This window comes from Pseudomonas phenolilytica (assembly GCF_021432765.1).
GTDB lineage: Bacteria > Pseudomonadota > Gammaproteobacteria > Pseudomonadales > Pseudomonadaceae > Stutzerimonas > Stutzerimonas phenolilytica.
Window position 1 is genome coordinate 3003433 of the sequence record NZ_CP058908.1, and the last position, 56919, is coordinate 3060351.

The following is a 56919-nucleotide window of genomic DNA, read 5'->3' on the forward strand; positions in this document are numbered from 1 at the left end:
GGCGCTGGTAATCCTGCTGCTCAAGCAGTGGAGCGAATCGCGCATCGCGCGCCTGAAAACCGGAGCACAGCCATGAGTATCGAAGTCCGTGACGTCAACAAGCGCTTCGGCCAGTTCCAGGCGCTGCAGGCGATCGACCTGCACATCCAGAGCGGCGAACTGGTCGCCCTGCTCGGCCCGTCCGGCTGCGGCAAGACCAGCCTGCTGCGCATCATCGCCGGGCTGGAAACGCCGGACAGCGGCAGCATCGTGTTCCATGGCGAGGATGTCTCCAGCCGCGATGTGCGCGACCGCAACGTCGGCTTCGTCTTCCAGCATTACGCACTGTTCCGCCACATGACGGTGTTCGACAACGTGGCCTTCGGCCTGCGCATGAAGCCGAAGAAGCTGCGCCCGAGCGAAGCGGTGATCGCCGCCAAGGTGCACGAGTTGCTGAATCTGGTGCAGCTGGACTGGCTCGCGGACCGTTACCCCGAACAGCTTTCCGGTGGCCAGCGCCAGCGCATTGCCCTGGCCCGCGCGCTGGCAGTGGAGCCCAAGGTGTTGCTGCTCGATGAGCCGTTCGGCGCGCTGGATGCCAAGGTGCGCAAGGAACTGCGCCGCTGGCTGGCGCGGCTGCACGAGGACGTGCACCTGACCTCCGTGTTCGTCACCCACGACCAGGAGGAGGCGATGGAGGTCGCCGATCGCATCGTGGTGATGAACAAGGGGGTGATCGAGCAGATCGGCACGCCGGCGGAGGTCTACCGCAACCCGGCCAGCGAATTCGTCTACGACTTTCTCGGCGATGCCAATTGCCTGCAGCTGGGCGACCGGCCACTGGTGTTCCGCCCGCATGAGGTGCTGCTGTCGCGCGAGGCGCTGGCCGACTACCAGGTCGGCGAGGTGCGTGACATCCGCCCGCTGGGCGCGATCACCCGCGTGACGCTGCGAGTGACCGGCCAGGACGAGCCGATCGAGGCGGAAGTCGGCAACGACCACGCCAGCCTGATCGGCATCCAACGCGGCGAGACGTTGTATTTCCAACCTTGCCCCGTTGCCCAGCGGTACGGCGTTATGCACGTTTGATGCACCGCGCCGGGCGCCCGTCGTGGCGGCTGGCCGCCTGCGCAATCGGGTAACCTGGCGTCGAGTCTTGCCATAGTGGCCGCGGCGACGGGCTTGAATGCTTCATCGCCGCCGCAATCTTCTGCGATTGAAGCACTCTGATAGCTGGCGTTTACCTTTTGAGCATTGCATGAACGAACCCACCTCCTCCCCGAGCCCGCCGCTGCCGCCGGTGCTCGCCGGGCCGCTGTTGCGCCGCGTCGAAATCACCCGGCTGGTGTTCTGGCTGGTCGGCAGCGAAGCGCTGACGCTGCGCCTGCACCTGAACGTCGACGGTGGCCCGGAACGCGTGCGGTCCCTCAACGACGACGAGTGCACACGAATACGGGTCGGCACGTCCGCCTGGCTGCATCTGATCGATGTGAAGCTCGACGAGCCACTGCCCCACGACCGGCCCATCCGCTACGACCTGCGCCTGCTCGGCCACGCGGCGGAGCCTGGCATCGCGCAGTGGGCGCCGCATCTGCTGCACGATGGCGAGCGTATGCCGCTATTCGTGATACGGCCGCGCTTCGACAATCTGCTGCACGGCTCCTGCCGCAAGCCGCATCACGCCTCCGCTGACGGACTCGTTTGCGTCGATCGCCTGCTCGGCGAGGCGCGGCAGGCACCGGAGCAATGGCCGGCAGCCTTGCTGATGACCGGCGACCAGATCTATGCCGACGATGTCGCCGGGCCGATGCTGGTGGCGATCCACGCGCTGATTCGTCGCCTGGGGCTCTACGGCGAATGCCTGGAGGGCGCGCTGGTGGCCGACAGCGCCGAGCTGCTGGCGCACCCGGCAACCTATTATCGCCGCGAACAGCTGCTGCCGGCGTTCAAGGCCAGCGAGGTGTTGCGCGAGCGCTTCTTCGGCGGCGCGGAAAAACCGGTGTTCACCACCGCCAATGCCCACAATCACTTGGTGACCCTGTCCGAGGTGCTGGCGATGTACCTGCTGGTGTGGTCGCCGATGCCCTGGCGACTGATCGATCCGGCTGCACCGCCGCTCGATGGCGAGCTGGCGCAGCGCTATGCGCGTGAAACCGAGCAGATCGACGCGTTCCGCAGCACCCTGCCGCGCGCCGCCCGGGCGCTGGCACATGTGCCGACGCTGATGATCTTCGATGACCACGACATCACCGACGACTGGAATCTATCCGCACGCTGGGAGGAAACCGCTTACGGCCATCCGTTCTCCCGCCGCATCATCGGCAACGCGCTGGCGGCCTATCTGCTCTGCCAGGGCTGGGGCAACCAGCCCGATGCGTTCAGCGCGGTGCTCGCACCGTTGCAGCGGTTACTGAATAGCGCGAGGGACGGCGCGCTCGATTGTCAGGCCCAGAACGATGCGATCGACACCCTGCTCGCCTTCGCCAACTGGGGGTATGTGCTGCCCGGCGAGCCGGCGCTGGTGGTGCTCGACACCCGCACCCGGCGCTGGCGCAGCGAACGCAATCTGAATCGACCTTCGGGCCTGATGGACTGGGAAGCGCTCACGGACTTCCAGCACGCGCTGCTCGATCATCACTCGGCGGTGATCGTCTCGCCGGCGCCGATGTTCGGCGTGAAGCTGATCGAGACGGTGCAGCGGGTATTCAGCTGGCTCGGCTATTCGCTGCTGGTCGATGCGGAAAACTGGATGGCCCATCGCGGTGCGGCGCAGGTAATGCTCAACATCTTTCGCCACACCCGCACACCGGGCAACTACGTGATTCTCTCCGGCGACGTCCATTATTCGTTCGCCTATGAAATCCGCATCCGTGGCCGGCGCAGTCGTCCGCAGCTGTGGCAGATCACCAGCAGCGGCGTGAAAAACGAGTTCCCGCGCCGCTTGCTGGATATCTTCGATCGCCTGAATCGCTGGCTCTACTCGCCGCGCTCGCCGCTGAACTGGTTGACCAAGCGCCGGAGGGTCAAGGTGCAGCCCTGGTTGCCCAGCCGCAGCAGCGCCGGCGAGCGTCTGTGGAACGCCGCGGGGATCGGCCATGTACAGCTGGATGCCGAGGGCCGTCCGGCGCTGGTGGAACAGATCAATGCCGACGGTTCGCCTGCGGTTCAATTCCGACCGCAAGTCTGATTGTCGGTCGCTGAGCCGCATGCGACGCTGCGCGCCATGCGGTGTAACGATTTAACGACGCGGCGGCCGGAACCGGCCACGCCCGGCGGGTTCAAACCGCGTGCCATAGGCCCGCGACCGGCTGAGCGGTGACGTTCTCCCTTTCGGTTACAAGGATTTTCAAGTGTTCGATTCGATTACCGGGCTGATCGGCCAAGGCGGCTACTTCGGCATTCTCGCGCTGATGCTGTTGGAAAATCTGTTCCCGCCGATTCCGTCGGAAGTGATCATGCCGCTGGCCGGGTTTCTCGCCGCGCGTGGCGAGCTGAATATCATTGGCGTGGTGATCGCCGGGACGCTCGGCTCGTTCCTCGGCGCGCTGCCCTGGTACTACGCCGGCGCATTGCTCGGCGAGAAGCGCATGCGTCGCTTGGCCCAGCGTTACGGTCGCTGGCTGACGATATCGGGTGACGATGTCACCGACGCGGGCATCTGGTTTCGCGCGCACGGGCGCAAGGCGGTGTTCTTCGGCCGTCTGGTGCCGGCGATCCGCACGCTGATCTCGGTGCCGGCCGGCATCGCGCATATGCCGTTCCGTTCCTTCGCCTTCTATACCCTGGCGGGCTCGGCGATCTGGACCTTCGTGCTGGCGCTGGCCGGTTACCTGCTGCACGCCGAATACGACCGCGTTGCCGAGTACCTGGACCCGGGTTCGAAGATCGTGCTCGGCGTCATCGTGCTGGTCTACCTGTATCGCCTCGTGCGCAACGGCCACGCGCTGCGCCAGCGGTAAGGCGAACGGGGCCGCAACGCCTCAGTCCCGCGGCTGGCCACGGCCGCTGAGCAGAATCGCCCGGCTGCGTTTGCCCTTCATCAATGTCTTCATGAGACTGCGCCGGGCCTGTTCGTCCAGGAAGAACGCATCCGGATCGGGCAAGTCGCGTTCGCGCAGAAACTGCCCGTCTGGCTCGGCCGGCTCCACCACTTCCACCACCGTCGCGGTGCCAGCGCCACGGATGGCGTCCCATCCCTTTCCGTGGCCTTCGACCAGCACAGGCGTATCACCGGGGTAGCCTTGCAGGATCGCTATCAGTTCAGCCGCTGTCATTTCGTACCATCGCCAATGAGCGCGCAGGCGCAATGAGCGGCATCTTATCCGCTTCGCTGCGGTTATTCGTAGGCGAAGGATTACCGGCGCTTTGCAAAGAACTCATCGACCGCAACCACGAACTCGGCCCGTTGTGCGCACTCTAGGAACATTCGGTGTTCCAGCTCCAGCTGTACCTCCAGCGGCGCGGATCTAGCACGCAGCAGTAGTGATTTAGTGGCTCTCACTACATGTATAGGCATCGTCGCCAGCCGTTCGACCGCGGTCTGCACGGCTTGGTCCAGACGCGTCCTATCAACCACCTGATTTACCAGCCCCCACTCAGCGGCTTGTCGCGCATCGAGTCCGCGACTCAGCAGCGCGATCTCAATCGAGCGACTCAATCCAAGCCTACGTACGAGGTGCCAGGACAAGCCGAGATCGCAGGTCGTTGCGATGTTCGAATAGGCGTAGACGAAACGGGTGTCTTGCGCAGCAATCGAAATATCCGCCAGACACGCCAGGCTGAGCCCCGCGCCTGCAACGGCCCCCTGCAGGCGCGCAATGATCACGATCGGCATCGCCTGGAGCAAAAGCACGGCCTGATTCATCGGTGGAATGATCGCTGCCACTGCCGCTTCGGGATCCTGACGCAGCGCGTGCAGGTCGCCGCCCGCCATGAAGGCTTTCCCGCTGCCCTGCAAGACGAGCGCCTTGAGCTCGTCTCGCTCGGATAGCGACTGGCAGGCTTGCAGAAACTCCTGGGCCATCGCAGGGCTCAGCGCATTGAGCGTGTCCGCCTGGATGAAAGTCATCCAGGCGATCCCGTTTGCGATGCTCAGGGTGAGCGTCTTGCCTGCATAGTGCGGCTCCTCGCTCGCGTCTGGCACAGCGTTATCCTTCATTTGCGCTGGTCGACCGTCACGATCTCGCGAGGCTCGGCAAAGCTCACCGGCACATCCGCCTCATCCATGAAGAACTGCTGATACCACTCGCGCAGCTGGTAGACCGGGCCGTCGCCCTCTGCCAGAACCGGATTGTCGATGCGGATCTTGTGCTTCCAGATATCGACGTCCTGGTAGAACGAGGTTCGATTGTTCTGAACGTACTGCAGGGCCAGTTCCTTGTTCTGCTCCTCGCTCCAGCCAGACACCTTCTTGACCAGCACGCCAAAGCGCAACTCGAAGCTCTCGGGGCCAATCGGCACGTGGCAGTTCAGCAGAATACTTTCGACCAGCAAGCCCTCGAAGTTGGCTCTCATCCGGGTGAAATGGGTAGCCGGACCGTAGTAGGCAGACTCCGCAACCAGGTCACCACCCAGGCGGCCCGAGTCGCCATGGAATATCTGGTGGCCGATATGTCTGTCGAAGATATTGGCGAAGTAAGTGGTCGGCGTGCCGTGCACAGGCCCGAAGTGCTGCGCGTCGGCCAGGTTGTCGACCAGCTCGCGCGGATTGGTTTCGATCACCATCTTGTCGATGTGCCAGTCGTTGTCCCACTCGTCACTATCGATTTCCGGTAGGTACGGGATCTCGACACCTGGTGCGGGCGGATTACCCTCGGGATTATTCCAGACGAACAGCAGCCGATTGACCTCGCAGGTCTGCCAGCTTCGGGTTTTGGCCTTCGGAGGGATGCGCTTGCAGTAGGGAATTTCTGCACAGCGACCGCTGGCTTCGAACTGCCAGTGGTGAAACGGACAGACGACGCGTCCATCTACCAGCTCGCCCTGCGACAGGTCAGCGCCCATGTGCGGGCAATGCGCGTTGAGAATGCTGATCGTGCCTTGTTCATTGGCAAAAGCGACCAGCCGCGTGCCGAAGATGTTCAAGGTGTGAAGCTTGCCGTCGCGGTAATCATCGGCCATGCCGAGGCAGTGCCAGCCACGAGCGTATCGGTATTCGGCAGTGGCAGCCGCTGGTTTGATGTTGATCAGTTGCGTCATGTCGTTACCCTCAGGCGTTCTTCTTGTTAGCGGGTGTGGCGGGTTGAACCACACGGGACATGGCGATAATCGGCAACCTGACGCGGTGCTTCATCCCTCAGATGGACTAGATCGGCTGCTTATAAAAGGTGGGGAGCCGCGGCCGGTCTGGGCCCGACCGCGGCGAAGTCGATGCTGCGGCGTCAGTGGTCAGCGAACGTCACGCATGTGCGGGCGCGGCAGCCGCACAACCGGGATCTTCAGCGGTGCGAGCTGGCTGCCGCCCAAGGCCACCACGCTGTTGAGCATCACGCGCACGAGCTCGGCCTGACGACGAACCCCCGTCTTGGAAAAAATGGCGCGCAAATGGGCCCGCGCCGTATTGCGCATGATGTTCAGGTTCTCCGCTGCCTCCTCCAGCGACAGGCCGTTGGCCAGTTCCAGGGCCAGAGCGGTTTCCGCCGGGGTGAAGTTGAAAAGCTGTTTGGCCACCGTGTTGTTGACCTGCGACTTGCCGACCGCATCGCGCACGTAGAGCACCACCGCCGGCTGGCCTTTGCCTTCGACCCAATCCACCGAAGGCATCGCTTCGGCCACGATTCCGAGATTGACCTCGCCGGAAGGCCGGGCAATGGATAAGGCATCACGCTCCAGCGGGCGCTGGCCTTGATGCGCGGCAAAGGCCTCGTTGATCAGTTTGTGAAGCTCCCGGTTATCGCTCGGGTAGGTTGCCTCGAGGCGACCGCCGACAAGCTTCAGGCCGTCAGCACGCTCCAGCAACTCGCGCGCAACTTCGTTGAGTTGCAGCACCGAACCGCTTTCGTCGAGCACGATAGTCGCGACAGACAAGCGCGTTATGGCTTGCGAATAGAGCGTTCCGATCATCTCGCTACGGTTGAGCAGGTTGTGCATGTGCAAGCTGCGCCGCAGATGTGGCAGCAACATCCGGCAGACTTCGCGATCGCGCGGGCCAAACTCCGGGGCATCATGCGAACGGGTGATGCGCAGGCGCACCAGACCGGCATCGGGCGTCGAGATGTCCGCGCCCATCAGGTGATAGACGTCGTAGTTGCGGCACAGCTCTCGGTAGTAATGCGAGGTCTGCCAATCTGCTTCCGACAGCACGTCGAGCTCGGTGAAGACGGTGTCTGCCGGCTGATGGCCAAAAGGCGTGGAGCCCTCCTGGTAGGCCTGGTAGCACAGTCGTCCGTGCTCCTTGTAATTGCCGGCGACCAGCATCAACCCCAACTCCTCCATGCCCACCACTTTGAGGATGAGCGTGACGTAATTGGCGCGGAAGTAGACGCGCAACGCTTCCAAGGCGCGGGTCAGCGCTTCGTTGTCGAAGGCACCTTCCTGCAGGATGCTCACCAACTGGTCGTACTCGGTGAGCGACAGCTGTTCGGTGACGGATACGGGAAAAACGTTCTTGGAAGCCGTGGAGAGCGACATCGTCTGCATATCGAACCTCGCTTGCTGTCGGCCGCGAGGGCCTCAGCACTTATTTTTATTCTGGGTCTGTTCCGGCTGTAGCCGGCAAGCAGCTTGCCATTTTTCGCCTGGAACGCGCGCATGCTCTGTCTCGAAATTTCTTTCAGTTTTTTTCCTGGGCGGTCGTCCTCCCTAGGCTGACTACGCTGTTCAAAATAATGCGGACAAGTTCCGTCTGGCGCCTGACGCCGGTTTTCGAGAACACCGCGCGCAGGTGCGCACGCGCGGTGTTTCGCCGGATGCCCAGCGACTGCGCCGCTTCCTCCAGCGAAAGCCCGTTGGCCAGCTCTATTACCAGCGCCGTTTCCGACGGGGTGAACCCGAATAGCTGACGCGCCATCGCATCGCTGAGCAGCATTCGCTCCTCGGCATCGCGCACGTAGACCAGCAGCACCGGCTCGTCGCCATCGTCACGCCATTCACCGGCAGGCACGGCTTCAACCACCAGACCGAGGCTCACCCGCCCCGATGGCCGTGATATGGACAGCGCTTCGGTCTGTTCCTCCGCCGCAGCGACACCCTTGCGCAACGCGCCGCGCAAGAGCTGATAAAGACGTTGGTTATCGCCCGGGTAGTAGGCCTCGAGTCGGCCGCCGACACTCTTCAGGCCATCGCCACTGGCGAGCAACTCGCGGGCCACCCGATTCTGCTCGACGATCCGGCCGCTGGCGTCGACCACCAGCGTGGCCACCGACAGGCGCCCGATGACCTGCGAGTAGATCGAGCGAAGCGACTCGTTGCGACCCAGCAGCACATTCAGACGTAGAACCCGCGAAAGGTGCGGCACGAGGCGCGCGCAGAACGCCTTTTCCGCCTCGGAAAAGTCCGGCGCCGACTCCGGTCGCGTGATGCGCATGCGGAAGGTGCCACTGCCGGAGGCCGCGATATCGACCGCGAGCACGTGAAAAACCCCATGCGTCGCACAGTAGTTCTGGTAGTACGGCGACCCGCGCCAGGTCTGGAGATCCATCAGGTCGCCAACGCTGAACACTCGATTCGGCGGCAGATTTACGAACGGCGTGACTTCGTGGGGGTAGTCGAGGTAGGTGATGCGCCCCTGCCCCTCGATATCGCCGAAGACGATCATCAGTCCCTGGTCCGAATCCTCGCCCGGTGGGCGCAGGATCAGCGTCACGTAGTTCGCGGCGAACAGCTCGTGCAACGCACGCAGCGCCTGTTGCCAGCCCTGCTCCTCCAGCGCCGCGTCGTACAGCGTGCCGAGCAAGCTGTCGTAGTGATCGATCGCCGGCGCAGCCGCTGTTGCAAGGGCGATCACCGTTCAACCCTCTACGCTGGCGGCTTGCGCCACAGCTTTGCGTTGCGAAGCGACAGCCACCGGCGGCGCCGGCCTGGGCTGCGCCTTGACCAGCCGCACCGAGCGGTCGAACCAGGCGGCCAGGCCCGGCAACAGGAAAATAGCACCGAACACGTTCACCAGGAACATGAAGGCCAGCAGGATGCCCATGTCAGCCTGAAACTTCAGCGGAGCGAAGGCCCAGGTGCCGACGCCCACGGACATGGTGAACGCGGTGAACAGGGCCGCCGTACCGCGCTGGCGCATGGCCTCGTAGAAGGCCGTGCGCAGATCTTTGCCGGCCGTCAGTTCATGCTGCATCCGCTCGTACAGGTAGATGCCGTAATCGACACCGACGCCCACGCCAAGCGCCAGCACCGGCAGCGTGGAGACCTTCAGACCGATACCGAAACTCGCCATCAGCGCATTGCACAAGGTCGCCACGATGGCCAACGGCGTGATGATGCACAGCACAGCGCGGAACGAGCGGAACGTCAGCCAGCAGAACAGCGCCACCGAACCGAGCAGTGCGCCATGCATCTGCACCTCGGCCTGCTTGACCGCTTCGTTGGAAGCCGCCATCACGCCCGCATTGCCGCCGGCCAGCTTGAACTGCACCTTGCTCTGATCGACACCGGCGAGGATGCGCTCGATCTCCGAAACCACATGCTCGATGGTCTCGCCGCTGTGATTCTGCAGGAACACCAGGATCTGCATGGTCTGGCAACCATCGAGCACCAGGCCGTGGGACTGTGAGTAAGCCATCGAGCCGGGCTGCAGCCCGCGCTGGGCGCCGGGAATCGCCGCCCAGCGTGGATTGCCTTCGTTATTGCTGGCAATGGCCACCTTGCCCATCCCCGCCACGCTCTGGACCGACTGCACGCCGGCAATGCTGCGGGTCTGGAAGTCCACCTGCTCCACCGCGCGCATCACGTCGGGGTCCAGACAGGCCTCCTGAATGCCCGGTACCTCGGCATAGATCGACAGCACGTCGAGGCCGATCGAATAGCTGCCGATGATCTGCGCGTTGTCCCGGTTGTAGCGAGAGGTGTCGCGCAGCTCGGGAGCGCCGGTGCCGACATCGCCGACGACCAGATCACGGCTTTTCCAGGTTCCGGCCAGCAACAGCACCAGACTGACCGCGAACACGACCAGCGCCGGCCCGGCGTGGCCACCACTGAAAGCTTCCACCACAGCGCATGGCGCCCGCCGGCTGTCCCGTTGCTCTGCACGACAGCGCCGCGCTCCAGACGCATGTGGGAAATGATGATCGGCAGCATCAGCTTGTTGGTCACGATCATCAGCATCACGCCGATGCACGCCGTCAGCCCCAGCTCCCGCACGATCGGGATATCGATCAGCATGATCACGCCAAAGCCCAGCGCATTCATCAGCAGCGCCAGCGCACCCGGCACGAAGATCTTGCAGAACGCCGCATGGGCGGCCGCTTCCGAACTGCTGCCGGCCAGCACGTCCTGCTTCCAGGCGTTGGTCATCTGCACGGCGTGCGACACACCGATCGAGAAGATCAGGAACGGCACCAGGATCGACATCGGGTCAATGCCCAGGCCCAGCAGCGGCAGCAGGCCAAGCAGCCAGATGACCGGCAGCAACGCCACCAGCAGCGCCACCACCGACAGCTTGAGCGAACGGCAGTAGAGCCACAGCAGCGCCGCAGTAATAAAGAAGGCGATCACGAAGAAGCCCATGACTGCGATCAGGCCGTCCACCACATCGCCGACCAGCTTGGAGAAGCCGACAATGTTCAACTCGATGTTCTCGTTATCGAAACGCTGGCGAATCTGCTCCAGTTGATCGGCGATCTCGATGTAGGACACCCGCTCGCCGGTTTGCGGATTGATTTCCTGCAGGTCGGCGCGAACCATCGCGGCACTGAGGTCGTTGGCGACCAGCCGGCCGATCTGCCCGGAGCGGGCGGTGTTGTTGCGTACCTGAGCCAGGTCTTCCGGCGTGCCGCTGAACTGCGGCGGAACCACTACGTCGCCGACATAACCCTGCTCGGTGACCTCGATGTAGCGCACGTCTGGCGTGAACAGCGAGCGCACGCTCGCGCGACGGACACCTGGAATGAAGAACACCTCATCGGTCACTTCGCGCAGGGCCTCGAAAAATTCCTTGTTGTAGATGTCGCCCTCGCCCTTCCAGCGCACGCTCACCAGAATGCTGTTGGCACCGGAAAATATCTCGCTGTAATGCAGGTAATTACGCATGAAGGCATGCGAGATCGGAATCTGCTTGTTGAAGCCCGGATCCAGGCGGACCTGGGTTGCGCTGTAGCCCAGCGCCAGGGTGATCAGCACGAACAGCGCGAGCAGAGGCTTGCGCCACGCCAGCAGGCCGTCGGCACAACGCTCGACGATACGGTCGACCAGACGCGTACGGTTCATCATGACGACTCCTTAATGGCCGGCGGCGAACAGTGAATTCAGTTGCAGAGCCAGCCCGCGCTGGCCAGCGACCACCAGTCGACCGTCCTTGAGCATCACCGCGGAGGTCAGCGTGTCCTGACCTTTCAGATAGCCCGTCGTAGTCAGGTCCCCGGCGGCGTCGAGCCAGGCATAGGCGCCACCGCTGCCGACGATCAGCACGCCGTCATCAGCGGTGCGCACGTGTCCATAGAGCGGCAGCCGGTGGCCCAGCTCGACCTGTTCCCAATGAGCGCCATCGTCATGACTGACGAACACATGGCCACGCATGCCGTAGGCCACCCAGTTGCGTCCGGATAGCTGCGATACGCCAAACAGCGAGCCGTCGTAGAACGGCTCGACCTGCTCCCAAGTCGCACCGTCGTCAGTCGTACGCAGGACCAGGCCCATCTCGCCGACGAGAATACGGCGACCGTCGGCCGCGCCGTCCATGCTGTTGAGGTGCTCGCCATTGATCGGCAGTTCCTGCTTGCTCCAGGTCTGCCCGGCATCGCTGGAAACGAAGAATTTGCCGAAGCTGCCAAAGGCGTAGATGCGATTACCATCGGCGCTCCAGAGCCCAAGCAACGGTTCGCCGAGCTCGGCGTCGTGCAGGGTCGTCTCCCAATTGAGACCACGGTCGGTGCTGCGCAAGATGAGGTTGTCGTGCCCGACGGCAAGCAGCATGTCCTCACCGAAGGCGGCGACCGCAGTGAGTGTGACAGGCTCGCGAACCGCCTCCTGGCGGGACTCCCAGCTCTTGCCGTCGTCGACGCTGAAGAGGATGACGCCTCGCTCGCCCACCGCCACCAGCGTATCGCCGAGCCGGGTCATGTCGTTGATATGGACGCGCGAAACGTTCAGCGCTGCGCTTGCCGTGGCTTCGTCGCTGCGAGGTGAGAAGGCGTAGACCACCAGCACCGCGACGACTAGACAGAATAAATAGCTGATCACTTTGCTCATGGCACGCCACCCTCTGGTTGGACGCCTGGCTCCGGATTCGGAGCAGCGCCCGTTGTTCTTGTTCTGAGTTCCGCCGACGCTCGCTCCAGTTACCTGGGGCGCCGTCTTTGCCCGATCTTGTGCCGGCGCGAGACGCGCAACATCGTCCAAATGGCTTACACCTGGATCACCCGCCCGCACCGGTGCCGATCAGGGCAGCTCGAACAACCCGGCAGCCCCCATTCCGCCGCCGATGCACATGGACACCACCACGTAGCGGGCGCCGCGGCGGCGGCCTTCGAGCAGGGCATGGCCGACCATTCGCGCGCCGCTCATGCCGAACGGGTGGCCGATGGCGATGGCGCCGCCGTTGACGTTCAGCCGTTCGTTGGGAATGCCCAGCGCATCGCGGCAATGCAGCACCTGGCAGGCGAAGGCCTCGTTGATTTCCCACAGGTCAATATCGGAGGCCCGCAGGCTGAAGCGTTCCAGCAGCTTGGGCACGGCGTAGGCCGGGCCGATGCCCATTTCCTCGGGCTTGCAGCCGGCCAGCGCGATACCGCGATAGATGCCCAGCGGGGCGAGGCCACGACGTTTGGCTTCGTCGTGGCTCATCAGCAGGCAGGCGGCAGCGCCGTCAGAAAGCTGCGAAGCGTTGCCGGCGGTGATATGTGAGCCCTGCTCCACCCACTTGCCGTTCTTCCATACCGGGTTCAGGGCCTGCAGCGCTTCGAGCGTGGTACTGGCGCGATTGCACTCGTCGCGGTCGGCGACGACCGACTCGTGCCCGTTCGGATTGCCTTCCTTGTCGAACAGCAGCCGACTGGCCGCCAATGGCACTATCTCGTCGGCGAACAGCCCGGCCTGCTGGGCCGCCGCGGTGCGCTGCTGGCTCTGCAGGGCGTACTCGTCCTGGGCCAGGCGGCTGATGTGGTAACGATTGGCGACGATCTCGGCGGTCTCGATCATCGGCATGTAGGCGGTCGGCATCACCTCCAGCACCGCCTCGGACTGGGCGCGGTACGCATTCTTGTGCTTGGTCTGGGTCAACGACAGCGACTCGACGCCACCGGCGACGGCGATATCCAGCTCGCCGCAGGCAATCGACTTGGCCGCCGCGCCGATCGCCATCAGCCCGGAGGCACACATGCGATCCAGCGCCATGCCCGGAACGCTGTCCGGCAAGCCGCCGGTGTAGGCACACAGGCGGCCGATATTGAAGCCCTGCGTACCCTGCTGCACGGCAGCACCCATGATCACGTCGCCGACCTCGTCCGGCGCGACGCCGGCGCGTTCGACTACTGCGCGAACGACATGGCCACCGAGCACCGGTGCCTCGGTATCGTTGAACGAACCCCGGAAGGACTTGGTCAGCGCGGTACGCGCGGTGGAAACGATCACAGCTTCTTGCATGACAACATTCCTCATGGAGCGGGGTTGAAGGTGTAGCGACTGATGGTGTCTACCACGCAGCCGGGGCGATCGCTGCCCTCGATCTCGACGGTCACGCGCACCACGACCTGCAGCGCACCGTTGGCCAGCGCCTCCACTGCGGTGATTTCGCCGACGCCGCGCACGCGGGCGCCGACCCTGACCGGCGCCGGGAAACGCACCCGGTCGCAGCCGTAGTTCACGCCCATCAGCAGGTTGTCCACGCGCATCAGCTGCGGCAGAAAGAAATTCACCAGCGAGAGGGTCAGGTAGCCGTGGGCGATACAGCCGCCGAACGGCCCGCCGGCGGCACGAACCGGGTCGACATGAATCCACTGGTGGTCGCCGGTAGCCTCGGCAAAACTGTTCACTCGTTCCTGCTCAATAAGCAGCCAGTCGGTGGCGCCGAGAGAGGTGCCGACGGCCGCCTGCAGCTGCTCGGCGCTTGCGAATACGTGAGTCATGGCGGCTCCTCAGGCGTGCTGCGAACTGACCGAAAGCACCTCGCCCACCATGTAGGAGGCGTAGTCGCTGGCGAGGAACATCATCACGTTGGCCACCTCCCAGACCTCGGCGGCGCGGCCGAACGCCTCGCGGCTGGCGAGTTGTTCGAGAAGCTGCTCGCTGGAGGCCTTCTTCAGGAAGTCATGCAGGGCAATCGACGGCGAGACGGCGTTGATGCGCACGCCAAACTCGGCCGCCTCCAGTGCGCTGCAGCGCGTCAGCGCCATCACGCCGGCTTTCGCGGCGGCGTAGTGAGCCTGTTCCTTCTGTGCCCGCCAGCCGAGCACCGAAGCGTTGTTGACGATCGCCCCGGCGCCACGACGCTGCATGTGCGGCAGCATGGCGCGCGTCATGCGAAAGGTCCCGGTGAGGGTGATATCCAGCACCCGCGACCATTCCTCGTCGCTCATCTCGGCAACGCGCTTCTGGCCACCGAGTCCGGCGTTGTTGATCAGCACATCGACTCCGCCCAAAGCCTGCTCGGCCGCGGCGACCAGCGCCTGGACCTCTTCTTCGACGGTCACGTTGCACAGCTGGCCGTAGATCGCCTGGAGACCGGTTTCGGCCTTCAGCCGCTCCACGGCCTCTTCCAGGCGACGGGGATGGATGTCCGAAATCATCAGCGCCCGGCAGCCTTCTTCGGCACTGCGGCGTGCTGCGGCATAGCCGATGCCGGCGCCGGCAGCAGCGGTGATCAGAACGGATTTGCCAGCCAGCAATTGGTGGCCAGGCACATAGGCAGGAGCTTGTCTCATGATGTCGACCTCAGGAATGAAGAACCTTGAGGTCATCTAAACGCGCCACCCGGCGGGCCGGCATCGTCAAAACGGACGGGGTGGTGAAGCGGGTCCGTGTACAGCCAGCGGACCGGGGTTACGTAGGGTGGAAAACGGCGCAGCCTTTTCCACCATCGGCCGCGACTGGTGGAAATTCGCTACGCGAGATTTCCACCTTACGGCGAGAGCAGCCAACCAGGATGGTTGTTTCAGCTACCCCAGACCTTCTGCGCCGGTGGCGCCTCGGCGAGGATTTGGGCGATAGCCGCGCCGACTTCCGCAGGCTTCCAGCGCTCGCCCTTCTCCCGCGTGACACCGGTGCGCCAGCCATCAGCCAGGGAAATACGCCCGCCTTCGGCCTCGAACACGCAACCGGTGACCTGCGCCGATTCGGCCGACGCGAACCAGGCGAGCACGCTGGAGACATTCTCAGGTGCCCAGTAGTCGAAGCTGCCGTCCTCGGGCTTCGCCATGCGCGTGGCCATCGCTTCAACGGCAGTCGTCATGCCAGTACGCGCGGCGGGCGCCACGGCGTTGGCGGTGATGCCATAGCGGCCAAGCTCGGCGGCCTGGTTCAAGGTCAGCGCGGCGATGCCAGCCTTGGCCGCAGCGTAGTTCGACTGACCAATCGAGCCCTGTAGTCCGGCCCCGGAGGTGGTGTTGATGATGCGCGCGTCGACTTTTTTGCCGGCCTTGCTCTGATCACGCCAGTAGTGAACCGCATGCGAGGCAATACAGAAATGGCCCTTCAGGTGCACGGCCATGATGGCGTCCCAGTCGGCCTCTGTCATCGAGGCGAACATGCGGTCGCGGTTGATCCCCGCGTTGTTAAGCACCACGTGCAGGTCGCCGAAGGTCTCGATGGCCTGGCGCACCGCATTCTCGCTGTCGGCATAGTGGGTGATGTCCGAAGTATTCACCACCGCCCGACCGCCGGCTTTGGTGATCTCGTCCACCACCGCCTGCGCCGCCGCCTGGTTGATGTCGTTGACCAGCACGCAGGCGCCTTCGGCGGCGAAAACCCGCGCATGCGCGGCCCCCAGGCCGCCACCCGCGCCGGTGATGATCACCACGCGATCGTTGAGAATTCCCATGCTTTGCTCCTTTTAATAACTGAAAGCCGCTCCGGAGGTCGGAGGCGCCTGCCAACGCGTCGCGAGCGCAGGTCAGGCAAGGCGAAATCAGCCGGGGAAGCGGAGTTTGCCGAGGCAAATGAGCATTCCACGGCCGATTTCAACACCGCCTGACCCAGCGCAGCAGCGTTGGCTGCGCCCTACAACCGTTCGATGATGGTGACATTCGCCTGCCCACCGCCTTCGCACATGGTCTGCAACCCATAGCGCCCGCCGGTGCGTTCCAGTTCGTGCAGCAATGTGGTCATCAGCCGCGCACCGGTGGCACCCAGCGGGTGACCGAGCGCGATGGCGCCGCCGTTGACGTTGGTGCGTGCCGGGTCGTAGTCCAGCTCGCGTTGCCAGGCCATCACCACCGAGGCAAACGCCTCGTTGATCTCCACCAGATCGATGTTGTTGACCGTCATGCCGGCCTTCTTCAGCGCATGGCGGGTGGCCTCGATCGGCGCCGTCAGATGCCAGATCGGATCGTCACCGCGCACCGACAGGTGGTGAATGCGTGCCCTGGGTGTCAGCCCGTAGCGCTTGAGTGCCGCTTCCGAGACGACCAGCAGCGCCGCCGAAGCGTCGCAAGTCTGGCTGGAGACCGCCGCGGTGATATCGGGGTACTGCGGATCGACCGGCTCGAGCGCGGCCATTTTTTCCAGCGTGCTGTGACGCGGTGTTTCATCGGTGCTGACGCCTTCGAGCGGCACGATTTCTCGGCTGAAATGCCCCGCCTCTATAGCAGCCAGCGCACGCCGATGGCTTTCCAGGGCAAAGGCTTCCATCTGGCCGCGGTCGAAGCCCCAATGCCGGGCGATGCGTTGGGCGGCATAGAACTGGTTCACTGGCTGGTCGCCGAAGCGTGCCTGCCAGCCGCGGCTGCCGGAGAACGGATCACTGAAGCCCAGCGGCTGCCCGGCCAGCATCGCCGAGGAAATGGGAATCTGCGTCATGGTCTGTACACCACCGACGGCCACCACATCCTGAGTGCCGCTCAACACCGCCTGGGCGGCGAAATGCAGCGCCTGCTGGGACGAACCGCACTGACGGTCGACCGTGGTGCCGGGCACGTTAAGCGGCAGGCCGGCCGCCAGCCACGCGGTGCGGGCGATGTCACCCGCCTGCGAGCCGATGGTGTCGACACAGCCAAAAATCACATCGTCATAGTCTTCGGCGGGAACGGCATTACGTTCGACGAGTGACTTGAGCGCATGCGCGCCGAGGTCGATGGCATGGACGTGGGCCAGCCCTCCCTTGCGCTTGCCGGTCGGGCTGCGCAGCGCGTCGACAATATAGGCTTCAGCCATCGGTCATTCCTCGAAAGTGAACTGCGGGCCGACAGCGGCGCCGTCGGCGAGGATGGCCGTGGCCACCCGCGATTTGTGACAGGCGCGATCGCCCCATGCCGAGTCCAGCGCCCAGGCGCGCTTCATGAACATCTGCAGATCGACCTCCCAGGTGTACCCCATCGCCCCGTGCACCTGGATGCCGTGGCGCGCGGCGAGCCAGGCGGCCTCGCAACAGGCCAGCTTGGCGTGCGAAACGTGCACGTCGACCTGGCTGTCACCATTGGCCAGCGCGTGGGCGGCGCGGTAGAGCACCGGCTTGGCGAACTCGATCTTGCCGGCAACATCGGCCAAGTGATGCTTGATCGCCTGGAAGCTGCCGATCGGCTTGCCGAACTGCTTGCGCTGCACCACGTAGTCAACCGAGAGGTCGAGCATGCGCTGGGCAAGGCCCAGGCTCTGCCCGGCCACTGCCAGGGCACCGCGGTTAAGCGTGGCGCGCCACAGCGCACGGCCACTGTCGGCCCCGGCCATGCGCGTCTGCGCGGTCGGGTTCCAGCTGATGCGGCCAAGCCGACGCGAACTGTCGATGCTCGGGTTGCGCTCGATGTCGATCTCGGCCCGCGGCACGGCGTGCACTTCGCCGTCGTGCTCGAGCAACAGCACCTCGGCCAGGTGCGCATCGGCAACCAGCAGGTTGACCGGATGCCCGACCGCGATGCGCACGGCACCCTCGGCGATCTTCTCCAGCAGTTCGTCGCGGCGCGGCGTGCCCGCGGGCAGCCCGGCGAGCAGGCCGGTGGCGACATAGGCGGTATCGGCCAGCGAGTCGGGAATGGCGTAGTAACCCAGTTCCTGCGTCAGCAGCGACCAGGCGATGTCATCCATACCCAGCCCGCCCTGCGCTTCGGGAACCGACAAAGCGGTCAGCCCTTGCTCGGCCATCTTGCGGCGCAGTTCCGGCGAGCGCCCCTCCTCGGTTTCCCAGATGTCGCGGAGCATCTCCGGCGGCGCCTCGGTCATCAGGAAACGGCTGATCGCCTCGCGAAAGGCGAGCTGGTCATCGGTAAACGTGAAATCCATGTTCGCCCCCTCAAGCTTTCGGCAGGCCGAGCATCCGCTCGGCGATGATGTTGCGCTGGATCTCGTTGGTGCCGGCGTAGATCGGCCCGGCCTGGGCGAACAGGAAGCCCTCCAGCCACTGGCCGCTTTCGACGGCTTCGGGTGCGTTGCCCCGGAGCTCGCCGCGGGCACCAAGGATGCGCATGGCCGTTTCGTGCATCTTCAGGTCCAGCTCGGACCAGACCACCTTGTTGATGCTGGACTCGGCTCCGATCTTCGCGCCTTTGCCGATCAGCCCGACGGTGTGGTACGCCGAGTACGCATAGGCCTGCGCACCCATCCAGCTGTCGATCACCGCATCGCGCAACCCCGGATCGCGCTCGGCGACCTCCGGGTGCGCCTTGTACAACTCGACCAGGCGCTGGGCGGTCTGCTGGAAGCGTGCCGGCGAGCGCAGCAGCAGGCCGCGCTCGAAGCCGGCGGTGGCCATCGCCACATTCCAGCCCTGGCCTTCACCGCCGATCAGGTTTGCCGCCGGTACTCGCACGTCGTCGAAGAACACCTCGGCGAAGGCGTCCTTGCCGTTGAGCGCCTTGATCGGCCTGATGGTCACGCCCGGTGCGTCGAGCGGGACCAGCAGGTAGCTCAGCCCGTGGTGGCGGCTGCTGGCCGGGTCGGTGCGGAACAGGCCGAAGATCCAGTCGGCGAAGATCGCCCGCGTCGACCAGGTCTTCTGCCCGTTGACCACATAGTGGTCGCCGTCGGCGGTCGCCTTGCTGCGGATCGCCGCCATGTCGGAGCCGGCGTTCGGCTCCGACCAGCCCTGCGCCCACATGTCCTCGCTGGACGCGATACGCGGCAGGAAGCGGCGCTTCTGCTCCTCGGTGCCGAATTCCATCAGGGTCGGGCCGAGCAGCAATTGGCCGTTCTGGTTCACGCGCATCGGCGCGCCGGCGGCGTAGTACTCCTCCTCGAAGATCAGCCACTCGATCAGGTCGCAGCCGCGCCCACCCAGGTGTTCCGGCCACATGACCATCGACAGGCGGTTGGCGTACAGGCGCCCTTCCCACTCACGGTGCTCCTCGAATCCCTCGCGGGTGTCGTAACTGGCCAGCGGCGTGCGCGGCACGTTGTCTCTGAGCCACTCGCGCACTTCGGCGCGGAAGGCCTTCTGGGAATCGGTAAAGGTCAGCTGCATGGCGGCGCTCTCAGAACTGGGTGTCGCGTTTTTCGACGAAGGCGCGGCGGGTCTCGGCCGAGTCCGGCAGGGTGTACGCCTCAAGGGTGAAGCCCTGTTCCCAGCGGTACTTGGCTTCCAAGTCCCCGTCCTCGATGCCGTTGAGCGCCTCCTTGGCGATGCGGATCATCGCCGGGCTCTTGGCCGCGATCTTCGCGGCGATCTCGCGCGCGGCGGCGGGCAACTCGTCGCGCTCGACCAGCCGTTCGATGAAGCCGTACTGCATGGCGTCCGGTGCACTGACCTTTTCGCCGGTGAAGAACATGTAGCGAACCTTCTGCACCGGGAACAGGCGCTGCAGGTGCGCGCCGCCGCCCATTGCGCCGCGGTCGACCTCCGGCAGGGCGAAGGTGGCGCAGCGCGAGGCAACCACGATGTCCGCCGCACCGGTCATGCCGATGCCGCCGCCGAGCACGAAGCCATGCACGGCGACGATCACCGGTACCTGGCAACGGTGGATGGCCTTGAAGGTCGCGTAGTTGCCGGCGTTGACCTTGACGATCCGCTCCGGGTGCGCGTCCAGCTCCTTGATGTCGACGCCGGCACAGAAGCCGCGCCCCTCGGCCCGCACGATCAGCACGCGCACCGAGGGGTCGGCGCCCAGCTCATCGATCCGGGCGGCCAGAGCCAGCCACTCATCGCTGTCCAGCGCGTTGACCGGGGGCTTGGCCAGCACCAGCTCGGCAATGCCCTGGTTGATCTCTACCTTGAATGCGCTACTCATGCATGAGCCCTCTGCTGTTCAATCCCCGGCGCAGCCGCCGGTTCCATTGGCAGGCGTGCGTACAGGCGCTGCAGGCACCGTTCGGCTTCACCGGCGATCTGTTCGATGAGTTCCTGGCAGCTCGGCAGGCTGTCTATCGCGGCGGCCACCTGGCCGCTGGGCAGGATGCCCTCGTCAGGCAGGCCATCGACCATCGAGCGCTCCAGCAGCACCGGCTGGTTGGCCGCCATCACCACTTGCGAAAGCGTCGAGGGGTCTTCGCGGATCGCCTTGAAGAAGGTCCTGAACATGTGCGCGCTGCTCATGCCCGTCTGTGCCTGCCACTGGCGTGCGCTGCGCAGGGCGATCAGCAGCCGGCCCATGGGGCTGGCCTTCTCCAATCGATTGATGAAGGGGTTGTCGATCATCCGGTGGCGCATGCCGTCGACCGCCAGGGTGACGCGGATCTGCTGGGTGTCCTTCACCGCCAGATAGCGCTCCAGCGTGGCGCGCGGGGTCGGCGAATCGGAGGTCATCAGAAAGCGCGTGCCCATGGCGATGCCCTCGGCACCCGCGGCCAGCGCCGACGCCAGGCCGCGCCCGGTTGAATAGCCACCGGCCGCGATCACCGGCACGCTCACCGCATCGAGCACCTGCGGCAGGAGGATGGTGGTCGGCACGCCGCCGGTGTGGCCGCCGCCCTCGCCGCCCTGGATCGTCACCATGTCCGCGCCCAGTTCCACCGCCTTCTGCGCGTGTTTGAGCGCACCGACCGTAGGAATGCACAGCACACCCGCCTGTTTGAAGCGGGCAATGGTGGCCTTGTCCGGGCCGCGACCATAGCTCACCGCACGCAGGCGGTACTGAATGGCCAGGTCGACGCACTGCGCGGCGTTGTCCTGGAACATGTGGAAGTTCAGGCCGAAATTGCTGCCGCCGGTGGCCTGGATGACCTTTTTGATTTCGCCTTCCAGGTCCTGCGCGGGGATGGTCGCCCCGGCCAGGAAGCCGAAGCCGCCGGCCAGGGTCGTGGCGATCACCAGATTGGCGTCAGCCACCCAGCCCATGGCCGTCTGCACGATCGGGTAGCGGCAGCCGAGGGCCTCGGTCAGGCGGGTCTGCATCATGATCATGACGCCTCTCCCCGGCTGGCCTGCGCTTTGTTTGCCTCGGCCATGGCCTTGCCATCGAAGCCGCCCAGCTTGTCGCCGGAGATCAACTCGTTGTGTACATGGGCGAAGTGGTGCCAGGCGAACACGGCCTCCATGCCGGTACGCTTGCCCTGGAGATCCTCGATGTGATTCACCGCCTGCTTGGTCAGCGCCAGGCCCATGCGTGGCTGCGTGGCGATGCGCCGTGCGATGTCCAGCGTCTGCTGTTCCAGCGCCTCGCGCGGGACCACGCGGTTGACCATGCCCAGTTCGTAGGCGCGCGCCGCCGGCATGCGCTCGCCGAGAAAGAGAAACTCCTTGGCGATGCGCGGATGCATCTCGAACGCGTGGGCGAAGTACTCCACACCCGGAATGCCCATGCGCACCACCGGGTCCTGGAAGAAGGCGTCCTCGCTGGCAACGATCAGGTCGCAGACCCAGGCCAGCATCAGTCCACCGGCGACGCAGGCGCCCTGCACCATGGCGATGGTCGGCTTGGGAATCTCCCGCCAGCGCCGGCACATGTTCAGGTACACCTCCTGCTCGCGCACATAGAGGAATTCGCCGCCCGGTTTGTTGCTGTGGTCCCACCACAGGTGCTGGCGCTCGAACGGCCGGTTGACGTCGCGGCCCGGCGTGCCGATGTCGTGCCCCGCGGAGAAGTGCTTGCCGGTGCCACCGAGCACGATGACCTTGACGCTGTCGTCGTCCACCGCACGGCGGAAGGCGGCGTCCAGCGCATAGGTCATCTGCGAGTTCTGCACGTTGTTGAACTGCGGCCGGCTCAGGGTCAGGATCGCCACGCCATCCTCGACGCGGTACTGCACCGGCTCATCCGTTTCGTAGACGGCCGTGTCCGGCCGCTCGACGAAGGCGTCGTCTGGGCTCATCCAGCGATCTCCTCTGCACTGCGAATCCCGCGCGGATTGCCCTTGAGCTGCTGGCTGCGCAGATCGTGCGGATCGAGCCGCTGGATGATCGCCAGCTGCTCGGCCGTCGGATGCGGCGTCTCGCCCATGCCTTCGGCCTTGCGCAGCGGGAAGCCGGTGCGCGCCTGCACGGTGTCGAAGTCCACCCCCGGGTGCAGCGAGAGCACCTGGCAGGCGTGCTCCGGGCCGTTGAAATCCATCACGCAGAGGTCGGTGATCACCCGCCCGATGCTCATCAGCTCGCGGCGCATGCCCGGTGCCCAGCGCTCCTCCTTGAAACCGACGCCGGAGACCATATCCACCTCGCCGGCAACGAAGGCGCGGGTGCTGTGATTCGGCACGAAGAAGGAGTTCTTGTGATTGATGCTGTTGCCCGGCAGGCCGCGCACGCCGAGCATCGCCACCTTCGGCCGGGCGTAGTCGCCGACCACCGACAGGTTGGTCTGCGCCCAGCGATCGACCTGGGTCGGCCCGATCATCGCGTGGCGGCGGCCGTGCCAGACGCACTCGAAGATGCGCTCGAAGGGCATGTAGCCGGCGTACTTCGGCTGGTAATCGCCGCGCGGGCCGACCGGTACCGGCTCCTCGACCAGATAGGCCTCGCTATCGGTCATCAGCAGGTCCGGGTTATGGCTCAGCTTGGCCAGGCTGGCGCCCAGCCGAGGAATGATGCCCAGCCCTGAAGCGAGCAGCTCGCCATCGTCGCGCCAGGCTTCGGCGGCGGCCACGATCATCAGTTCGGCGAGGCTGAAAGTGTTATCCGACATGCTCATGCTCCTTCAGAAAATCGGCAGCGGCAGGCTGGCCAGACGCGCGGTCCCGCCATTGCGCTCGCGATAGGCGGCCTCGTCGCAGGTGACGTAGCTGTCCAGGTAGCGTTGCCAGCCGTTCTCCTCGCCGGCGCTGGCGACGTAGTCCTTCAGGTGCTGCATGTCCCAGCCGTAGTCAGGGGAACAGCTGGTCGGGTGTGCACCCTGTGGCGCTTCCACCACGCCGGTGACCAGCGAACGCTCGAAGGTGTTGAAGCGCGCCGTTTCGGCATCCAGCGACAGGCGCTCCTCCACCTGTTCGGCCGAAACGAAGCACTGCTTGGCCGCTCGTGCGAACAGGTGATCGAAGTAGGCGTCGGTACCGGTGACCAGGGTGTTGCCGAGACGGTCGGCGCGGTTGACGTGGACGAAGGCGACGTCCAGTTCCAGCGCGGGCATCGCCAGCAGCACCTCACCGTCGTCATAGGGTGAAGTTACGGTGCGCAGCGCCGGGTTGTGGGTCAGGACGTCGGTCGCCAGCCCAGCGCGCGCCGGCAGGAACGGCACGCGCATGCCGGCAGCCCGCAGGCCCCACTGGAACAGACCTTCGTCCAGTTCCATGACATCGACGAAGCCGGCTTCACGCGCCTTGCGGAAATACGGCTCCAGCGGGATCGCATCGAGCGTGGCGAAGCCGAACACCAGCTTCTTCACCTTGCCGGCCGCCAGCAGCATGCCGACTTCCGGCCCGCCATAGGCGACCACAGTCAGGTCCTTGACCTCGCTGCGCAGGATCTCGCGAACGATGGCCATCGGCTTGCGCCGCGGGCCCCAGCCGCCGAAGCCAACGGTCATGCCGTCGCGCAGCTGGCCCACCACATCGCCCAGTGTCATCAGCTTGTTCATTGCGCCTCTCCTTGCGCCGCGGCCTGGCGGCCCACCGAGAAGTCATGGCCCCAGACGCTCACGCGGGTGAACTCGAAGGCGCTGTGTTCGTTCCAGTCGACCTGCAGGCCGCCGCAGCCGTACTCCAGATCGAAGCCGGACGGCGTCTTCATGTAGAACGAGGTCATGCGGTCGTTGAGGTGCTGACCAAGCGTGGCCGACAGCGGCACGCCATGGGCGGCGACACGGTCGTGCGCGCGGCCGACCTCGGTCATGTTCTCCACCTCCACCATCACGTGAACGCACTTGCTCGGCACGTCGTACTCGGCAATTGCCAAGCTGTGATGGCGCGGATTGGCGCAGTGCAGGAAGTGGATGCGCACCGGCGGCGCATCCGGCGCCGGCTTGAAATTGAAGACGTCGGAGATTTCGAAACCGAGCAGGTCGCGGTAGAAGGCGCGGCACTCGTCGAAGCACGGCGCCGGCAGCACGGTGTGCCCCAGGCCCATGTCGCCGGTGAGAAAGCGCGGCACGCCCTGCGGCGACACGAACGGCTGGCAGTCGGAGCGATGGCCCCAGGTCAGCTCGTGACGGTTGCCCGCGGGGTCGTGCACGATAGCCACGGCCTGCACGCCACGCTGCTCGCACAGGGCTGCATCGCCCAGCTCGACGGCGACATCGGCGTCACGCAGGCGGGCCAGCAGCGCACTGAAAGCGCGCTCGCCGGACAGCTCCCAGCCCGAGGCCACATAGCCGGCGGACGGCCCCTCGACGATCAGCATGCGGAACGGACGCTCATCCATCTTCACGTAAAGGCCGCCGCCGGGCGCCGGGCTGGTCATCATCCCCAGCACGTCCTCGGCATAGCGCTGCCAGGCGTCCAGATTTTCGATCTGAGCGACGAAATAGCTCAGTGCACGGATATCGGTCATGGGTTCAACTCCTCATCGCCTTCGTTGGGCTTGGGGGGATTGTCCTGCCGATATGCGGGGGGCTCATCGTCCGTTGAGACTAACAACGGCAAGGCTCGCGGCCTTGCCGGACGGGGCTTCGTGGCGCTAAGCCCGGTGCGGCGAACGCCTGTGCGCACACTCGATTGCCCGGGTTCACCGGCAACCGGACAGGCCGCGCGAGCAGGCAAAAAAAAACCGTCTCGGCCTAAGCGCATGAGACGGTCAAAGAGAGCACAGCACACTGTCTTACATGTAGAGAATGACCAGATCGTTAATCACCGCCGGCCGCTCCTGTCCCACCACGTGCACGTTGAATTCAAGAGTCAGCTGGGTGCCGCGCTTGTTGCGCTCGACGGTCTTGACCCGGCAGCGCGAGTGGACCAGCGATCCGGCCGGAACCGGCGAGGGGAAGCGCAGGCGGTCGGAGCCGTAGTTGACCATGTTGGTGAAGCCGGTGATCTCGAATGGCAGTGGCACCTGCATGCGCGACATGATCACCTGCACCAGCGCGCCATGGGCGATGGTGCCGCCGAAGGGGCCTTCCTTGCGGGCCCGCTCCGGGTCGGTATGGATCCAGTAGTCGTCGCCCGACAGCTCCGCAAACGCATCGATCAGCGTCTGGTCGACCAGCACCTGATTACTCCAGTCGGTGAACGCGTCCGAGACCAACGCTTGCAACGCCTGCTCGTCGCCGACATCGATCTGCTGGAGTGGCGGGCGGTTATCGGCTTTCACCGGCGCCGGCGCGCGCACCACCTCGTCGATGAAGTCCAGTGCGACATCGGTCCCGGTGTAGCGCAGCAACACGGTGCCGTCTTCTTTCACCTGGGCCCGCACCGGCTTGACCGGCATGCCGATCTCGATCGCCTCCGGCGCCAAGCCCACCAGCGTGGTGTTGATCCGCACGCCCTGCTCCAGCTCGACCACTGCGAGGATCTGCGCGTCCGGCCCGGCGAACTCCGGCAGCGTGGGGATGCGCGCCACGGTGTAGGTGTAGAGCGTGCCGCGCCCACTGACCTCTTTCCAGTTCAGGTCGTGGGCCAGGCAGTGGGCACAGTGCCGGCGCGGGTAGAAGTTCCAGGCCTGGCAGGCGTTGCATTGCTGCAGCTGAATGCGACCTTCCTTCAGCCCGTTCCAGAACGGCGCGGAAATCTCGGTCATCACCGGCATGGGTTTGTTCGACATGATCAGGCTCCCTGGAGAATCAATGCGCCCTGCTCGCTCATGACACCGCCGGTGCCGGTCACGAACACGTTGTCGCAGGTCTTCAGCTGACGATCCCCGGCGCGGCCGGCGATCTGGTGAAAGGCCTCGATGACCTGCGACATGCCGCCCGCCGCCCCGGACTGGCCGAAGCTGAGCTGGCCGCCGTGGGTGTTCATTGGGAAGCTACCGCGCCAGGTGAGGTCATTCTCGCGTATGAAGCGCATGCCCTCGCCTTTCGGACAGAAGCCGGCGTCCTCAAGGCTGAGCAATACGGTGATGGTGTAGCAGTCGTAGATCTGCGCGGCATGCATGTCCGCAGGCTTCAGGCCGGCCATGGCGAAGGCGCTGCGCGCCGCCGGACCGACCGGCGTTTCGGTCATGTCCGGCGAATAGCTCGGCGACTTGTATCCCAGCCGCTCGCCAAAGCCGGTGACCACTGCGCCGCGGTTGCGCGTCTTGGCCATCAGCTCCTTCGAGGCGACGATGACTGCGGCGCCGCCAGCCACCGGCATGACGATTTCCAGCACCCGTAGCGGGTCGGCAACCATGCGACTGTTAAGCACGTCGTCGATGGTCAGCGGCTGGCCGCAGAAGATCGCCTCCGGGTTGGCCTGGGCGTTGGTGCGTTGGTCCACGGCGATCTTCGCCATAGCGACCGGGTCATAGCCGTAACGCGCCGCATAGCGCTGGGCGATCATCGCGTAGCCGGTGTTCTGCCCCATGTGCCCGTAAGGCAGGTCGAACTCGGCCTCGGGCGCACCGTAGTTGGTGCTGTGGCCGCCGAAGCGCATCGCGCGCATCATCGCGGTCGGGTCCTCGTCCGGCCCCATCGGCGCCATCCGCGCCGGCAGCACACAGAGCACCGCCTGGCACAGGCCCAGCTCGATGGCGGCTGCCGCGCGCCAGACCATACCCATGCCGGTGCAGCCGCCGAGGTCGACGACTTCGGCGAAATTCACCGCCAGCCCGAGGTATTCGGCCGCCATCGCCGGCACAAACACCGACGCCTCGTGAAAGTGCGGGCCGTTGATGACCAGCCCGTCGAGGTCCTCGGCCTTGAGGCCGGCATCGTCCAGCGCGCGAGCGGCCAGGTCGGCCACCTGCTCCAGGTGGAACATGCGCGGCGCCGTTGCGTACTTCTCCGGCTTGTACTGCGCGGCGCCTACGATGGCCGCCTGCCCTTTGAGTCCCATGCTTCGCTACCTCGTCTCGAACGCCCGGTGAGCTTCTAGCGCGGCCAGGCTGGCCGTGCGGTTGCTGTTGTCCGTGGTCCAAAGGTGCCAGCCGGGGCGCGGACCAGCATCGTCCATAAGGCCTAGGGCTGCGGATGAGCGGCTACGCCATACGGACGAGGTTCGCCACCCGGCGCAGGCCGATCATGGCTTTTTCCCAGCCAAACAAGGACGCTGCCATGTCACCTCGATCACTGCCCCGGCTAGTGCCTCTCGCACTGGCGATCCATGCCTCGTGCGTGCTGGCGGCTCCCCTGCCCGACCAGGCCTGGCCGCAACACGGGCTGGATGCCGCCGAGACGCGCTTTTCTCCATTGGCACAGATCGACCGGTCGAACGTCAGCCGGCTCGGCCTGGCGTGGCAGTTCCGCTTCGATCGCCCGCGCGGCGTGCAGGCGACACCGCTGATGGTCGGCGAGACGATCTACGTCAGCGGCCCCTGGGGTGTGGTCTACGCGCTGGATGCCCGCAATGGCGAACTGCGCTGGCAGCACGACCCGTTGGTGCCGGCGCACAAGGCGGCGGTGGCCTGCTGCGACGTGGTCAACCGGGGCGTCGCGGTGGCCCATGAACGGGTCTTCGTCGGCACCCTCGACGGGCGCCTGCAGGCACTGGATGCACACAGCGGCGAACTGCTCTGGTCAACGCAAACCACGCCACCGGAGCGCCCCTACACCATCACTGGCGCACCGCGCGTGGTCGGGGATCTGGTGATGATCGGCAATGGCGGCGCCGAGTATGGCGTGCGCGGTTATCTCTCGGCCTACGATGCCGCGAGCGGCGAGCTGCGCTGGCGTTTCTACACCGTGCCGGGCAACCCGGCCGAAGGCGCCGACGGTGAGGTCTCCGACGAACCGCTGAAGAACATCGCGTTGCCGACCTGGACCGGCCAGTGGTGGCTGCTCGGCGGCGGCGGCACGGTGTGGGACTCGATGGCCTACGACCCGGAACTCGACCTGCTCTACTTTGGCGTAGGCAACGGCTCGCCACACGACCGTGACCTGCGCAGCCCCGAGGGCGGTGACAACCTGTTCCTCTCTTCCATCGTCGCGGTACATGCGAAAACCGGCGAGTACGCCTGGCACTACCAGACCACGCCTGGCGACAGCTGGGACTACACCGCCACGCAGCACATGATTCTCGCCGAGCTGCGCCTCGATGGGCGGCAGCGCAAGGTGCTGATGCAGGCGCCGAAAAACGGCTTCTTCTACGTGCTCGACCGCGAGACCGGCGAGCTGCTGAGCGCGGCCAATTACGTGCCCACCAGCTGGGCCAGCCATGTGGACCTGGCCAGCGGCCGGCCCGTCGAAGTGCCGGGCGCGCGCTACCCTGCCGACCAGCCTGCGGCCGTCACGCCGTCGCAGATCGGCGGGCACAACTGGCAGCCGATGGCCTGGAACCCGCTCACCGGGCTGGTCTACATCCCGGCGCAGGAAAGCCAGGCGTATATGGTCAAGGCCCAGCCATTTCGCATCGAACCCGGGCGCTGGAACACGGGTATCCAGGACCATCCCCTACCGACCGATGCCCAGAGCCTGGCGCAGGCGCGCCAGAGCATGCGTGGCCATCTGCTGGCCTGGGACCCGATCCGCCAGCGCGAGGCCTGGCGTAGCCAGCAGCCCGGACTATGGAATGGCGGCGTGCTGACCACCGCCGGCCGCCTGGTGTTTCAGGGCCAGGGTGGCGGCGGCCTGCACGCCTACGATGCCGAGAGTGGGAAGCGGCTGTGGCAGAGCGACACTTGGCTCGACATCCTCGGCGGGCCGATCAGTTATCGCCTCGACGGTGAGCAGTACATCGCCGCCGCCGCGGGCTTCGGCAGTTCGATGCACCTGTCGGCCAGCGCCTTGTTGCCGCGCCAGGGCCTGGCGGCCAACGGCGGCGTGTTCGTCTGGAAGCTCGACGGCAAGGCACAACTGCCCGAGCCGCAGGCACGACCGCCGATGCCGCCGCTGCCCGCTGGCACCGCCGATCCCGCCACGCTGCAACAGGGCGCGCAGCTCTACACGCGCTACTGCATGGTCTGCCATGGCGCGGCCGCGGTCGCCGGCGCGGGCATTCCGGACCTGCGCCACTCGGCCTACCTGCAGAGTGCCGAGGCCTTCCGCCGCCCACCGCTCGAAGGGCTACTCGAGGCGCGCGGCATGCCCTCCTTTGCCGGAAGCCTGGATCAAGCAGCGGTCGAGTCGATTCGCGCCTATGTCATCCAGAGCGCGCGGAACACCGCCAGATAACCCGCTGGTGCAACGAAAAAACCCGGCCAAGGCCGGGTTTCTTATGGCTGACTTCTTCTAGAACGCGTACTTGGCCGCCAGGGTGACGTAATCCCTATCGGCCAGCTTGCGGCGAATCGGGTCCGGCTCGCCGAGGAAGGCGTTGTAGGCGAGCGCCACCTCGAAGTTGCCCAGCCGACGGAACGTCGTGCCGAGGCTCAGGCGCATGTCGCCCTTGGCACCCTGGATCGCTCCCTGCAGCGGAGTCGCCCCTTCGGCCACGTGGGAGAAACGCACCGGTACGATCATGTCCCAACCGTTGGCGACGCCCGGGTAGCTCAGCTCCACACCGAGCTGATAGGCCGTGGCGGTCTTGCTCTGCCAGGCGCTCGCGGTGCGATAGGTGAAGTCGTCGCTGCCGCTCTGCGGGTGATCGTCAACGCTGTCGGCACGCACATGGACGATTTCGCCGGTGAGCGTGGTCTGGCTGGCCCACGGCCGGTCGCCGAGGATGTGGATGAACGACAACTGCATCTGCTGGCCGCTGCCGCGGGTGTGCTGCGGCGCGCCCTGCGGGCTGAGCACGTTGACCGGGGCGCCATCGCGATAGCTCCATTCACCGCTGACCTGGGTATCGCCCAGACGCGTGGAGAAGCTCAGGCCGGTCAGCTTGATGTCTTCGTAGTAGTTGATGCGGTACTCGGTGGGCAGCTGCAGCATGAAGCCGGGTGCGACTTCGACCATGCCGTTGGTGGTGGTGATGCCGGCCGGGCTCTTGTCGTGGTAGCGGATGTGGAAGGCCGACAGCTCCCAGTCGAAGTTCGGCCGGTAGCGCACCTGCACGCCCCACTGGCCGCTGTCGCTGGGCTCGTCGGTACCGGCGTAGAGCACGCGCTGGTTGAAGGTCCCCATCGGTCCCAGGGGAATGGCGACGTTGAGGAAGTCGCGCCCCGGGCCGATGATGTCGGAGGTCGACAGGTAACTGCCCACCGGCGGCAGCTCGGTGCCCTTCCACTCGTACTGCACGTAGCCGCCAAGGCTGAATTGCGGGTTGATGTTCCACAGCGCCGAGACCTGGCCGACCGGCAGGATGATTTCCTTGACCTCCACCCCGGGCAGCGAACCCTTGACCGCGTCGGCGGGCGACTGGGCGCCTGAAACGCCCGGATAGAAGAGGCTTTCGCCCCAGGCGACCACATGCCGCCCGGCATTCACGTCGAGGCTCTGGCCGTTGTCGAAGCGCCAGCCGCTGAACACATAGGCGTCGAGGAAGCGCGCCCGCCCGCCACCGTAGTACTCGGTGCCGCTGGTGAATTCGTTGTAATCGCCGAACTTGTTCGCCCGCTCCGGTGCGTCATGGTCGTTCTTGCCGTGATAGGCGTCGTCGTAGAACGCGTTGGCGCGCACCACGGCGCCATAATTGTCCTTACGCAGGATCATCTCGCCCAGCGCGCTGACGCGATGGGTCACCAGGCTGCCGCGATCGAAGTTGCGGTTGCCATCGTCGGCGTTGATGTCGCCGAGCAATGCATCATCCTGGCTATCGACGCGCATGCCGATGCCGTAAGAGGTAATCAGGCTCCAGTCCAGCGTGGCGCCGTTGTCGAGGAACACGGTGTCGCCCGCCAGGGCCGCCGGCGCCTGCGACGCCAGGCATACCGCCACGGCGAGCGTCGCTCGGCGGAACTGGCGCGTCTGATTGCCAGGAAACGCTTTCTTATTGTTGTTCACGGTGGATCTCCCGAGTGGTGGTCAAAGACCGTTAGGTACGTCCTGCAAAATTCCCGTCGTTCAGATGTGGATGTCGCCCGGCTGCTCCGGCCGCGCCAGGCCCGGATCGACCCGGCGGAAGCGCCAGACGCCTGCCTCCTGCTCACGCGTCAGCTCGCCCTCCTCGACCAGGTAATGCAGGTGGGCCAGCGTTTCGCCCAGCGACATCAGCAGGTCGAACGGTCCCTTGATGCGCGGAAACAGCAGCGGGCGGATCTCAGCCGCGGTCATCGCGCCCTCGAGCTCGGCCATGAGCGTGTCGAGGTGGTGCTCGTGATGCTTCTGCAGTTGGTAGAGGCGCTGGTGCAGGCCATGGAACGGCCGCTCGTGCGCCGGCAACACCAGGGCCTCATCGGGCAGCGCGCGCAGGCGGCGCAGCGAATCCAGCCAGTCGCCCAGGGGGTTGGCATAGGGCTCGTTGGCACCGACCAGCACGCTGGAGGTGATGCGCGGCAAAACCTGATCGCCAGCGATCAGCAACTGGTCCTCCTTGCTCAGCAGGCAGGCATGCTCAGGCGAGTGGCCGGCACCAACCACCACCTGCCAGTGACGACCGCCGATCTTCAGCCAGCTGCCGTCGCGCAAGCGGCGATGGCTGCGTGGCAGACCGCCGTCGAAGCGCATGCCCTCGATGGTGGGGACCAGCGAGGCGATCTGTTCCTCGTACAATCCGGCGCGGCGATAGAAGTCGTGAAACTCCCAGCCCGGCTCGCGGCCGTCCGGCGCGACGTAAAGCGCCTGGTACTCGCCGCGGGTCATGTACAACGGGCAGCGGAAGCGCTCGGTCAGCCAGGCCGCCAGGCCGCTGTGATCGAAGTGGAAGTGGGTGCAGATCACCGCCAGCACCGGCCGGCTGTCCATGACCTCGACGAACACCCGCTCCCAGACCTCGCGGCTGCGCGGCACGGCCAGGCCGGTGTCCACCACCACCCAGCCCTCCGCGTGGCGAAGCAGGTAGAGGTTGATGTGGTCCAGCCCGAACGGCAGCGGCATGCGCAGCCAGAGCACGCCGTCGGCGACCTCCTGCACCTCACCGGCGGCCGGCGGCTGCGGCCAGGGGAAGCGCAGGCCGTCACGCAGTTCGTCGTCCCGCGTTGGCGCGTTCATCGGCCGGACTCGCTGGCGAATGGCGCGAGGCCGTTGGCCGCCAGCAGCTGCGCGCTGTACGGCCGGTAGCTGCCGGAGGCCTCGTCACGGATGTACAGCGGGTCGTCGAACTGCTGCGGGTCGTAGCCCTGGCGCTGCAGGTCGACCTTGCGCAGCTTGAAGGTGCTGGTCATGTCCGCGCTGGCGCAGACCCGTACGAACACCGGCGCGGCATAACGCGGTACGCGCGCGGCGGCCAGCTGGTAGAAGGCTTCCGGGTCGAAGACATGGCCTGGCTGCATCAGCAGCGCCGCCATGCCGGCGCGCCCCTCGTGCCCCGGCACCCGTACGCCGTAGACGTTGATCAGCTCCAGGCCCTGGTAATCACCGAGCGCGTCGGCGACCTCCTGGGTGGAGACGTTCTCGCTTTTCCAGCGGAAAGTGTCGCCGATGCGGTCGACGAAGTAGCAGTAGCCCTCCTCGTCGTAGCGCAGCAGATCGCCCGAGCTCCACCAAGCGTCGCCCTGCTGGAACACGTCACGCAGGATCTTGCTTTCGGTCGCTTTCGGGCAGGTGTAGCCTTCGAAACGGCCGCCGCCGATCTCCGGATGGTCGACGATAAAGGCCACCGCTTCGCCAACCTCACCCGGCTGACAGGGAATGCAGAAGCCTTGTTCGTCGCGCAGATGGCAGCCGTTCTCGCTGTCGTAGCGAATCAGCCGAACGTTGGTCTTTTCCCAGTACGGCACCCGCCCGCAGGAGCCCAGGTGATTGTCGAGGTTGATGATGGCGCAGTTGGCTTCGGTCGAGCCCCAGCCCTCGAACACCGGCAGGTCGCCGAAGCGTTCGATCCAGCGCTGCCAGGTTTCCGGGGTCAACCCGGCGCCGAGCATGCAGCGCAGGCTGTGCTGCCGATCGTCCGGCTGCGGCGGGCGGTTGAGCAGGTAGCGGCAGATCTCGCCGATGTACTGGAAGACGCTCACCTGATAGTTGCGCACGTCGTTCCAGAACTCGCTGGCGCTGAACTTGCGCCGTACCACGATAGCGGCACCGGCCTTCAGCGCGGTGGAGGTGACCGAGGTCGCCGCGGCGCCGTGATACAGCGGCAGGCAGCAGTAGAAGACGTCGTCCGGCGTCGCGTCGAGCGTCACCTGCATCACGTCGCCCGAGCTCAGCCAGCGCATGTGGCTATAACGCGCGGCCTTCGGCAGCCCCGTGGTGCCGGAGGTGAAGATCAGCAGCATGGTTTCTTCGGCACGGATGCCGGCCCGCCAGGCCGGGTCCACCGCCGCAGTGCCGGTGCCGGCAACTGCTTCGGCGAAGTCGCGATCGGCCAGGCGCAGCAACGGTTCGGCCGCCGGGTTTTCCTCGTCACGCACCAACAGCAGCGGATAGCGCGCGGCCTCCGGGGTGTCGGCGAACGGCTGCAGGCATTCCTCGCCGACCACCACTGCCTTGGCCGCGGTGCTCTGCAGGGCATGCAGCAGCGGCGTGCCGGTCGCATGATGGTTGATCAGCGCCGCGACCACGCCGAGCTTGGCCATGCCGAACCAGGCGAAGAAGAACTCCGGACGGTTCTCCATCGCCAGCGCGCAAACGTCGCCGCGCTTGAGGCCCTTGTGGCGTAGCGCGTGGGCGAACACGCTGGCCCGTGCGTCGACCTCGGCGTAGCTGTAGCGGCGGCCCTTGTAGATCAGGAAATCGCGCGCGCCGAAGGTTGCCGCCTGGGTCTCCAGGCGGTCGGCCAGGGTGTAGAGGTCCTTGGGCTTGATCGCGCCGGCCGCAGCCGAACGCCGGTCGAGGATCTGCTGGGTCTGTTCTCGGGGAACCACGGCGGATCGCAGGTCTTGTTCTTGTCTGTGTGCCATACCGGTGGTGCTCATGAGTTACTCCAGGGCTGGTTCGCCGGCCCGGCTCGGGTAGTCGCTGTAGCCGGCGGGACCGGGTGAATAGAGGGTGTGCCGGTCGAAGCGGGCCAACGCATGGCCCTCGCGCAAGCGCTCCACCAGGTCGGGGTTGGCGATGTAATGACGGGCGAACGACACCGCTTCGGCGGCGCCGCTGCTGATGTGTGCGGCGGCGCTCGGGCCGTCGAAGCCGTCGTTCGCAATCAGCGCACCGGCAAAGCCCTGCCGGGCGATGGCGAAGGCATCCAGGCCCTGTACCGGCGAGCGCATGATGTGCAGGTAGGCCAGGCCCATGCCGTCGATACCGGCCAGCAACGCCTTGAGGGTCGCTTCGGGATCGAGGTCTTCGACGTCGTTGTACGGGTTGCCCGGGCACAGCCGCAGGCCGACGCGCCCGGCGCCGATGGCCTCGGCCATTGTCTGCAGGACTTCCAGGGTGAAGCGGATTCGGTTGGCCAAAGGGCCGCCGTAGCGGTCGTCGCGCAGGTTGCTGTTGGTGGCGATGAACTGCATTGGCAGGTAGCCGCTGGTGCCATGCAGTTCGACGCCATCGAAGCCGGCTGCGCGGGCATTGAGTGCGGCCCGGCGATAATCGCCGATCACGCCGGCAATCTCGTCCAGGCTCAGCGCGTGAGGCAGGTCGGTGTCGGCCATGCCCTCGCTGTCGGTGAACAGCTGCGTCCTGGCGGCGACCGCCGAGGGCGCGACGCTACGGGTGCCGGCCGGCTTGTTGGCCCGCGCGGCGACCCGGCCGCAATGCATCAACTGCAGGACGATTTGTCCGCCACGCGCATGCACCGCATCGGTGACCTCGCGCCAGGCCCGGATCTGCGCCTCGCTGTAGATGCCCGGTGTGCGGCAGTAGCCGATGCCGTCGGCCGAGGGCGAGGTACCTTCGGCAACGATCAATCCGGCACTGGCACGCTGGGCGTAGTACTCCACCATCTCGGCGGTTGGCACGTGGTCGCTGCTGGCCCGGCTGCGGGTCATCGGCGCCATGACGACACGGTTGGCGAGCGCCAGCTCACCGAAGCGCGCCGGTTGGAAAAGTGCGTTCATGGGCAGGTCCTCTCAGCGCACGCGAATGCGTGGTGCCGGCGTGTCGCCGCGCATGTGGCGGAGGAAGCCATCCAGTGGTGCCGGCGCAGCGACTTCGGGCAGGCCCTCGCGCATCGGCGGGTTGGCCCAGAAGGCTTTCCACGAGGGGAACAGGTCGTGAAAGGTGCCCGGATAGGGCTCGCGACCGGGCCAGCGCATCTTCATGTCGCCGATCGGCGGCTTGTTCAGGTCGGTCGCGTACCAGTAGCAGGGCAGCCGGCGGCGGAAGTACCACTGGCCGTCGATGCGCTGGTAGTCGTCCCAATAGAGCATCTGCATAATCACCCACTCGGCACCGGCTTCATGCTCGTTCTTCGAGTACACGACGCCGATTGCATGGTCGGCGTCGACGAACTCGATGACGTGCTGGCCGAGGTGGTGCGAAGTCCCGGTGAACTGGTGGCGCAGGGTGTCGTCGACCCACGCCTTGAGGTGCGCGCGGCCTACCTGGTCGCGGCCGACGCGGATGTCCGGCGCGAACAGATTGACGTGAGCGTCGAGGTCGCGCATGTCCAGCGACAGGGAATACCTGGCCGCCAGTTGCCGGATCGCCTCGGTCGACTCCAGCCGGTCGAGGCGCTGCAGGAGTGCTTGCTGGTCCATGGGTTCATCTCCCGGTCGGGTCGGTTGCACGGGACGGCCTCATTCGAGAACCGTGTAGAGGTCCGAACTGCGCCCACCGTCGACGGGCAGACTGGCGCCGGTGATGTAGGAGGATTCGTCCGAGGCGAGAAACAAAACGGCGTTGGCCAGCTCTTCCGGGCGCGCGACGCGGCGCATCGGAATCAGCTTTTCGGTGTTGGTCCGGGTCTGCTCGTCGGAGAGCATTCCGGCAGTCGAAGGCGTCGCCACCACGCCCGGCACCACGACGTTGCAGCGCACGCCGCTGGCCGCGCCTTCGGACGCCACCGCGCGGCTGAAGTTGATCACCGCCGCCTTGGCCGCCGAGTAACCGGACATCCAGGCGGTGCCGAACAGGCCGCAGATCGAGGCGATGTTGACGATCGAGCCGCCGCCGCTGTCCTTCATCAGGCGCATGGCAGTGCGGGTACCCCAGAAGGTGCCGTCGACCGTAGTGGTGAAGTTGGCGTGCCAGTCCTCGGTGGACATGCTGTCGACGCTGCCCCAGGTGTAGGCCATGGCGTTGTTGACCATCACATCGAGGCGACCATGCTCGGCCGCGACCTGCTCGATGGCGCCTACGAAGGCGTGCTCGTCACTGACGTCGGCGACTTTGAAGTGGGCCTTGCCGCCAGCCGCGCGGATGCTCTCGACGACCTCGGCCAGCGGCGCCTCGCGGCGGCCGCAGACGATCACCGTGGCGCCCTCCTCTGCCAGGCGCTTGGCCGTGGCTGCGCCGATACCCGAGCCACCGCCGGTGACGAATGCGATTTTTCCTGCCATGCGTGCTGTCATGTGCAACTCCTCAGATGAAGGCCATGCCGCCGTTGACGGCGACGTTCTGTCCGGTGATGAAGGTGGCGTCGTCGCTGGCGAGGAACGCCGCGACGCGGGCGATTTCCTCCGGCTGGCAGAGGCGTCCGAGCGGGATGGCCTTGACCATCGCGTCCATCCATTCGGAAGGGATACCGGCCATCATCGGCGTGTCGGTCGGGCCGGGTACCAGGGTGTTGACGCGGATGCCGCTGGCCGCCAACTCGCGCGCTGTGCTGCGGGTCAGGCCCATGATCGCGGCCTTGCTCGCGCAGTAATGACTCGGCCCTTCGCCGGTCATGGCCGCGGTGCTGGCCAGGTTGACGATCACGCCGGAGCCGGCCTGGCTCATCAGGCGCGCGGCTTCACGGCTGCACAGGAAGGCGCCGGTGAGGTTCACACCGATCACGCGATTCCAGTTTTCCAGCGGGGTGTCGAGAAAGGCGTCGTGCGAGCCGATACCGGCATTGTTGACGAGGATGTCCAGCCGGCCCGATTCGGCGGCGATGCGCGCGAAGGCGTCAAGAACCGACTGCTCGTCGGCCACGTTGCAGTGCTGCACGCGGCCACGCTCGGCCAGGCCGGCCACCGTTTCTTCCAGCGCCTGGACGTTGATATCCGCCGCGTAGACGGTCGCGCCCTGCTCGGCGAAGTGCCGCACGATGGCGCGCCCCATGCCCTGCGCGGCGCCGGTCACCAGCGCGATCTTGCCTTCGAGTTTCATACCTGCTCCTCCTGTCAAAGGCCGTCGGCGTGGAGCCGGTCAAGCCCATTGCGTTGGAGCGGATGATTCATGCCGCAGAACTGTCGAACATCGTCCGTTGAGACTAACGAGTCATTTGCCGGACGCAGCGGCCCCGCGACTGGTCTGAACGGACGATGCCCGCGCGCGAAGCCTTGAACATCCTGTCCCGGTCCCTACAAGAACAAGACAGGAACGCCTACCGTGAGCAGCTCTCCGCAAGTCACCTGGCGTAGCCATTACGCCCTCTGCGTACTGGCCGTCATCTACGTCTGCAATTACATCGACCGCTACCTGGTCTCCATCCTCATCGAGCCGATCAAGCTCGAGTTCGGGGTTTCCGACACGGCGATCGGGCTGCTTACCGGGGTGGCGTTCGCGCTGTTCTACACGGTGTTCGGCTTGCCCATGGGACGGCTCGCCGACCGCATCGGACGCAAGCCGGTAGTGGCGCTGTCGTGCATCGCCTGGAGCCTGATGACCATGCTCTGTGGCGTGGCGACCAGCTTCGGCATGCTGCTGGCCTTCCGCATCCTGGTCGCCGTGGGTGAAGCCGGCGGCTCGGCGCCCTCGGTGGCGATGGTCTCGGACCTGTATCCGGCGCGCCTGCGCTCGCGAGCATTGTCGATCTTCATGATGGGCCCGCCGATCGGCATCGCGCTGGGCCTCGGCGCCGGCGGCTGGATCGCCGAGCATTACGGCTGGCGTTCCGCGTTCATCGTGATCGGCGCACCGGGCATCCTCATCGGCCTGCTGCTGGCCTTCACCGTCAGGGCACCACGCCCGGCCGGGCTGGCCTCGCCACAGGCACGCCAGGAGAGCTTCATGATGACGCTGCGCAGCATGCTCGGCGTCTCGTCGTACCGGCTGATTCTGGTCGCTGGCAGCCTGGCCGCCGTGGCGGGCAATGCCATCGGCACCTGGAACCCGAGTTTTCTCATCCGCTCGCACGGCCTGGGCATCCAGGAAGCGGGCTTTCTCATCGGTATCGTCGGCGGGCTGTGCGCCGCCATCGGCACCCTGACCTGTGGCTTTATCACCGACCGACTGGCGGCCCGCGATTCCGGCTGGCAGGTCGGTGTTGCGGCGCTAGGCACGTTGATTAGCGTGCCACTGGGCCTGCTGTTCTTCCTCTGGCCGAACGGCGTTGCCTTTCACATTGCCGGTAACAGCGTACCGACCGCGTTCCTCTTCTACATGGGCTTCGCCTTCTTCGCGACCTGGTGGGCGACCCCCTGCTTCGGCGCCATGAGCGGGTTGTTTCCACCCGCGAAAGTCGCCCAGGCCACTGCGCTGTTCCTGATGGGAGTCACGCTGGTCGGAGTCGGATTGGGTCCGCTGGTGGTCGGCGGGCTGAGCGATATTTTCCGCGCCATGATCGGCGATCAGGCCCTGCGCTACGCCATGGCTAGCACCATCGCCCTGCTGCTTGTTCCCGTGATCTGCCTGTCTCTCGCGGTGCCTCGCTATCGCCGCCAGACCTTGGACACGCCCGCAGATCACACAGCCAAAGCCGACGCCGTAACCGCCTGACACAAGGAATTCCGCGATGACCGACCAAAGCCATGACCTGCCCCTGCCCACCGGCAAGTACGTCACCCTCAACACCGGCCTGACCCTGCACTACCTGGACATCGGCGAAGGCCCGATCGTGGTCTGGCTGCACGGCAGCGGCCCGGGCGCCAGCGGCTACAGCAACTTCAAGGGCAACTACCCGGTGTTCGAGCAGGCCGGCTATCGCAACATCATCGTCGACCTGCCCGGCTTCGGCCGATCCGACAAGCCAGCCGACGCGCAATACAACCTCGACTTCTTCGTCCGCCACCTCAATGCACTGCTTGAAGCGCTGGACATCGAGCGCTGCACCCTGCTCGGCAATTCGCTCGGCGGGGCGATTGCACTCGGCACCGCGCTGGCCCACCCGCAGCGCGTCGAAAAGCTGATCCTCATGGCGCCGGGCGGCGTCGAGGAGCGCGAGACCTACTTCCAGATGCAGGGTATCCAGCGCATGGTCCAAACCTACGCCGCCGGCCCCATGGGCATCGAGCAGATGCGCCATGTGATGGAGCTGCAGGTGTTCGTCCCCGCCAACCTGCCCGACTCGATACTGGCCGAGCGCGTGGCGGTGGCCGTGACCCAGCCGGCCAACCTGTTCAGCACCATGATGGTGCCGAACATGACCGAGCGGCTCGGCGAGCTGACCTGCCCGATCTTCGGCTTCTGGGGCAGCGACGACCTGTTCAACCCGCCGAGCGGCGTGTTCAAGATCCTCAAACACGCGCGTAACGCCCGCTTCACGCTGCTCAACCGCTGTGGCCACTGGGTGCAGGTCGAGCATCCCGAGCTGTTCAACCGCCAGTGCCTCGAATTCCTCCAGGAAGCCTGAAGGCCGGTCGCCCCGCCCCATCGCAAGGAACGAAACATGCCCGACTATTCGCACCTGCTCTCGCCCGGCCGCCTGGGCAAGCTCGCGCTGCGCAACCGCATCGTCATGGCGCCGATGGGGTCGAACTTCGCCGAGGAAACCGGCCATTGCGGCGAACGCATCCAGGCCTACTACGAAGCTCGCGCCGCCGGTGGTGCGGGCCTGCTGATCATGGGCGTGTGCGCCGTGGCCTATCCGGCCGGTACCGCCGAGCCCTGGCAGGTCGGCGTCTCGCGTGATGATTTCATCCCCGGTCTGGCGCAGCTGGCCGAGCGCGTCCACAAGCACGGCGCGAAGATTGCCATGCAGCTGCAGCACGCCGGCAAGGTCTCGGTGCGCGACATGGCCGCCGGCCGCGAACTCTGGGTGCCGTCGATGCCCAGCCGGGTGAACAGCGACATCATGGCCGCGCTGACCGCCGAAGAGCTGGAGAACTTCGTCAGCTCCGCGCGCGGAATCGGCGGCGGCCCGCGCATCCGCGTGATGGACCGCGACGACATTGCGCAGATGGTCGAGTGGTTCGCCGCCGCCGCCGTACGCGCCCAGCAGGCCGGGTTCGATGGCGTGGAAATCCACGCCGCGCACAACTACATCATTGCCGGCTTTCTCTCGCCGTATCACAACCGGCGCGACGACGAGTACGGCGGCAGCCTGGAAAACCGCAGCCGCCTTCTTCGTGAAGTGCTGGCCGAAACCCGTCGCCGGGTGGGCGACGACTTCGGCGTCTGGCTGCGTCTCGATGCCTACGAGCTGCATACGCCCGGAGGCATCACCCTCGAAGAAACCTGCGAGGTCGCGCGCATGGCCGAGCGCCACGGCGCCGATGCCGTGTCGGTTTCGGCCTACGCGCAGGTCACCACCGGCACCGCCTTTACCGATGCGCCGCTGGTGCACAAGCCTGCCGCTTACCTGGATTGGGCTGCCGAGGTGCGCAAGGCGGTCAAGGTCCCCGTGATTGCCGTAGGCCGCCTGGAGCCCGACGTCGCCGACCGCGCCATCGGCGACGGCAAGTGCGAGTTCGTCGCCATGGCGCGCAAGCTGCTGGCCGACCCGGAATTGCCGAACAAGCTGGCCGCCGGCGACCCCGGCAGCATTCGCCCGTGCATCTACTGCTACACCTGCGTGAGCCAGATCTTCATCAATCGGCGGGTCAAGTGCGCGGTCAACGCCTTTACCGGCCACGAGCACGAGGCGGTCATCATGCCCGCCGCCGAGCCGCGACACATCGCCGTGGTCGGCGGTGGCCCGGCCGGGCTCGAGGCCGCGCGGATCGCCAGCCTGCGGGGACACAAGGTGACCCTACTCGAGCGCAGCGAACGGCTCGGCGGCACCCTGTTCTTCGCCGCCCTCGCCTACCACGAGAACGGCCGTCTGCTGGACAACCTGGTGCATCAGGTGCGCAGCCTGCCCATCGACGTGCGCCTTGGCACCGCCGCCACTCCGGAGCTGCTGAAATCGCTGGGCGTGGACGAAGTGCTGGTCGCCAGCGGTGCTCGCCGCTCCGCTCCTGCCATTCCCGGCGTCGAACTCAAGCATGTCTGGAGTGGCGACGAGCTGCGCCGGCTGATGACTGGCGACCGCGCCGAGGAAATCGCCAAGCAGAAGCTCTCGCTAACCCAGCGCACGCTGATGAAAGCCGGCAGCCTCACCGGCGCCACCAACAGCACTGAGGCTATCCAATCGCTGTCGCGGCTGTGGATGCCGCTGGGCAAGCGCATCGTCATCATCGGTGGCGGGCTGGTCGGGCTGGAGCTGGCAGAATTTCTCATCGAACGCGGGCGCCAGGTCGCCGTGCTCGAACCCGGCTCGCACCTGGGCCGCGAGCTGGCGATCGTCCGCCGCTGGCGCGTGCTCGACAACCTGCGCAGCCATCACGTGCCGCTCATGACCGGCGTCAGCGTCACCCGTATCGACGACGGTGGCGTCGACTACCGCGACAGCAACGGCGACGCCCAGCGCCTGCCGGCCGACTCCGTCGTCATGGCCATGGGCGCCGAGCCCGACGATAGCCTCGCCACCCAGCTCGAAGTCGCCGGCCTCTCGGTACAACGCATCGGCGACTGCGGCGAACTCGGCTATATCGACGGCGCGATACACAGCGCGGCGGAGGTGGCGTTAAGGGTTTGAGGTAGGTGGATGAAAAAGAAAGCCCCGGCACGTTTGCCGGGGCTTTTTGTATGTAGCGCGAGGTGGTTGCAGCTGCTTTATTGGTAACGGGCTTTGGCGGGTTTCGGCCAGAAGCAGTCATTCAGCGCAGACGAATTCAAGCGCGATTCTGTACCGTGAAAGTACGATTAGTGGTGGTGCGAATTGGTTCAACGTTGGATTGACGTGATGCCGTACCAGCATAGATATTTAATCCTGAAGTCCCCACACTGATGTGCGTTATGCGAATGCTTGCGCTTGGAATGCTGTTGCTCACACCCTTCGCTTTTGCCTGGGATGGCGTCGATCAGGAAAGTGGTGCCGATATCGAGATTGATGCGGGAAACCTTGTCCGCGAAGGCGAAGCGATCGACTACTACGACTACAACTCAGGCAATTACCACTCCGGCAACGTCGAGTCGATGGAGAGCAACGGCGATGGTAGCGTTGATGTAGAGGTCTACGACGAAACCAGCGGTGAATACCGTACGTTCGAGATGGATGAGGACTGACATTCAGCCCACCCTCATCACTTAAACATGAGAAGAGCAGATGCTTAGGCCGGGAGCCACTCTTCATTTGGAGCAACAGAAGTCTTGGCCATAACCAGTTCTTTGACGCGCTCCATTTCCGCTTCTTGTGCATCGGTCAAAGGGGAGAGCGGCTCGTTGATGGGATCTGTCCATGCCAGTTCACGTGTCGATGGGCGGAGCATGACATTCGTGAGGTTAGCGTCGACCACGCCATCTATAGAAGGCAGGCAGTTAGCAGCAAGCAACAGAGTCGTCAGTAGGGGGGCGAACTCTTCGTACACAGAGGTAGCGGCTTCGCAATCAGTCATGAACTGTGGGCGATCATGGGGCTCCACATTTGACTCCCCATTGGTGAGCGAAAGCAGAACCTCATTGAGGCGAGTGCCCTGAGGACTCTCGGGGGCAATCGGTTCCAACCATTCGACCTGGGCCAGCCAGTAATAGAGTTCTTCATCCTCATCAAACGGAGCTATCGGGCCAAAGTCCTTGATCACATGTACCACCGAGGGATTGCCTTTGGCCGACTGCTCTGCAAGAAACACATGGCATTTACCATCGGTGCTGAGGCGATACAGATTGCCGTCACGCTGGAACAGCATTGCTGATGATCCATGCTTAAAGTATTCGGCACCGCGAAGCGGCTCCTGGGACATCACATAGTCGAAGTAGGGGCCGGAAAAAAGCTGGGACATGATGGCGTGATCCTTGTGTTTTAGTACCACCAGCGCCTTAAGCGCTGGTGAGGGTCGCGATGCGTTGTTGGAGGTTTTCCAGCTCATCGACAAAGAACGTTTCTCTATCCTTGAGTCGTTGAACACGGCACTGCGTAGGTTGCTGGCAGCCTTCTGTATTTGGGCTGCAGTTCTTACAGAAGAGCGCCTTTGCATCCTCGGTCTGTTCTTTGGCTATACGCAGCGCCATGCGCAAGGTGCGTCGCTTGAGCGATAGCACCAGCACCAACGGCCAGTTAAAGAAGTGGCGCATCACAACCAGCCCTTGTCGCGCAGGCCTGCAACCTTCGCGAGCAACTGGGCGCGAGCTGCATCGAGTTTGTCAGGATTGGTTTTGATGGAGAGGTCGGGACGATCCTTCTTGCCGAGGAAGTAGTTGATGCGCTCCATGCTGGCCGGGGAGGGGTGCGGCAAGCCGGACAGAACCTGCTCATCCTTCACCAATCCTTTGCTCTGCAGGTGCTCGAATGCTGCGCTTACCTTCTCGCCCAAGGGGACAAAAAGGCAGTTGGCATTCAAGGCTTTCACCTCTTCTGCCAGATAAGTATCGACCTGGTGGCGCAGGGATGGGGCGGTCAGCATTTTGGGGGTGCCGTTGTAATTCCCACCGTTGATGAGCACTGGGTAGCGCAAGGCCGAGGTGTAATGCACCAGGTGGGTATGTGTGTCGAATAGGTGGGCGCAGCTGTTGATCCCTAGCAGGTCAGCAATACCGACCGAGTCGAGCAGGTTAATCAGGTTCTTGCGCATTGCACCGGCAAAGCTGGCCGTTTCCTTCGCCTTGCGCTTGACTTCCTCGCTGGGGGCGCCGGCGTTGAGCAGGCGACGTGCCTCTTTCAGAGCCACCACCGCTTGATGCATGCCAGGCGTGATACCGCAGATGGTGATGCGGGCTTGCGTGTTGATGTAGTCGAAGGGCGCGTAGAACGTCTGCAGGCTTCCTTCTGAGGACAGCAACAAGTCCTTGGGCAGCTCGGAACCGGTCAGGGCAACGGCGTTATTGGACAGCAGCGGTGTGAATTTTTCAAAAAGGCTCATGTTCATTCCTTGATTAGCGTTTGCCGTTTAGCAGGCGACGGCCAGCGGGGTGGGTGGGTACACCCCGCCAAATGCGTTTATGGGATTTCGTTGGCTTAAGACGTGCGTCTCGGTAACCCGCCGTGATGACTACCTCCTCGGTGATCACCGCGTAGATGTTGCGACTGCGCAGGGCGAGCTCTAGATCGTTCGAATCCACGTCTTTGAGCAACTGCAGATAGCTATCCCTGTCAAAGTGGAACAGGCAAACCCCGCGATTGTGGCTTTCTTCGCCGTAGCAGAGCAGCCATTCCAGCTGCTGGGTGTTGATCAGTCTCTCCTGACAACGTTGTTCGGCGTGCTTAGTGAGGATCACGGCGTCACCTACACAATCTGGGTCGCTACGAAGAGCCTGCGGCCATTCAGCCAACGCAGAGCTTCGTGCGATTCGACGACAGTCCGAGCACCTTTCTTGCTAGTCACTAGGCGATCTTCAACCTTGGGCTGTGCGGCATTGCGCACTGCTTTCTCAGTCATCCCGGCCAGGAAGGCGATGTCGTTGAGAGTCAAATAGCCCTCGGCTGTATTTCGCAGGATCTCGGGTAGAGCGTTGTAGGCAACATCCCCATGAATGTCGCAGTCCAGTCTCGCTCTTACCGACGCAAGCTTGAACACCTGTTCCAACTTGAGAGGCAGAGAGTTCACGGAGTGAAACTCGGCATCCCAACGAGCCTGATTGATGAAGGATGCGAAATCCAACCAGTCATGATCTTCCAATTCGATGCCCCCTGACTTCAGCTGCCCATTCGCTGCGTAGTCAAAGCAGCGCTCGGCGATGCTCAAGAAGCGTGTGGATCCATCCAGGACGCGATCAAGTTCATTTACATCGCACCCGTACTTCTCTGCTTCAGCTTCCAGATGGCCGCGGTAAGCCGCTGCGACCTCTTTCTCTAGGTCCGAGCGGAGGATCCTGAGATTGGGTATTGCATAGGGGCAAAGCTGGTCTTCAAGTCGAATAGAAATTTCGTCGTCGAGCTGTTCTTTGCGGCGCATGGCGGGCACTCCAGTGGGCGTGCTCGCAGCATAGCGCTACTAATATGATATGAGCAAGTGAATATATGATGCTGGTTCAGGAATATTTTGAAGGAGTTGAATTCACTGCCTAGGATGGCTTGCCGCCCCTAGCACTGTAATGAGACGGATCAGTGCGATTAGAGCAGTCGAAGAACGCCAACAAGGTGCGAGTGATGAGCGTCGATATGGCGATTGACTGCGGCCCACAAGTCAACCCGGAACGTACTCGTGCGCAGCTCGAAGGTGGCGCCATCATGGGGCTGAGCCTGGCGCTGAGTGGCGAGATCCCTTTTGGAAAGGGGCGTGTAACCCAAAGCAACCTCCACGACTACGAAGTGCTGCGCCATAACGCATCTCCGCGAACGAGCCGAACCCATCTAGTTAACGACGACCACAACCTACCACCTAGCGGTGTAGGCGTACCCCCAGTGCCGCCAGTGGCACCGGCGCTATGCAATATCATCTTTGCTGCAACCGGCAAACAGGTGCGTAGCTTGCCTGTGCGCACTGTGGGGTGAGTATTCTCTGGTTGTGAGCATACAGGCAGGCTAAGAAAGTCATGCGCTGCTTGATCAGTCTTAGCTGAGGAGCTGAGACGAAAGGAGTCGACAAGCCACGTCAACGAAGGGCTGCTCTTGGCCGAAAGCGCCCTTCCACGGATGAGCGATCTAAATAAGCGAACACAGATACAAACCGGCCTCCCTCCAGGCCGGCTCCGGCTCACCCTCCTCGGCAAATCATTCCCACCCCTACCGTCTTAGATAAACCCCTGCGCCGCCATGCCGCGAGGGAGGCGGTTTTTGCCGGGGAGTTGTGCGAGGCGTTTTTGCCATTCGGCGCGGGCCGACAGGCCGGCAGCGGACGGTGCAGCAGGCTTGGCGGCTTTGGCAGGGGCCGGTCCGGCGAGTGCTGCAGCCTTGGCGGACGCTGCTGCTTCGGTCGGGGCGGTGGCTTTGGCGGGTGTTCCAGTTTGGACAGCGGCGAGTGCCTTGGCAGGCGCTGCTTCTCTGGCCGGGGCGGAGGCCTTGGCGGCAGCTCGCAGCTCGGCCAGGCTGGGGCTCTTGCGGACGGGCTCGGCCGTGGCCTTTTCCACCGAGCGCAGGCAGAGCTTGCATGAAACCTGGGAGGCGTCCGGCGAGCTTTGCAGGCTCGTACCTGTTCTGCCGCATGCGACGTTGCCATCGAGCGGGGCGTAGTGAATCACCAACGTACTGTCTCCTGAATTTCGGGGCGCGGGATTCTACAAGCTGACCGCGAACAGGCAAGTCCATCGGAGCGATCGTTCGCTGGGAAGAAAGGCTGAGGGGCTGCAATGCGTTGCCAGGCACGGCAACGCACTCGCCAGCCATAAAAAAACCGGCGCCCAGGCGCCGGTTGTCGTTCAGCTCACCGCTTAGCGGCCGCCTGCACGCAAAGCGTCCGGTGTGTACATGCTGGGTGTGAACTTGCCTTCGTTGAGGATCGGCCCCTTGTGCGACTCGTTGGTGAGCGCATAGGCGAGGTACTGCCCGGTGCTCAGGTCGTGGTAGAAGGCCGCGCCGGACTGCCAGGCGCTCATGTCCGGGTGGTAGTAGTAGGCGGTCGAAGCGTACTTCCAGAGCTGGCCGCGGGTGTCGTAGTGGTCGGCCAGCACACCATGCCAGGTGTCCTCGTCGATGAACATCACACGCTTGCCGTAGACGTGGCGATAACCCTCCTTCAGCGTGGCCTCCAGCACCCAGACGCGGCGCAGTTCGTAGCGCTGGAAGTCGGGGTTGGGATGGTTAGGCGTCAGCAGGTCGGCGTATTTGGTTTCGCCGCTGTTGATCTTGTACGCATTGGCGGGAATGTAGATCTCGCGCTTGCCGAGCATCTTCCATTCGAAGCGCTCCGGCCCGCCGTTGAACAGACGATCCTCGTCCACGATCATCGTCCCGTTGCTACCCGCCATTGGCTGGTCATAGCCATAGCCTGGCGATTGCCGAACACGGCGGGTGCCCGGGTTGTAGGACCATGCGGTGCGCGGTCGAGTGGCGAAGTTGTAGGGCTCGTGGGCGGCGATCGCGGTGCCACGGTCGCGGGTGGGCAGCATGGTGTAGTTGTAGGAGTAGGCCTGTACGCCGGTCTTGGTGTAGGGGGTTTCGCTCGGATGGTTGGCCGGCGAGAGCCCCTTCATATGGGTGCGGCCCCAGCCGATGTTGCCGTCGGGCATTACCGACGCGAGGTCGCGTACGGCGTCCTCGGTCCAGGCGCGCGCCGGCAGCTGGTGGTTCCAGAGCAGCTCATAGCCGTTCTTGGGGATCGGGAACATAACTTGGCCGATGCCTTCGACGCCCATGCCATCGTTGACGACTTCTGCGTTCAGCGCGTTCCACTTCGCCCGCTCGCAGACGTAATCCGGGTAGCGAAAGTCGCGATGCCCCGGGTAGATGTCCATGCGAAAGGTGTCCGGATACTTGCGGAACATCGTCTTCTGCCCCTCGGTCAGGCGCTCGGCGTGCTCTTCGAAGTTCTTCGCGGTAATGACCAGGACAGGCTTTTCATTCGGGTACGGGTCGACCGGCTTGCCGCCTGAATGTTTGACGTGGTCCCAGCCAGGCACTTCACCGAGGTACTTGCCGGTAAAGGCGGGAATCGAGCCGTCGGCGTTGCCGGCACGCTCGGCGCCGGTGCAGGTAAGTTCGTTGCCGAGGCGAGCCGCCTCTTCCTCGCTTACCTTCGCCAACGCACCCTGGGAAACCAGCTTGACTGCCAACGCCAGTGAGAGAAGAGCTACAGACTTTTTCATTGTTATTGTCTCCATCGGTTACCTGTCGGAACTGGTACCGATTGTTTACAGGGACTCCTGCCCGCAACATCGTCTGGAAAGACTATCCCTGATAAATCGTCGCTAAATTGACCGCTTGGTCGACCACGAAGGATTCCGCCCGGGGCGGGCCGAATGAAGGGAGCGGCGCGATCGATGGAGAGCACGCATCATCGCGCAGCAGCCTGCAGCGCCGCTGCGTGAGGCGCTGCTAGGCCAGGCTGCGAAGAGCCTCGGGCGTGGGTTGCAGCAGCTGTCTGATCTCCTGCTTGACCAGCTTGCCCATGGCATTGCGCGGCAGCGGTTCGCGGACCAGCAGCAGGTGTGTGGGCAGTTTGTAGGCGGCCAGGCGTTCGGCCATGTGGCTGCGCAGCTGCGCTTCATTCAGGCGGGCCTGCGGCTGCAGGCAGACCACCAGGGCGACGCACTCGCCCATCTGCTCGTCCGGCATGGCGAAGGCCGCCGCCTCGCTCACCTCGGGGTGGCTGCTGGCGCAATGCTCGATCTCCTGCGCGGAGATGTTCTCGCCACCGCGAATGATCAGGTCCTTGATGCGGTCGGTGATGTGCAGGAAGCCGTCTTCGTCGATCAGACCGACGTCGCCGGTGAACAGCCAGCCATCACGCAGCGTCTCGGCGGTTTCCTCCGGGCGATTGCGATAGCCCTGCATCAGCGTGGGCGTGCGCAACCAGATCGGCCCGGCCTGGCCCGGCGGCAAGGACTGGTTGGGGTCGCCGCCGATGCGGATATCGACGATCGGCAATGCCCAACCGGCGTTACCGGGGCGGGCGACGAACTGGTTGCCGGCATAGGCGGCGCCAATCCCGTTGCTCTCGGTCAGGCCGTAGCCGGCGCCGGCCAGCGCGGCAGGCTTCAACCCAATCAGCTGATCGAGCAGGCCCGCGGACGCGGCACCGCCACCCAGGCCGAGCCCCATCAGGCTGCTGGCAGCCTCGCTGGTGAAACGCGGATGCGCCAGCAGCTGCTGCATCATCACCGGCGCACCGCTGAACTGGGTGCAGCGCTCGCGGGCCACCAGTTCGAGCGCCTGGTCGACATCCCACTTGTACATCATCACGATGCGCCGGCCGCTACGCAGTGCATTGAGGAACATCGCATGCAGGCCGCTGACGTGAAACAGCGGCACCGCCAGCAGCAGCGTCGGCTGCAGCCCGGATTCGAGCAGCGGGCGAATGCGTTCGTAGGAGGTCATGCCGGCGAACGCACTCTGGAATTCCAGCGCGTAGAGCGCCTGGCTGACTGCCCGGTGCGACGAGACCACGGCCTTGGCGCGCTGCGTGGTACCGGAGGTGAACAGGATGAGCGCCGGATCTTCCGGCGCCGGCGCGTGCGGATCGACCGCTTCCACCGGCTCGCCGAGCAATGCCGCGTAGCTGTACACGCCCTCGCCCGCCTCGCCATCGACCAGCAGAGCCTGCACGCTGCGCGCCGGCAGCACATCGGCGACAAGCGCCAGCCGCGGTTGATCGCAGATCAACAACGAGGCGTCGACATCTTCCAGGGCGTTGAGAATCTCGGCGCGCAGCCCCCAGCTATTGAGCGGTACCGGCACCGCGCCGGCCTGCACCGTGGCGATGAAGCTGACCAGCCACTCGGGCCGGTTGCGCATGGCGATGGCGACCCGCTGCCCGGGGCGCACGCCCAGGGTGCGCATCAGGTGCGCGGTCAGGCGGTCGACGGCCTGGTAGAACTCGCCATAGTTCAGCCGCTGCTCCTGCCAGCGCAGGAATGGCCGCTCGGCGAACGCCCGGCCGGCCTGCACCGCCTCGACCAGATGCGCCGGCGCATTGCGAAAGTGTCGGCTGCCGCTATCGGCACCGACCACCTCGAACGGTGCGCCCGGTGCAATGAGCTGCTGCCACGCCTGTTGCCACTGCTGGAATTGCTCCTTCATCTGCCGTTCCCCTGTCACCAGGCCCCGGCCGGGCAAGCGGTGCCCTGTCGCGGCCCTTCGGTCATTGTTGTTTTTGTGGGTACGCCGCGCACGCCGCGGCGCAACGCTCAGTCCAGCGTCTTGCCGTAGCGTTCGACATGGAAGTCCGAATCGCCCAGGCAGGCCTGCGCCACGCGGATGCGCTTGAGATACAGGCCAAGATCGTACTCATCGGTCACGCCGATGCCACCGTGCATTTGTACCGCTTCGTTACTGATGCGCTGGGCGGCCTCGTTCATCTTCCACTTCGCCAGGCTGGCCAGGCGTGCGCGCTCAAGGGCGTCGATCCGCTCGTCCTGCAGCGCTTCGAACGCCGCCATCACGGCGCTGCGCGCCAGCTGCAGCTCGACGTATAGGCGTGCCGCGCGGTGCTGCAGCGCCTGGAAGGAACCGATGGGCGCGTCGAACTGCACCCGCGTGCGCAGGTACTCAATTGTCATCTCGAAGGCGCGCTCAGCCATGCCGAGCAGCTCGGCGGCCAGGCAGGCGCGGCCGCGGTCCAGTGCATCGGCTAGCGCTTGACGGGTGTCGCCCCCGCCAAGGCGCGCCGACGCCGGCACGCGCACGCTGTCGAAGGCCAGGGTGGCGTGATTGCGCGAGTCGACCAGGTCCATCGGTGTCAGGTGCAGACCTTCGGCATCAGCCGGAACGAGAAACAGGGCCAGTTCGCCATCCTCGAGCCGGGCGACGGTGACAAAGACGTCCGCTTCGCGCGCGTCGAGCACCCAGCACTTGCGCCCGGCGAGGACGAAGTCGTCGGCCTCCTCGACGGCCTGCAGGCGGACCGCCTCGGGTGCATGCCGTGTCCCCTCCTCCAGCGCCAGGGCAAAGCGCTGTTCGCCAGCGATCAGCGCCGGCAGCAGCGTCTCGCGCTGGCTGTCGCCGCCCAGCGCCTCGATCAGGCTGCCGCACAGCACCACGCTGGACAGCAGCGGCGAGGCGCTCAGGTGGCGCCCCAGCTCCTCGAAGATCGGCGCGTAGCCGGCAAAGCCGAAGGCCAGCCCGCCGACCTCCTCGGGAAAGGCGACCGCGCTCCAGCCGAGTTCGAGCATGCCGCGCCAGGCGGCGTCGTCGAAACCGAGCGCGACGCCGTCGTCACGCAGGCGTCGCTGCAGGGCCACCGGCGCACGGGCGGCGAGAAAGTCACGGGCACTGTCGCGCAGCTGTCGTTGTTCTTCGTTGTAAACCAGGCTCACGGCAGTCTCCTCACTTGCTATCCGGCAGGCCAAGCACGCGCTTGGCGATGACGTTCAGTTGCACTTCCGAGGAGCCCCCGGCGATGGTCTGGGCAAAGCTCGCCAGCCAGGCGGCGGTCATCGCCACCTCGCGTTCGCGGTGGGCCTGGGTGGAAAAACCGAGGCCCTGCTGGCCCATGAGGTCGAGAAGAAGCTCGAACTTGTCGCGCTCCTGCTCGGAATGCACCAGCTTGGAGATGGCCATGACGCCGGACATGTCCTCCCGGGCGCGCATGCCTTCGAGCATGCGCCGGTTGGTCAGGCGGAAGGCGTGCTCGTCCATCAGGCAGGCCAGCGCGCGCTGCTGCAGCGCGACTTCGGCAGCACATGCCGGCTCGGGCAGGTACTCGCGCAGGTGCGCGGCCAGGTCGAAGTGCGTCGGCAGCGCCGATTCGCTGAATTTGGACATGGCCTTGCGCTCGTGCTGCAGCAGCGCCTTGGCCAGCGTCCAGCCACCATTGAGCGGGCCAATCAGGTTCTTCTTCGGCACCCTCACCTCATCGAAGAACACCTGGCAGAACGAGGATTTGCCGCTGATCAGGTCGATCGGGGTGACGGTCACGCCCGGCGACTTCATGTCCAGCACCAGCAGGCTGATGCCGGCGTGCTTGGGCTGCTGCGGGCCGGTGCGCACCAGCGCGTACATCCAGTCGGACTTGTTGCCGTAGGAGGTCCAGATCTTGCTGCCGTTGACGATGAAGTCGTCGCCCTCCTCGCGCGCGCTGGTCTTCAGGCTGGCCAGGTCGGAGCCGGCGTTGGGCTCGGAGAAACCCTGGCACCAGCGCGTCTCGCCGCGCGCCATCGGCGGCAGCAGCTCGCGCTTCTGCTCGTCGCTGCCAAACTCCAGCAGCACCGGCCCGAGCATCCAGATGCCGAGGTTGATCTGCGGCGGGCGGCAGCCCAGGCGGCGCATCTCGTTGCTCAGCACCGCCGCCTGTTCGGCGTCGAGGCCGCCACCGCCGTATTCGGTCGGCCAGTCCGGGGCGAACCAGCCCTTGTCGCGCATGCGCTCGAACCACAGGCGCTGGTCGTCGTTCTTGAATTGAATCTCGCGGCCGCCCCAGATCAGTTCGTCCTCGGGCATCGGGGTGCGCATCGACGCGGGGCAGTTGGCTTCCAGCCAGGCCCGGGTTTCTTCGCGGAACTGCTCGATAGTGCTCATCGCATGTCCTTGTGAGTCGGGGCGTATGGGAATGAATCTACGGTCGGGTTGCGGCCGGCGCGTCGTCCGGATGGACGAGCCCGGCCTTGCGGCTCATGCCGAGGCGGCACGCAACCCGGCCTGGCGACCGAAGAACGTCGAGTCGCCGAGCGACAGACCCGAGCTGTAGCCCTCGCCCCAGCGCGGCAACCCGCAGGCCGTGCGCCCCGCGGCGTAGAGCCCGGCGATCGGCTGGCCATCGGCATCCAGCACTTCGCCGGTCGGTCGTGTGGCCAACCCGCCGAGGGTGAAGGCATGCGCACCGAAGTCGCCGCTGCAGTAGCTCAGCGCGGCGAACGGCGGCTCGGTCAACGGACGGAGCCATTCGCCGGCCTTGTGCAGCAGGGGGTCGCGCCCTTGGCTGGCCTCGCGATTGAAGGCTTCAACGGTATGCACCAGGGCGCCAGTCGGCAGACCCAGTTCGACCTCGACCTCCTCCCAGCTTTCGCCGACAGCGGCGATCGGAATGTCCGGCTGCAACATCGGCCGGCCGAAGATTCCGTTGTCCACCAGCAACCAGGCGCGACCTTCCGGCTGGCGCAGCACATAGTGGGCAACCCGCCCGTGGTAGGCGTCTTCATTGATAAAGCGCTGGCCACTTGCGTTGACGAAAATGCCCTTGACCAGGGACTCGGGCGGAAAGAACGGCAAGGTGGCGAAGAACTCCTGCATGTTGAGCGCGGCGGCGCCCACGGCGATGCCCATGCGAATGCCGCTGCCGTCGTCGTTGCCGGCGGTGACCAGCTGCCCGCAGGCCTCGGCCGCCGGCACGAAGCGGCGAACCATGTCCGGGTTGGCGATGAAGCCGCCGGCGCAGAGGATCACGCCCTGACGTGCACGAACGAAGCGCGGTGCGCCGTCCAGGCGCACCACCAGCCCGCAGACCGCGCCGTGCCGGTCGATCACCAGGGTCAGTGCACGGGCGCCGTAGTGCACCTGGGCACCGAGTTCGAGCGCCCGCCCGCACAGCGTTTCCATCAGCACCTTGCCGCCACCCCAGCCAACGAACTGGGCGGTGTGGCCGCGCGGTGCCGGCTGGGCGACGGCGCTGAAGGGCCAGGCCTTCTCGTTACCGGACCACAACAGAGTGTCGTCCGTGGTCGGCTCGATCCACTTGCCCGGCAGATAAGTGCCCTTGAATGGCACACCCTGCTCGCGCAACCAGCCGAAGTGGTCGACCGCCTGCTCGGCGTACAGGCGCACCCGCTCGGCATCAGCGGCGGGGCCGCCGGCCATCATCAGGTAACGATAGAAATCCTCGGTGTCGTCGCTGAAGCCCGCCGCGCGCTGGACATCCGTTCCGCCGTTGCCGCCGACGTACACCTCGCCACCGGACAGCGCCGCGCTGCCGCCTGCGGCCGAGGCCACCTCGAATATCTGCACCTCGGCACCGGCGCGGCGCGCCTCGATCGCCGCGCAGCTGCCGGCGGCGCCAAAGCCAACGACCGCCACATCGGTCTCGATGTCCCAGGCGGGCACGTCTTCGATGCGGCAGGGCCGCGCGGGGGAAAAGGAAAGGTCCATGACAGACTCCATCTGAATTCATCTTGTTATGGAGAAGCCAACAACCGGCGGTGACGCACGAGGCGATCACCGGCGGCAAGTATCGGTGCCGGAAGCTCCGGCACCACGTTCAGCGGGAGGTGCGCGGCATGCCGAGGCCGAACTGGGCGATCAGTTCGCGCTGTAGCTCGTTCACCCCGCCGCCGAAGGTCTGCGTCACCGCTTCGCGTACCTCGTACTCCAGCTCGCCGAGCAGGAATGCCGCCGAGCTGCCGGGGCGCACCAGCCCGTTCGCACCGGCCACTTCGGTGAGCTTGCGCAGGATCTCGATGACCGACTCCGAACCGTAGACCTTGGTGGTCGAGGCCAGCGCAACGTCCATCCGGCCCTGCTCCAGCTCCGCGGCGATGCGGAAGTTGATCAGGCGCATGGCTTCGGTCCGCGCATAGCACTCGGCGAGCAGCTGACGCACCCAGGGCTGGTCGGTAGCGCGCCGACCGTTCTCGTCGCGCGTGCGCGCCCAGAGATAGACCCGGCGGAACAGCCCGACCACCTTGTCGCCCCAGGCGCCGAGGCCGAGCCGCTCATGGTTGAGCTGCGAGGTGATCAAGCGCCAGCCCTGGTGCAGTTCGCCCACCAGCATCTCCCTCGGCACCTTGACGTTGTCGTAGTAGGTGGCCGTAGTCGGCATGCTGCAGGTCGGGATCAGCGTGTGCGAGAAGCCTTCGTCGCGGGTATCGACGATCAGGATCGAGATGCCCTTGTGGCGCGGCTCCTCGGGGTTGGTGCGCGCGGCCAGCCAGATGAAATCGGCGTTGCCGGCGCCTGAGGTCCACAGCTTGTTGCCGTTGACCACGAAGTGGTCGCCCTCCAGGCGCGCATGCGTCTTCAGCGTGGCCAGGTCCGTGCCGGCGCCGGGTTCGGAGTAGCCGATGGAGAAATGGATCTCACCGGCCGCGATCCCCGGCAGGAAGCGCTCCTTCTGCAACGGCGTGCCATGTTCCATCAGCGCCGGGCCGACCGTGCTGATGGTCACGAACGGCAGTGGTGCGCCGGCGATGTTGGCTTCCTCGAAGAAGATCAACTGCTCGGTCGCGGCATAGCCCTGCCCGCCGTACTCCTTGGGCCAGCCTACCGCCAGCCAGCCGTCGGCACCCATCTGCCGGATGAGCCGGCGATATTCCTCGCCGCCCTCGGTGCCGCGCATCCGCATGCGCAGCTCGGGGCTGATCAGCTGGTTGAAGTAGTCGCGCACCTTCAGGCGCAGCGCCCTTTGCTCTTCGGTTAGATCAACGAACATTTCGCTCTCCTCAGGCCACGCCGAGAATCAGGCCGCTCGTGGGAACCCCGGTGCCGGCGGTGACCAGCACGTGCTCGACGTTGTCGACCTGGTTGGCGGCGCTGCCACGCACCTGGCGCACGCCCTCGGCCACGCCGTTCATGCCGTGGATGTAGGCCTCGCCGATCTGCCCACCGTGGGTGTTGATCGGCAGCTTGCCGCCACGCGCATGGTGCCCCGCACGGACGAATTCCTTGGCTTCGCCCTTCGGTGCGAAGCCGAACGCTTCGAGCTGCGGCAGCACGAACGGTGTGAAGTGGTCGTAGATCACCGCGGTCTGGATCGCGTCCGGGCCGACGCCGGCCTGGCGGTAGAGCTCGCGGGCCACCACGCCCATTTCCGGCAGGCCGGTGATGTCGTCGCGGTAGAACGAGGTCATCGACTGCTGCCCCGGCGCCATGCCCTGCGAGGCGCCCTTGATGATCACCGGCTTCTGCTTGAGGTCACGGGCGCGCTCGGCCGAGGTGATGACCATCGCCACCGCGCCGTCGGACTCCTGGCAGCAATCGAGCAGGTGCAACGGCTCGCAGATCCAGCGCGAGGCCTGGTGCTCTTCGAGGGTGATCGGCTTGCCATAGAAAAAGGCGTTCGGGTTGGTCGCGGCGAAATCGCGCGCCGCCACGGCAACGCGGCCGAAATCCTCCGAGGTGGCGCCATAGGTGTGCATGTAACGCTGGGCGAACATGCCGATCCACGAGGCCGGCGTGTGCAGCCCATGGGGCATGTACCAGCCGTAGTTGACGTTCTCGAAGATCGGCGTGTTGCCGAAGCCGTAGCTGCCGTTGCCGAAGCGATACCAGGAGCGCTCGTTCATCGCCCGGTAGACGACCACGGTCTTGGCCACGCCGGTGGCCACCGCCATCGCCGCGTGCATGATCGGCGCACAGGCGGCGCCGCCGCCATGCGGGATCTGCGAGAAGAAGCGCACCTGCTCGCAGCCGAGCAGCCGGGCGATCTCGAATTCAGGTACCTTGTCCAGGGTATAGCTGCTGAAGCCGTCGACCTCCTTGGGGTCGATGCCGGCATCCTCCAGCGCAGCGAGGGTCGCCTCCATGGCCAGGCGCAGCTCGGTGCGCCCGGAGTTCTTGGAAAATTCTGTAGCGCCCAGGCCGACGATGGCGGCCTGACCGGAAAGATTGGGTTGGCTCATGAACACTGCCTCCGGTTGATCATGGCAGGGCCACGGTGACCGTTCC

The 56919-nt window shown here is 65.2% G+C and carries 52 protein-coding genes and 1 pseudogene (2 of these 53 cut by a window edge); 10 read left to right on the forward strand and 43 right to left on the reverse strand.

The genetic code is table 11. The features are described 5' to 3' along the window. The 4 genes from cysW to HU825_RS14440 all read left to right on the forward strand — a co-directional run. A protein-coding gene (gene cysW, locus HU825_RS14425) for a sulfate ABC transporter permease subunit CysW (protein WP_045633779.1) crosses the window boundary here: on the forward strand, positions 1 to 76 show its end. Its footprint begins 800 nt before the window's first position; only the last 76 of its 876 coding nucleotides appear in the window; the start codon falls outside the window, past its left edge; it ends in the stop codon at positions 74 to 76. After that, a complete protein-coding gene (locus HU825_RS14430) occupies positions 73 to 1068 on the forward strand; it encodes a sulfate/molybdate ABC transporter ATP-binding protein (RefSeq protein ID WP_234302313.1) in 996 nt (331 codons plus the stop codon). Before cysW ends, HU825_RS14430 begins: the two co-directional genes overlap by 4 nt. Before the next feature lie 169 nt (positions 1069 to 1237). After that, entirely contained in the window at positions 1238 to 3166 is a 1929-nt protein-coding gene (locus HU825_RS14435; protein ID WP_234302314.1) for an alkaline phosphatase D family protein, read from the forward strand. Between the two features lie 163 nt (positions 3167 to 3329). Continuing rightward, positions 3330 to 3938, forward strand: coding sequence for a DedA family protein (locus tag HU825_RS14440; RefSeq protein WP_077683260.1), 609 nt, complete (start codon positions 3330 to 3332; stop codon positions 3936 to 3938). A 21-nt stretch (positions 3939 to 3959) separates the two neighbouring features. On the opposite strand, the gene HU825_RS14445 is transcribed toward HU825_RS14440, so the two are convergent. The 22 genes and pseudogenes from HU825_RS14445 to HU825_RS14550 all read right to left on the reverse strand — a co-directional run bounded on the left by HU825_RS14445 (position 3960) and on the right by HU825_RS14550 (position 27492). After that, positions 3960 to 4253 (reverse strand): hypothetical protein, encoded by a 294-nt coding sequence (locus HU825_RS14445; RefSeq protein WP_234302315.1) that lies wholly within the window; start codon positions 4251 to 4253, stop codon positions 3960 to 3962. A gap of 80 nt (positions 4254 to 4333) precedes the next feature. Further along, positions 4334 to 5137: an enoyl-CoA hydratase/isomerase family protein gene (locus HU825_RS14450; protein WP_081002783.1), complete on the reverse strand. Its 804-nt coding sequence runs from the start codon at positions 5135 to 5137 to the stop codon at positions 4334 to 4336. Next, positions 5134 to 6177, reverse strand: a complete 1044-nt coding sequence (locus HU825_RS14455) for a 3-ketosteroid-9-alpha-monooxygenase, oxygenase component (RefSeq protein WP_234302316.1) — start codon at positions 6175 to 6177, stop codon at positions 5134 to 5136. Before HU825_RS14455 ends, HU825_RS14450 begins: the two co-directional genes overlap by 4 nt. 189 nt (positions 6178 to 6366) lie before the next feature. Then, positions 6367 to 7608 carry a helix-turn-helix transcriptional regulator gene (locus HU825_RS14460; RefSeq protein ID WP_037020138.1) on the reverse strand — a complete coding sequence of 414 codons (1242 nt, stop codon included), beginning with the start codon at positions 7606 to 7608 and terminating at the stop codon, positions 6367 to 6369. Between the two features lie 142 nt (positions 7609 to 7750). Next, on the reverse strand, positions 7751 to 8872 hold the full coding sequence (locus tag HU825_RS14465; protein WP_202966894.1) for a helix-turn-helix transcriptional regulator: 1122 nt from the start codon (positions 8870 to 8872) through the stop codon (positions 7751 to 7753). A gap of 54 nt (positions 8873 to 8926) precedes the next feature. After that, positions 8927 to 11352: pseudogene (locus HU825_RS14470) on the reverse strand (efflux RND transporter permease subunit). Positions 11353 to 11361: 9 nt separating this feature from the next. Continuing rightward, positions 11362 to 12330 carry a WD40/YVTN/BNR-like repeat-containing protein gene (locus HU825_RS14475; protein ID WP_077683256.1) on the reverse strand — a complete coding sequence of 323 codons (969 nt, stop codon included), beginning with the start codon at positions 12328 to 12330 and terminating at the stop codon, positions 11362 to 11364. A gap of 189 nt (positions 12331 to 12519) precedes the next feature. Further along, a complete protein-coding gene (locus tag HU825_RS14480) occupies positions 12520 to 13722 on the reverse strand; it encodes an acetyl-CoA C-acyltransferase (RefSeq protein WP_077683255.1) in 1203 nt (400 codons plus the stop codon). An 11-nt stretch (positions 13723 to 13733) separates the two neighbouring features. Further along, on the reverse strand, positions 13734 to 14204 hold the full coding sequence (locus tag HU825_RS14485) for a MaoC family dehydratase (RefSeq protein WP_077683254.1): 471 nt from the start codon (positions 14202 to 14204) through the stop codon (positions 13734 to 13736). Between the two features lie 9 nt (positions 14205 to 14213). Further along, entirely contained in the window at positions 14214 to 14999 is a 786-nt protein-coding gene (locus tag HU825_RS14490; protein WP_054094727.1) for an SDR family oxidoreductase, read from the reverse strand. Between the two features lie 230 nt (positions 15000 to 15229). Next, entirely contained in the window at positions 15230 to 16114 is an 885-nt protein-coding gene (locus HU825_RS14495; protein ID WP_054094726.1) for an SDR family oxidoreductase, read from the reverse strand. 179 nt (positions 16115 to 16293) lie between these two features. Beyond that, positions 16294 to 17445, reverse strand: coding sequence for an acetyl-CoA C-acetyltransferase (locus HU825_RS14500; RefSeq protein ID WP_234302317.1), 1152 nt, complete (start codon positions 17443 to 17445; stop codon positions 16294 to 16296). 3 nt (positions 17446 to 17448) lie between these two features. Further along, the gene (locus tag HU825_RS14505) at positions 17449 to 18507 is read right to left on the reverse strand and encodes an acyl-CoA dehydrogenase family protein (RefSeq protein WP_054094724.1); all 1059 of its coding nucleotides are present in this window, start codon (positions 18505 to 18507) and stop codon (positions 17449 to 17451) included. A 10-nt stretch (positions 18508 to 18517) separates the two neighbouring features. Further along, positions 18518 to 19684: an acyl-CoA dehydrogenase family protein gene (locus HU825_RS14510; RefSeq protein ID WP_008568680.1), complete on the reverse strand. Its 1167-nt coding sequence runs from the start codon at positions 19682 to 19684 to the stop codon at positions 18518 to 18520. Positions 19685 to 19694: 10 nt separating this feature from the next. Then, positions 19695 to 20447, reverse strand: a complete 753-nt coding sequence (locus HU825_RS14515; RefSeq protein WP_054094723.1) for an enoyl-CoA hydratase family protein — start codon at positions 20445 to 20447, stop codon at positions 19695 to 19697. Further along, positions 20444 to 21550 carry an NAD(P)H-dependent flavin oxidoreductase gene (locus HU825_RS14520; RefSeq protein ID WP_202966895.1) on the reverse strand — a complete coding sequence of 369 codons (1107 nt, stop codon included), beginning with the start codon at positions 21548 to 21550 and terminating at the stop codon, positions 20444 to 20446. The genes HU825_RS14515 and HU825_RS14520 overlap by 4 nt, the downstream gene beginning before the upstream one ends. Before the next feature lie 5 nt (positions 21551 to 21555). After that, positions 21556 to 22467 carry an enoyl-CoA hydratase gene (locus tag HU825_RS14525; protein WP_054094721.1) on the reverse strand — a complete coding sequence of 304 codons (912 nt, stop codon included), beginning with the start codon at positions 22465 to 22467 and terminating at the stop codon, positions 21556 to 21558. After that, a complete protein-coding gene (locus HU825_RS14530) occupies positions 22464 to 23273 on the reverse strand; it encodes a CoA-transferase subunit beta (RefSeq protein WP_431978434.1) in 810 nt (269 codons plus the stop codon). Before HU825_RS14530 ends, HU825_RS14525 begins: the two co-directional genes overlap by 4 nt. A 12-nt stretch (positions 23274 to 23285) precedes the next feature. Further along, positions 23286 to 24161 carry a CoA transferase subunit A gene (locus HU825_RS14535; protein ID WP_077683248.1) on the reverse strand — a complete coding sequence of 292 codons (876 nt, stop codon included), beginning with the start codon at positions 24159 to 24161 and terminating at the stop codon, positions 23286 to 23288. Then, positions 24158 to 25072 carry a VOC family protein gene (locus HU825_RS14540; RefSeq protein ID WP_156714488.1) on the reverse strand — a complete coding sequence of 305 codons (915 nt, stop codon included), beginning with the start codon at positions 25070 to 25072 and terminating at the stop codon, positions 24158 to 24160. The genes HU825_RS14535 and HU825_RS14540 overlap by 4 nt, the downstream gene beginning before the upstream one ends. Before the next feature lie 267 nt (positions 25073 to 25339). Next, positions 25340 to 26281: a bifunctional OB-fold nucleic acid binding domain-containing protein/MaoC family dehydratase gene (locus HU825_RS14545; RefSeq protein ID WP_234303408.1), complete on the reverse strand. Its 942-nt coding sequence runs from the start codon at positions 26279 to 26281 to the stop codon at positions 25340 to 25342. Continuing rightward, positions 26281 to 27492: a thiolase family protein gene (locus HU825_RS14550; protein ID WP_054094716.1), complete on the reverse strand. Its 1212-nt coding sequence runs from the start codon at positions 27490 to 27492 to the stop codon at positions 26281 to 26283. The genes HU825_RS14545 and HU825_RS14550 overlap by 1 nt, the downstream gene beginning before the upstream one ends. 218 nt (positions 27493 to 27710) lie before the next feature. On the opposite strand from HU825_RS14550, the gene HU825_RS14555 reads away from it, so the two are divergent. Further along, positions 27711 to 29765, forward strand: coding sequence for a PQQ-dependent dehydrogenase, methanol/ethanol family (locus HU825_RS14555; protein ID WP_077683245.1), 2055 nt, complete (start codon positions 27711 to 27713; stop codon positions 29763 to 29765). Positions 29766 to 29822: 57 nt separating this feature from the next. On the opposite strand, the gene HU825_RS14560 is transcribed toward HU825_RS14555, so the two are convergent. From HU825_RS14560 to HU825_RS14590, 7 genes are read right to left on the reverse strand one after another with little or no spacing between them, the layout of a single operon-like run. Next, positions 29823 to 31475 (reverse strand): DUF1302 domain-containing protein, encoded by a 1653-nt coding sequence (locus HU825_RS14560; RefSeq protein WP_234302319.1) that lies wholly within the window; start codon positions 31473 to 31475, stop codon positions 29823 to 29825. Positions 31476 to 31535: 60 nt separating this feature from the next. Continuing rightward, positions 31536 to 32621, reverse strand: a complete 1086-nt coding sequence (locus HU825_RS14565) for an MBL fold metallo-hydrolase (RefSeq protein WP_234302320.1) — start codon at positions 32619 to 32621, stop codon at positions 31536 to 31538. Then, a complete protein-coding gene (locus HU825_RS14570) occupies positions 32618 to 34483 on the reverse strand; it encodes a long-chain-acyl-CoA synthetase (RefSeq protein ID WP_234302321.1) in 1866 nt (621 codons plus the stop codon). The genes HU825_RS14565 and HU825_RS14570 overlap by 4 nt, the downstream gene beginning before the upstream one ends. A 3-nt stretch (positions 34484 to 34486) precedes the next feature. After that, entirely contained in the window at positions 34487 to 35566 is a 1080-nt protein-coding gene (locus HU825_RS14575; protein ID WP_077683241.1) for an alkene reductase, read from the reverse strand. A 12-nt stretch (positions 35567 to 35578) separates the two neighbouring features. Further along, the gene (locus tag HU825_RS14580; RefSeq protein WP_008568667.1) at positions 35579 to 36208 is read right to left on the reverse strand and encodes a nuclear transport factor 2 family protein; all 630 of its coding nucleotides are present in this window, start codon (positions 36206 to 36208) and stop codon (positions 35579 to 35581) included. A 39-nt stretch (positions 36209 to 36247) separates the two neighbouring features. Further along, a complete protein-coding gene (locus tag HU825_RS14585) occupies positions 36248 to 37021 on the reverse strand; it encodes an SDR family NAD(P)-dependent oxidoreductase (RefSeq protein WP_077683239.1) in 774 nt (257 codons plus the stop codon). Between the two features lie 10 nt (positions 37022 to 37031). Beyond that, complete coding sequence (locus HU825_RS14590; protein ID WP_234302322.1) at positions 37032 to 37763, reverse strand: SDR family NAD(P)-dependent oxidoreductase; 732 nt, start codon at positions 37761 to 37763, stop codon at positions 37032 to 37034. A gap of 222 nt (positions 37764 to 37985) precedes the next feature. Between HU825_RS14590 and HU825_RS14595 the strand changes: the two genes are divergently transcribed. The 4 genes from HU825_RS14595 to HU825_RS14610 all read left to right on the forward strand — a co-directional run bounded on the left by HU825_RS14595 (position 37986) and on the right by HU825_RS14610 (position 42863). Beyond that, entirely contained in the window at positions 37986 to 39314 is a 1329-nt protein-coding gene (locus HU825_RS14595) for a spinster family MFS transporter (protein ID WP_234302323.1), read from the forward strand. A gap of 16 nt (positions 39315 to 39330) precedes the next feature. After that, a complete protein-coding gene (locus HU825_RS14600; RefSeq protein ID WP_054094708.1) occupies positions 39331 to 40167 on the forward strand; it encodes an alpha/beta fold hydrolase in 837 nt (278 codons plus the stop codon). A gap of 36 nt (positions 40168 to 40203) precedes the next feature. Continuing rightward, positions 40204 to 42333, forward strand: coding sequence for an oxidoreductase (locus tag HU825_RS14605; RefSeq protein WP_234302324.1), 2130 nt, complete (start codon positions 40204 to 40206; stop codon positions 42331 to 42333). A 287-nt stretch (positions 42334 to 42620) separates the two neighbouring features. Continuing rightward, complete coding sequence (locus HU825_RS14610; protein WP_234302325.1) at positions 42621 to 42863, forward strand: DUF5334 family protein; 243 nt, start codon at positions 42621 to 42623, stop codon at positions 42861 to 42863. 44 nt (positions 42864 to 42907) lie between these two features. Here HU825_RS14610 and HU825_RS14615 read toward each other — a convergent pair whose 3' ends face one another. The 5 genes from HU825_RS14615 to HU825_RS14635 are packed head-to-tail and all read right to left on the reverse strand — an operon-like array spanning position 42908 to position 45685. Continuing rightward, the gene (locus HU825_RS14615; RefSeq protein WP_234302326.1) at positions 42908 to 43576 is read right to left on the reverse strand and encodes a hypothetical protein; all 669 of its coding nucleotides are present in this window, start codon (positions 43574 to 43576) and stop codon (positions 42908 to 42910) included. A 37-nt stretch (positions 43577 to 43613) separates the two neighbouring features. Continuing rightward, a complete protein-coding gene (locus HU825_RS14620) occupies positions 43614 to 43868 on the reverse strand; it encodes a hypothetical protein (protein ID WP_234302327.1) in 255 nt (84 codons plus the stop codon). Beyond that, positions 43868 to 44653, reverse strand: coding sequence for a hypothetical protein (locus tag HU825_RS14625; protein ID WP_234302328.1), 786 nt, complete (start codon positions 44651 to 44653; stop codon positions 43868 to 43870). The genes HU825_RS14620 and HU825_RS14625 overlap by 1 nt, the downstream gene beginning before the upstream one ends. Positions 44654 to 44666: 13 nt before the next feature. Beyond that, complete coding sequence (locus tag HU825_RS14630; protein WP_234302329.1) at positions 44667 to 45008, reverse strand: hypothetical protein; 342 nt, start codon at positions 45006 to 45008, stop codon at positions 44667 to 44669. Between the two features lie 8 nt (positions 45009 to 45016). Then, the gene (locus HU825_RS14635; protein ID WP_234302330.1) at positions 45017 to 45685 is read right to left on the reverse strand and encodes a hypothetical protein; all 669 of its coding nucleotides are present in this window, start codon (positions 45683 to 45685) and stop codon (positions 45017 to 45019) included. A gap of 194 nt (positions 45686 to 45879) precedes the next feature. Here HU825_RS14635 and HU825_RS14640 point away from each other — a divergent pair, with 194 nt between their 5' ends. Beyond that, positions 45880 to 46224, forward strand: coding sequence for a molybdopterin cofactor-binding domain-containing protein (locus HU825_RS14640; RefSeq protein WP_234302331.1), 345 nt, complete (start codon positions 45880 to 45882; stop codon positions 46222 to 46224). 239 nt (positions 46225 to 46463) lie between these two features. On the opposite strand, the gene HU825_RS14645 is transcribed toward HU825_RS14640, so the two are convergent. From HU825_RS14645 to HU825_RS14685, 9 genes are all read right to left on the reverse strand, one after another. Then, positions 46464 to 46913 carry a hypothetical protein gene (locus tag HU825_RS14645; protein WP_234302332.1) on the reverse strand — a complete coding sequence of 150 codons (450 nt, stop codon included), beginning with the start codon at positions 46911 to 46913 and terminating at the stop codon, positions 46464 to 46466. 186 nt (positions 46914 to 47099) lie between these two features. Next, positions 47100 to 48473, reverse strand: coding sequence for a DUF1329 domain-containing protein (locus HU825_RS14650; protein ID WP_008568658.1), 1374 nt, complete (start codon positions 48471 to 48473; stop codon positions 47100 to 47102). A 229-nt stretch (positions 48474 to 48702) separates the two neighbouring features. Beyond that, on the reverse strand, positions 48703 to 50406 hold the full coding sequence (locus HU825_RS14655) for a class I adenylate-forming enzyme family protein (protein ID WP_234302333.1): 1704 nt from the start codon (positions 50404 to 50406) through the stop codon (positions 48703 to 48705). A gap of 107 nt (positions 50407 to 50513) precedes the next feature. Then, on the reverse strand, positions 50514 to 51641 hold the full coding sequence (locus HU825_RS14660) for an acyl-CoA dehydrogenase family protein (RefSeq protein ID WP_234302334.1): 1128 nt from the start codon (positions 51639 to 51641) through the stop codon (positions 50514 to 50516). A 10-nt stretch (positions 51642 to 51651) separates the two neighbouring features. Then, positions 51652 to 52842, reverse strand: coding sequence for an acyl-CoA dehydrogenase family protein (locus HU825_RS14665; RefSeq protein ID WP_234302335.1), 1191 nt, complete (start codon positions 52840 to 52842; stop codon positions 51652 to 51654). A 93-nt stretch (positions 52843 to 52935) separates the two neighbouring features. Beyond that, positions 52936 to 54405: an FAD-dependent oxidoreductase gene (locus HU825_RS14670; protein WP_234302336.1), complete on the reverse strand. Its 1470-nt coding sequence runs from the start codon at positions 54403 to 54405 to the stop codon at positions 52936 to 52938. Between the two features lie 109 nt (positions 54406 to 54514). After that, positions 54515 to 55684 carry an acyl-CoA dehydrogenase family protein gene (locus HU825_RS14675; protein ID WP_234302337.1) on the reverse strand — a complete coding sequence of 390 codons (1170 nt, stop codon included), beginning with the start codon at positions 55682 to 55684 and terminating at the stop codon, positions 54515 to 54517. A gap of 10 nt (positions 55685 to 55694) precedes the next feature. Further along, a complete protein-coding gene (locus HU825_RS14680; protein ID WP_156714516.1) occupies positions 55695 to 56873 on the reverse strand; it encodes a lipid-transfer protein in 1179 nt (392 codons plus the stop codon). A gap of 19 nt (positions 56874 to 56892) precedes the next feature. Next, on the reverse strand, positions 56893 to 56919 hold the 3' end of the coding sequence (locus tag HU825_RS14685; RefSeq protein WP_054094699.1) for a MaoC family dehydratase. It continues 393 nt past the right edge of the window; 27 of the gene's 420 nt are visible here — the last part of the coding sequence; its start codon lies off the right edge, out of view — the gene reads right to left on this strand; the stop codon is at positions 56893 to 56895.

What these genes read in the sequence shown, in the direction of transcription:
- HU825_RS14430 (WP_234302313.1), top strand. Translation starts at nt 73, where the DNA reads ATGAGTATCGAAGTCCGTGACGTCAACAAGCGCTTCGGCCAGTTCCAG.
- HU825_RS14435 (WP_234302314.1), top strand. Translation starts at nt 1,238, where the DNA reads ATGAACGAACCCACCTCCTCCCCGAGCCCGCCGCTGCCGCCGGTGCTC.
- HU825_RS14445 (WP_234302315.1), bottom strand. Translation starts at nt 4,253, where the DNA reads ATGACAGCGGCTGAACTGATAGCGATCCTGCAAGGCTACCCCGGTGAT.
- HU825_RS14450 (WP_081002783.1), bottom strand. Translation starts at nt 5,137, where the DNA reads ATGAAGGATAACGCTGTGCCAGACGCGAGCGAGGAGCCGCACTATGCA.
- HU825_RS14455 (WP_234302316.1), bottom strand. Translation starts at nt 6,177, where the DNA reads ATGACGCAACTGATCAACATCAAACCAGCGGCTGCCACTGCCGAATAC.
- HU825_RS14460 (WP_037020138.1), bottom strand. Translation starts at nt 7,608, where the DNA reads ATGTCGCTCTCCACGGCTTCCAAGAACGTTTTTCCCGTATCCGTCACC.
- HU825_RS14475 (WP_077683256.1), bottom strand. Translation starts at nt 12,330, where the DNA reads ATGAGCAAAGTGATCAGCTATTTATTCTGTCTAGTCGTCGCGGTGCTG.
- HU825_RS14480 (WP_077683255.1), bottom strand. Translation starts at nt 13,722, where the DNA reads ATGCAAGAAGCTGTGATCGTTTCCACCGCGCGTACCGCGCTGACCAAG.
- HU825_RS14485 (WP_077683254.1), bottom strand. Translation starts at nt 14,204, where the DNA reads ATGACTCACGTATTCGCAAGCGCCGAGCAGCTGCAGGCGGCCGTCGGC.
- HU825_RS14490 (WP_054094727.1), bottom strand. Translation starts at nt 14,999, where the DNA reads ATGAGACAAGCTCCTGCCTATGTGCCTGGCCACCAATTGCTGGCTGGC.
- HU825_RS14495 (WP_054094726.1), bottom strand. Translation starts at nt 16,114, where the DNA reads ATGGGAATTCTCAACGATCGCGTGGTGATCATCACCGGCGCGGGTGGC.
- HU825_RS14500 (WP_234302317.1), bottom strand. Translation starts at nt 17,445, where the DNA reads ATGGCTGAAGCCTATATTGTCGACGCGCTGCGCAGCCCGACCGGCAAG.
- HU825_RS14505 (WP_054094724.1), bottom strand. Translation starts at nt 18,507, where the DNA reads ATGGATTTCACGTTTACCGATGACCAGCTCGCCTTTCGCGAGGCGATC.
- HU825_RS14510 (WP_008568680.1), bottom strand. Translation starts at nt 19,684, where the DNA reads ATGCAGCTGACCTTTACCGATTCCCAGAAGGCCTTCCGCGCCGAAGTG.
- HU825_RS14515 (WP_054094723.1), bottom strand. Translation starts at nt 20,447, where the DNA reads ATGAGTAGCGCATTCAAGGTAGAGATCAACCAGGGCATTGCCGAGCTG.
- HU825_RS14520 (WP_202966895.1), bottom strand. Translation starts at nt 21,550, where the DNA reads ATGCAGACCCGCCTGACCGAGGCCCTCGGCTGCCGCTACCCGATCGTG.
- HU825_RS14525 (WP_054094721.1), bottom strand. Translation starts at nt 22,467, where the DNA reads ATGAGCCCAGACGACGCCTTCGTCGAGCGGCCGGACACGGCCGTCTAC.
- HU825_RS14530 (WP_431978434.1), bottom strand. Translation starts at nt 23,273, where the DNA reads ATGTCGGATAACACTTTCAGCCTCGCCGAACTGATGATCGTGGCCGCC.
- HU825_RS14535 (WP_077683248.1), bottom strand. Translation starts at nt 24,161, where the DNA reads ATGAACAAGCTGATGACACTGGGCGATGTGGTGGGCCAGCTGCGCGAC.
- HU825_RS14540 (WP_156714488.1), bottom strand. Translation starts at nt 25,072, where the DNA reads ATGACCGATATCCGTGCACTGAGCTATTTCGTCGCTCAGATCGAAAAT.
- HU825_RS14550 (WP_054094716.1), bottom strand. Translation starts at nt 27,492, where the DNA reads ATGGGACTCAAAGGGCAGGCGGCCATCGTAGGCGCCGCGCAGTACAAG.
- HU825_RS14555 (WP_077683245.1), top strand. Translation starts at nt 27,711, where the DNA reads ATGTCACCTCGATCACTGCCCCGGCTAGTGCCTCTCGCACTGGCGATC.
- HU825_RS14565 (WP_234302320.1), bottom strand. Translation starts at nt 32,621, where the DNA reads ATGAACGCGCCAACGCGGGACGACGAACTGCGTGACGGCCTGCGCTTC.
- HU825_RS14570 (WP_234302321.1), bottom strand. Translation starts at nt 34,483, where the DNA reads ATGAGCACCACCGGTATGGCACACAGACAAGAACAAGACCTGCGATCC.
- HU825_RS14575 (WP_077683241.1), bottom strand. Translation starts at nt 35,566, where the DNA reads ATGAACGCACTTTTCCAACCGGCGCGCTTCGGTGAGCTGGCGCTCGCC.
- HU825_RS14580 (WP_008568667.1), bottom strand. Translation starts at nt 36,208, where the DNA reads ATGGACCAGCAAGCACTCCTGCAGCGCCTCGACCGGCTGGAGTCGACC.
- HU825_RS14585 (WP_077683239.1), bottom strand. Translation starts at nt 37,021, where the DNA reads ATGACAGCACGCATGGCAGGAAAAATCGCATTCGTCACCGGCGGTGGC.
- HU825_RS14590 (WP_234302322.1), bottom strand. Translation starts at nt 37,763, where the DNA reads ATGAAACTCGAAGGCAAGATCGCGCTGGTGACCGGCGCCGCGCAGGGC.
- HU825_RS14600 (WP_054094708.1), top strand. Translation starts at nt 39,331, where the DNA reads ATGACCGACCAAAGCCATGACCTGCCCCTGCCCACCGGCAAGTACGTC.
- HU825_RS14605 (WP_234302324.1), top strand. Translation starts at nt 40,204, where the DNA reads ATGCCCGACTATTCGCACCTGCTCTCGCCCGGCCGCCTGGGCAAGCTC.
- HU825_RS14615 (WP_234302326.1), bottom strand. Translation starts at nt 43,576, where the DNA reads ATGTCCCAGCTTTTTTCCGGCCCCTACTTCGACTATGTGATGTCCCAG.
- HU825_RS14620 (WP_234302327.1), bottom strand. Translation starts at nt 43,868, where the DNA reads ATGCGCCACTTCTTTAACTGGCCGTTGGTGCTGGTGCTATCGCTCAAG.
- HU825_RS14625 (WP_234302328.1), bottom strand. Translation starts at nt 44,653, where the DNA reads ATGAGCCTTTTTGAAAAATTCACACCGCTGCTGTCCAATAACGCCGTT.
- HU825_RS14635 (WP_234302330.1), bottom strand. Translation starts at nt 45,685, where the DNA reads ATGCGCCGCAAAGAACAGCTCGACGACGAAATTTCTATTCGACTTGAA.
- HU825_RS14640 (WP_234302331.1), top strand. Translation starts at nt 45,880, where the DNA reads ATGAGCGTCGATATGGCGATTGACTGCGGCCCACAAGTCAACCCGGAA.
- HU825_RS14650 (WP_008568658.1), bottom strand. Translation starts at nt 48,473, where the DNA reads ATGAAAAAGTCTGTAGCTCTTCTCTCACTGGCGTTGGCAGTCAAGCTG.
- HU825_RS14655 (WP_234302333.1), bottom strand. Translation starts at nt 50,406, where the DNA reads ATGAAGGAGCAATTCCAGCAGTGGCAACAGGCGTGGCAGCAGCTCATT.
- HU825_RS14665 (WP_234302335.1), bottom strand. Translation starts at nt 52,842, where the DNA reads ATGAGCACTATCGAGCAGTTCCGCGAAGAAACCCGGGCCTGGCTGGAA.
- HU825_RS14670 (WP_234302336.1), bottom strand. Translation starts at nt 54,405, where the DNA reads ATGGACCTTTCCTTTTCCCCCGCGCGGCCCTGCCGCATCGAAGACGTG.
- HU825_RS14675 (WP_234302337.1), bottom strand. Translation starts at nt 55,684, where the DNA reads ATGTTCGTTGATCTAACCGAAGAGCAAAGGGCGCTGCGCCTGAAGGTG.
- HU825_RS14680 (WP_156714516.1), bottom strand. Translation starts at nt 56,873, where the DNA reads ATGAGCCAACCCAATCTTTCCGGTCAGGCCGCCATCGTCGGCCTGGGC.